This is a genomic window from Halorubellus litoreus (assembly GCF_055378595.1).
This window is the reverse complement of record NZ_AP043835.1, coordinates 230,687-288,357: the sequence shown is the minus strand read 5'-3', so window position 1 is coordinate 288,357 and position 57,671 is coordinate 230,687. Positions and strand designations below refer to the sequence as shown.

The following is a 57,671-nucleotide window of genomic DNA, read 5'->3' as shown; positions in this document are numbered from 1 at the left end:
CGCGCGGAACTCGGCGTCGTCCGGGGCGTTCCCGAGCGCACCAGGGGTGACGTCAGCCATCGAGCCCGCCGGGTAGGTGGCGGCCCAGACCACGTCGTCGTAGCTCTGGAGGTGGTGTCTGGCGTCCGCGAACAGCGACGTCGTGAACGAGAAGCGGTAGGCGGTCGGGGCACCGGCTCGGAAGTCGTCGATGCGGACGTCGTCGAACTGGGCGTCCGGGTTCTCTCGAGTGTAGAGAGCGACGGTTCCTGCATCGGGTCCGTCGGGGTCGGTGACGGAGAAGACCACTTCGTCGTCGACGAGCACCTGGAGGTCGTCGCCGACGGCTTCGACGGCCAGCCGGTAGTCGCGGCCGGCGTCGACGGCGCCCTGGGTGGTCCAGCGTTCGTCGACCGTGCCGTCGCGGACTCGTTCGATTCGTCGCGTCCCGTCGGTGTCGAGTTCGATCCGGTAGTAGCTGTCGCCGTCGTCTCGGACGGTGAGGCCGACGCCACCGGAGCCGCCGGTACGGGTGCGGACCGTCGCTGCGAGGCGGTAGTCCGTCCACGTCGTCGGCTGGTCGCCACCGAAGTCCGGGTAGTCGGTCAGCCGCCAGCGGGCGCGTCCGCCGGGGGCGCCGGTCTGGACGGCGACCGACCGCGGCGGGATCGCCCAGGCGGTGGTGCCGCTGGCGGTCGGCTGTCTGGCGAGCGTGAGTTCGTCGGCGGTCGCGTCGATGGCGTCGATGCCGACCGTCTCTGCGTCGTCGCCGGTGCCGAGTGTCACGGTGTCCAGTCCCGCGCGGAGTGCGTCGACGACGCCGCTTCGAACGTCGAGGGTGGCACCGTGCAGCGTGCCGTTCTCGCCGCTGAAGCCGTCGTGGTGGTCGAGCGTCCAGTCGCCACCGTCGGCCGTCCAGGTGGCGTCGCGGGACGTCCAAGAGCCGTTCGACCACGTCCACGCCCCAAGGTCGGGGGTGAACCGCTCTCGGTAGAGGAGCGGCTTCAGGCGCGCCTCGTGAATCGTGTCCGGGGCGAGGACGCGCTCGTCGGCGTCGCGCAACAGCTGCTTCGTCGCTTCCATCCGCCAGTCATCGAGGTCGAGACAGGAGCTCTCGCCCGCAGTGGCGATCCAGCGGGCGGTCGCCCGGTCGAGCAACTGGGTGGGCGTCGTCCCCCACTCGTCGTCGACCGTGACGATGCGGCCGCGGGCGTCCCGGACCGGCCGGTCGTTGTCGTCGTAGAGATGGAGCGTGAGGTCGCGGCGCGCCAGCCGGTACTGGAGGTCGACGTAGTCGACGTCGAAGTCCGCACCGATCGGGTCGGTCCGATAGACGGGTCGGGGGCGCGTTGGGCGTTCGCCGTCCGCCGGCACCGTCGCGGGCGTGGTCTGGTCGACGTAGCGCGCCAGCGTCTCCACCCCGGAGGCCTCCTTCGATGGGTCGTCGGCATCACTCGACGCCTCCCCGGTCGTGGGCGTGTCCGGCGTCTCCAGGCCAGGTGGGCCGGCAGTGTGGAAGTCGTAGTAGCGACCGGTGTACGAGGTGTCCTCGTACCAGTCGAACTCGCCCTGCCCTCTGGCGTCGGTCTTGGTGACGACCTCGAGTCGATAGTCGGTGTCCGGTTCGAGGACGCGCCCGCGCTGGGAGAGCGCCTCGAGGTGGTCTCGAGCGCGCTCCAGGCGCTCGTCGGACTCCGGCGGGGGGCCCGCGAGGTCGACGTCGGACCCACAGATCTCCGAGATACCGAGCTTGCGCTTGCCGGTCGCGTCGGTGTCGCTGAACTTGAATCGGATCGTGAGGAAGGTGATGGCGTTGTCGCCCTTGGCGGTGACGACGACGGGGTCTTCGTCGCGGAACGTCTCGGTCCACTCCACGGTCACCGGCTCCTGATCGATCAGCGTCTCGATCTCGCCCTCCACGTCGTACTTCGGCGTGAAGAAGTCGAGGCTGACGGAGCGCGGCGCGTGCGGCAGCGCCAGCTGGATCTCGTAGGGGTAGCCGTCCGTGGTCTTCGCTGGCTCTTGGTCGGTCTCCTCAAAGAGGAGGGCCGCGTCGTCGAGGCGGTCCGGGCGGTCGATGGACACCGAGAGCGTCTGCGGGTTCATGACGTCACCCGGCTCGGAGAGGAAGACTCGTGGCCAGGGCTCCTCGCCGCGGTGCTCGTAGGTGAACGTGGTCCGCTCGGTCTGGTAGCGGTAGCTTCGCTCGCGCGTGAAGTCTTCGGCGAGGGTCTTGCCGTCGAAGTCGTGGCAGTGCCGCGTCGTCGGACACGGGTAGTGGGGGCGGCTCCGAGAGAGCCAGTCCTCCCAGGCGCCGCCGGTGTGCCGGCCGTACGAGAACGGCGTGCGAGCGAACAGCTCGAGTTTCGTCTGGTCGAGATCCGGGTCGGTCCCCTGCCGGCCCTCCGCGGTGCCCTGGCCCGTCGACAGGGGCGCCCAAGCACCGTCGATGTCGACCCCGTCGCCCCAGGACCCGTCCTCGTACTTCCGGAGGCGGAGTCGCTCGAGGCCGTAGCGGACTTTCACGGGGCCCTCGTTCTTCGCCGGGTCGCCGATCACTTCGCGGCTCGGGTTCGGTGGGTGCGGGTTCCCGATGGCGTCGTTTTCGTCGTGGACGGGCTTGGCGAACGAGATGTTGGGTCGGGCGTCCATCGGGACGACCGGCGCGTCCGCGGCAGGGGGGTCGCTCGGCTTCGAGACCGCGGAAACCGAGTTACCGTCGTCCGCCTCGAGTGCGGTCGGTTGCCAGTTCGACGCCAGTTTCTGGTGGCCGACGCCGACGTCGTCGACGACCGCGGGCGTCGTCGGCGGGTCCTTCGTCGGCCCCCACTCCAGCGTGATCGTCGCGGATGGGTCCGGGAGCGGCCACGGCGTCGAGATCGACGCGCTGAACGACGCCTTGAGGTGGAACGGGTCGAACACCTCGCCCGATATCTTGACGTCGAGCGAGCGCGAGAGGCCGACGCCGAACGCCGACACGCCGACCTCGCCGTGGACGTGGACGTTCCCCGTGAAGTGTGCGGGCTCGAAGCTGACGACGGCGTCGCTGTCGACCCAGGACTCGAGAGTGACCGACAGCGGCCCGACACCCCACTCCTTGTCGTAGCCGTACCAGAAGCCGATGCCGAGTCGGTCCTGGTTCAGCATGAAGTAGCCGTTCGCCGTGAACACGGAGAGCGCCTCGGCCCGGACGCGAGCGTCCTTCGGCTGCTTCTTGCCGATGTGGACGTACCACGCGCTCGGGTCGGAGAAGCTGTAATAGGCCGCCGCGGACGCGGCGATGTCCAGGAGTTTGCCGTCGGGGCCCTCGCGGTACTGCGCGTCGATGCCGAACGTGAGCGAGCCGGCGCGGCCGTCGAACAGCGCCATCGCCTGGAGCGTCGCCTCCTTGTCGACCTCGGTCCCGGGCTTGAGGAACTCGCCACGTCCCTGGAGCGTGACTATCGGTCCGGGGAAGACGACAGCGAGGAGCATGTCCGTCGCCCACGAGGTGCCAGCGTCGGGGAGCGTCCCGATGCGGGTGCCGAGACCGAACCCCATCGCGCCCGCGGCGGGCTCCCACTTGTCGCCCAACGGCTGGACGCCCTTCGTGCCGTGGGAGTGATACCAGCTCTCGTCGGTGTCGACGGAGTACCACTTCTGCTCGCCCGTCTTGTCGGGCTCCATCTGGCTGGCGAACAGCCCACGGAACCCGTACACCGCGAGGCCAGTGATGTAGATCGGTATCCCCCCGGGGAGGCCGACGTCCACGTAGATCCCCATGAACCGGACGTCCTCGCCGTCGATGGTCGTCTTCCCGAAGATCACCTCCGCGTCGATAGTCATGTCGAGCGTGACCAACCGGAGGTCGATGGCGCCACGGAAGACCTCGCCCTCGAGCGACACCTCGCCCTTGAACTCCAACGTCCCGGGGATGGTGAACTCGAGCCCGATGCCGTCGAGCGAGACCCCGACACCGCTCTCGCCGCCCCACTCGAACCGCAGTCCATCCACCGAAGCGCCGGCCGCGATCTCGTCGGTGAGCTTCACGCCACCACTGAACCCGACCCACCGACCGCCGTCGTCCGTCTTCCCGAACCCGACCTGCGTGATCTCGAGGGTGGCGACACCGATCTTCGCCTGGTACTGGTCACCGAGGTCGATCCACCCGCCGTCGACGGAGACGTTCCCCTCCGCGTCGACCGTCAGCGCCTCGACCTCGACCGGTGGCAGGTCGATGTCGGCCTCGATGTTGTCCGGCCGAGGTTCGATACGACCGCCGACGGTGACCGCCGGGACGTCGCTGATCTCGATCCCGATACGCTGGAGCTTCATCCTGAAGTGCTCCTTCTCGACCGTCTGCAGCGAGCCGTCGTCGTCGGCGAGCGAGACGGTGAGGCTCCCTTCAGGGTCGATTCCGATATCGACGTCGACCGGTTCGTCGAAGAAGGGCACGAGGATCTGGCCGGTGATTGAGCCACCGGCCGGGACGTTCTGGACCAGTTCGAGCGAGAGATTCGAGATGCCGCCCTCGAACTCGGAGACGCCGCCCGACAGCGGCCCGCTGAACGTCTGCGAGTTCTCGTCGTAGTCGAGCTGGAGGTCAGCGCCGATCGTTCCCGTGACGCCGCCGGTCCCCAACCCCAGGCCGTCGATGTTGATTGACCCTTCGAAGACATCGGGAATCTGTACCGATGCGCCCTTGAACAGCAGTCCCTGCCAACCCTGCTGGGCGGACTCGGGTTTGATCGGAGTGCCGCTTTGATCGGTCTGGTCACCCGAGATGTTGAACCGGATGTCGGCACCGTCGATGACGACACCCGTATCACCGATCTCGCAAGTCGGGAGCTGGATCCCTGTACTGCCCGAGGCAGGCGTCTGGAATTCGACCGACCACTCTTGATCGTGATGGATGTTGACGCCGAACTGAAGCGGGACCCCAACTGTCCCGTCTTTGGGTTTGATCTCGGTGTCACCGTCGTTCGTAACGAGCTCGACCGGTTTGAGGAGTGATCGATTGACGGCCAGGCTCAGGACGGTCGTATTGAGGGAGAAGTCGACGATTGGCGGCTGATCGTCCCGCCATTCGATGTGCCCTTCAACCTCAACGATGCCCGTGTTCGATCCACTGCCACGCCCCAAGACGAGTTCGACACCCGAGAGGAACGGCAGGGACAGACTGGCTTCTGCCATCACCTTCCCAACGAGGCGAAATCGCCCATCATCGGGGGTTGCAACAGTATCGTACTCGACCAGGGCGACGTTATCGAGCACGTTCTGGCCGTCCGAGGCGAACAACTCCTGTGGAATTGCTTCCTGCGGTAACAGCGCCGACAGCGGCGTGTACGTGGTTATGTCCGCCATGATCAGATCCCCCACAGTCGCAGTGCCGGATCAGGGTCAATACTGTTCGATCCGCTCTGGTTGAACAGGTCGACGGCCGCGTTCCAGTACTTCGGGAAATGGTCCACGTAGTTCTGGTGCATGACCATCCCGTAGCGCGTGTTCGCATCCGGTTGTAAGCGGTCGTTGTACGCACTCGCAATAGTCGGCGGGTCGTAATCTACAATGCGATTCTGTCCGCCCCCAGTGGTATAGTTGTACGTCCGGCGAATGTACGCCCCGCCGATGACAAAGCCATGGAATGCCCGTTGTTTCTTCGAGAGTTCCTCGTTCGCTGAATAGGGCGGATTTGGCGGGGAGTTGCCGTTGGCGTCGGCAATCGCGCCGAACCAGTCTTCGAGCGTGTTCTGGATATTTCCGGGATTCTTCACCGAGAGGGTCACACTGTTCCCGTCGTGATCGACCGTCGCCGAAATGTTGCTGACAAAGTCGTTGCCATACATCGAATCGACCCAATTGAGAACCCCATCGGCGGTCGAGACCAGGGTCTGGGTGACCCCCGGCGACGCCAGCACGGCGTCATAATTGTTGATGAGCCGAACCAGTACGTCCCAAGTGAGATTGTTCCCGCTCGAAGTGGCGTGGATGACCTGACTGCCTTCCCATGGAACCGGGATGTTTTCGTTGGCTCCGTTCGAGGACGTCAGGTTGTCGTAGAGCTGTCCGTAATGGCCGTCGTTAGGGTCGTTGAGAAGCCGCTGGGTGGCGGCTGTGCCGGCGTCGAGTGGTTCCAAGCGGACCGTGTTCATCTCGTCGGAGTCAGCGAAGTTGTTCGGGTCGTACCACAGCAACGAGGCACTTTCCTTGCAGGCGATCGCCAGAATGCTCTCACACGGCAAGCGAAAGGCCTCCGCGACTGCGTTGATGAGCTCGCCGTACCGGTTCCAGTACACTTCGACGGATTTTCTGCGTGCGCCCGACGAACCGTATTCGACGTCGATGTCGTTGCCGCTGGCGCTGTCTCTGACGAGCAGTTTCCCCATGTCGTCACTACTCTGGGCCGGATCGGCCACGATCTGCCACTCGGCGTTGGCGGTCGTCGTCGGATCGTGAAGCGATTGATGCCAATTGCGCAACGAGCCGACCGCCAGCGCACCACCGTTTGTGCTCGTCGTGATGGTCCGATGTCTCGGCGGTGGTGGCTGGTCGGCGTCGAGATCCAGCGGGACGTACGATTCCTGTTGGGCCGTCTGGCCGGTTAGTATCGTCAACAGGGGGTGGGTCTGTGCCAGCGATGGGTTCGAGCTACGGTCGACCGCAGTCTGGAGATCCACCACAGGATTAGTCCCCGTGGCGTTGGGGCCGAGGAGTTGATAGAGGAAATAAGAGGGATTGAGTGGCCGGCCGACCGGCTCGTTCGGTTCGTCATCCGTCGCGTCCTGATTGCGGGTATACGAGGAGTCACGGAAGACGATGTTAACCGACGAATCGAAACTGCTGATCGGATCGCCGGCAGTGACCAACAGTTCGAATTCGCCGTCGATGAAGCCATCGAGTACGGCACCGACCGGGTCGGAGACGGAACTCGGCGGGTTCGAGAGGTACTCGCCGACCGTCGGTGTCCGACCGATAGCTCTCGCCGGGACATCCTCACCTTCGAACACTCTCGTCCATTCTCGAACCGGGTGGGAGGTCTGCTGTAGCAGGGACCCAATGTAGGCCCGGACGACCGTGTCGGTCGACTGTTGGGTGTCGAGTTCGTAGACGACGTGACGGAGATTCGGGCCGCTCGGCGAGAGGTCGAGGTACTGTTCTCCGGAGTTGTGTGCCGAAAGCTGGACGAGTTCCAGCGGCAGTCGCAACACGAGCTTCCGCGGCCCGTTGGTGGGTTTGCGATACGAGAGATACCCGCTCGTAACCGCATACAGCTCGGTCGGCGATCCCTGCGGGTCGCTGGCCGAGAACGAACTGTTGGTCCCGATACAGAGCCCGGTACAGCCGTTGGTATCGAAGTGGTTCGACAGCTCGAAATAGCAGTTGTCCTGGCTGTCGTAGTAGTCGCCGTAATTCGAATTCGTCCTGTGAACGATCGGTGTGGCACAATGTAGTGACATGTCAGTTGTCCTCCGGCGGAGAAACCGTACGGGCAGGTCCTGTCGCGATGTTCCCGGCCCTGTCGCGTATCTTGACTCTGAATTCGTGGGTCTGGCTCGGCTGGACATCCCGGACTAGATAGCCCGTATCTCTGTCACTCCAAGAGCTCAGCGTCTGCCAGAGCCCGCTGTCGCTGGCCTGCTGGAGCAGGACGGCCGGGGGCTGACTGCCGGGCGACTGGAGCGACCACGCCAGTTCGATCGCAGGCTCGGCAGTCGCCGGGGCGCTCGCCCAGTCGTGGACGGTGCCATCGGCTTCGATTGCGACCCACTCAGCCCGATCCCAGGTCGGTTCCGGGGGCGGAGAGGTCGCGTATGCCTGCCCGGCACATCGTTTCGATGAGTCCGAGACGTTGCCGGCCTCGTCGACCGCGACGACCCGATAATAGTACGTCCTGGCAACGTCGACCCCAGTATCGGTGATCGAAACGCTCGACGGACGCCCGGTAGTCGAAGACGTACCGGCCACAGGGGGCCGGTCCTCGCTCAGCGTGGCGACTTGTATCATACGCCGAATGTCTGTTGCCTTCGATTTGTCCGTCGTCCGATAGAGCTGATACTCCGAGAGGTCCGGTTCCCGGTTCGAGGCGAGCGTGAGTTCGATCGAGCGATCACCGCCCGTGACATCGGTGACTGACGGGGCTGTGGGCGGAACAGTGTCGACCGCCTGCACGGGTCGCGTCGGGTAGCTCAGTTCCTCGCTCTCGATGCCGGCTTCGTTCACGGTGCTGGTGCGGTAGAAGTACCGGCGTCGGGTCTTGCCGTCGAACGCGTCCACCCACGCGCAGAGGTCGCTCCCGGGGACGGCGCCGGGGGGTGGGTTGGCGCCCAATGTGTACCCTGGGCCGGGGTCGCCGGACTCGAAGTCCGGGCCGCGGACGTTGGGGTGCTCGTCGGGGTCGAGTGCCTCGATCGTCCGTTTGGCGTAGGCCTCCCGAGTCCCGTCGAGCCCAGCTAAGGTCTGGAGGACGTCCGGTTCGAGGTCGCGATAGTGCTCGAGTGCAGCCTGGAACGACCCCGCTGCGGTGACGGCGTCGTGGAGCGATTCGATGGTGTCGCGGATCTGCTTCCGGCGAGCGACCGAGCTGTCGTCTCGACGATACGGTGGGAAGTGGTCGGGGTTCGTGGGGTCGAGTGACCGCGTCGCGTCCCCGGCGTTCCGTTTCGCGTAGTCCGCGCGGAAGATCGCCTTGTCCATCGCGCGGTAAACGTGTACCGTCCGGTGCTCGCCCGGGTGGGCGAAGCGGACGGTGTACTTCGATTGGCCGTCGTAGTCCGGGGGCGTCGCGTAGTCGATCGCGCTCTCGAAGGAGGGCTGCGTCGGCGGGACCGGGGCCTCCTCCAGGACGCGACTGACCGTCACCGGCGCGCTCACGTCGCCGACGTTGCCCTGGCGGTCGTGGGTGTTGACGCCGACGTGCGCGTAGGTGACCGGCTCGGCCTCGCTGGTCGCGAACGGATCGCGCGGCGGGTCGTCCACGCGCGGAATCGGTACCGTCGTCTCGTACGCGCGATAGCTCGTGTCAAGTGGGTTGTCGGGGTCGCTCGCGGCGACCTCCTCGACGGCGTCCTCGATACTGATAGTGGCGTGGGTCGACCGCCAATCCGATGGCTCGGTTGCACTCGCCCACGCGTCGGGGTCGTCGTAGTCGACGCGAACGGGGTGCTCGATGGCGTACGCGAAGCGCGTCCGCTCGGATTCGTTGGGGTCGGGGACGACGTACGGTTCGTCGAGCGTGAGTTCGTCGTGGCCGTCGACCGCCGTGACGGTGTACTCGTTGCCGTCCGGGGTGGTGAACGCCTGGCCGACGAGCGCCCGCGACCAGTCAGTGTCGTAGCCGTATACGGTGCGGTCGCCGTCCGCGACGGCGATCGTCCCGCCGCTGACCGTCGGCGGAATCGAGATCGTGCACGCGCTACCGGACTCCGGACGGTCCCGCCGGATCGCCGATTCGACGCTCTCCGCGGGCGTTGCGCCCGTGGTCGCATTGGGTCTGCTATCGGTAATCTCGACGGGCGTGCTCCCGTCCGTGGTCTCGACGGTCGTCGGCGGGCTGGGGCGTTCGTCGCGGACCGTGACCGAGAGGGTGCCGTCGCGGGCGGCGTCGCTCTCGACGATATCGTAGCTCGCGTCCCCGACCTGTAACGTCGCACCGACGTACCCGTCTGCTGGGTCGATGGCGGGCACGTCGGTCTCGATCTCGAGGTAGTCGTCGTACGGTTCGGCGACGCTCGTGATCTCGCCGAACTGTTCGTTCAGCTGGCCGGGATAGTACTGGACGGTGAACTCGACGGCGTCGGGCGCCTGCGCGGCCAGGGTTTCCGGCCATATCCACGACACCTCGAGTTCGCCGGTGCCCGCCGTCGGCTGGTCGACGTCCAGCAACTGCGCGTCGACCTGTCGCGGCGGCGGTGGCGCTTGGTCGTCGACGAGGTGGATCGCCGACGGATGTTTGGTCGTCCCGTCGTCGATCCAGTCGGCGGGTTCGCCGAGGTCGCTCGCGCGCCCGAAGAGGTCGACGCCGTTGAGCCGGTAGCTGTACCAGCCGTCGAGCAGGCCGCGGTCGACGGTGTCGATGGACTGGTTCGGCCACCCGGGCGCGTTCGTGGTGTCCGCGTCGCTCACGGCGATGGGGTCGTCGCGGTCGGTGTCGGCGACAGCGGGCGCTGTCAGCGGGTCGTACGCGGCCGGTGGCGGTGCCGTCGACGGGCGCTCATCGCTCTGGTAGTCGTGTCGCCAGAGGTGGTACTGGACCGGGTCGTCCGGAAGCATCGCGCCGCGCGCACCGGCGCCCTCGTCCCATCGAAGGCCGGCCGTGTTCGTCCCGTACCGTTCGCCGCTGGGGGTCGAATGCGATTCGGGTGGGCTCGGTGGGAGGTCGTGGGCGGCGGCGCCGGTCGGGCGTTCGACTGGCGGAGCCGCGCCGCGCTCGACGTCGAACGTGATGTAGCCGTCGACCGCCTCGACGCCGTCCGCGAACAGTTCCAGGTTCCGCGGGTCGAACGGCTCGTCTTCGCCGTAGGCGTCCTCGAGCACACCGTCGTGGTCGGCGACGAGCAGGTAGTCGTAGCTCCTGTCGCGGTCGGCGTCGGTGTCGATCCAGTAGAGGCCGAGCGCCTGTGCGATGGCCGGCTCGACGCTCCCCAGGAGCGTCGTCTCCAGGGGATTCTGCCAGGGGCTCGTCGCCGTCTCGCCCTGGCTGCCGAACGCGCCCGTGACGAGGTACTCCGAGACGCCCCGTGGGTTGCGGTAGGGAGCGTCCAGTCGGAGGTACTGGCCCGAGACGGCCGTCCGTTCGATGCCGTAGCGCTTCGCTTCGAAGACGGCGAACGAAGCGTTCGCGAGGTCCGGGCCGCTGTAGGGGCGGTCGAGTTCGAGCGTCCGCCCGCTCGCCGTGTCGACGCTCTCGATGGTGTAGACCGCGCGCTGGTCCTCGAAGCGGATCGGTAACCCCTCCAGGCCGGCGTGCCACTCGGGACTGGCGGTGCTGCCCGGGTCGCGCTCGACGGTCGTCGACCCCTGGGTGACCGATATCGTGCCAGTGGTCTCCGTCGCGAACTGGACGTACAGCCCCTCGACGTCCCGTGTGGGGCCGCCGCCGAAGTCGTAGATCCAGGTGCCACCCGTCCAGTGGGCGGCCTGCCCGGTCTCGAGTGGCGTAGGGATGGTTCGCCCGAGCTGGCCCCCGCTGCCCGGGCTGTCGTCCAGGAGATGGACGAGGTAGTCGTGGAGCGCGCCGAAGCGGTCGTCGGCGAGTTCGTACGCCGTGTTGGTCTGGGATTGACCCTCGTATGGGCGGCTGAGGAGGAGTTCGTCAGGGGCGTCGTCGCCGGGGCGGACCTCGGTGACGACGTAGGCGGTGTCGTCGCCGGCGACGCTGAATCGGCGCCCCGTGAGCGAGTGGTCCCAGTTCGTATTGGTCCCGGTGACGACGAGCGAGTCGGTGTCGACGCTGATGTGGCCGTCGTCGTGGACGGCCGTCGTCGCGGTGTAGTGGTTCGGGTCGCCATACTCGATGCGGGTCTGGGCGATGCTGCGCGCCGACGCGAGGTCCTGCTGGTGGCCGCCCGTCGCTGGATAGTCCCCGTGGTAGAGCGGGAGGCCGAGCGGTTCGTCGAACGCCGGGACGGGCGTCCAGCCCTGGCCGTACTCGCGGCTGACAGGGAAGAAGGCGACGTCCTCTACCGTTGCCGGGCCGCCCTCGAGTTCGACGGCCTCGATGCGGTCGAACGAGAGCGTGACCGTCCCGTCGGCGTCCAGGTCGGTGCTGTCGACCGTGACGCCGCCGGCGAGGGCTCGAACGGTCGTCGGGGCGGTCACGTGGAGGGTTGCGCGGACCTCGAAGACCGGTTCGGGGAACCGGACTGTCACCGGGCCGGGGTCGACGGGGATGGCGAGCTGGCCGTTGGAGACGATGGATGCGGGGGCGTCTAAGTCGACGTCGACGGAGCCAGCGGGCGTCGTGATGGTGTGGGTGCGGCGTGTCCCTGTCGAGCCCCCGACGTAGTCTGCGAGTGGGGTGGGGTCGATCCTGTCGCCGACGTGTTCGCGCCGGAAGAGGTGGTAGCCGTGCCTGGCGAAGCCGACTGTGGGGTCGAAGCTCCATCGGAGGTGGTTGCCGTTCGGGACTTCCGGGAACTGGTCGTGTGGTTGTTCGTGGTCGTCGATGCCGCGGCCGATCATGACGAGGCGGCTGCCCTGCAGGGTCATCGGTCCGTCAGCCTCGGTTCGTGTCGGGCGCGTCGTCTGGGTGTGGCGATTGCGTGCATGGATGGTGGGTGCGTGTGGTGGCGCGAGCCTCGGGTGCGGTCTCCGTCACGGGTCAGTCCGGACCTGCAGCTCTCCATCGTCGGGTCGACACGGCCTCGGCTATCCGGACGACCGGCGTTCGGTCGGTCTGCTCCCCCCTCGTCCAGTGGTCACCTCAGCGTCGAGGTGGTAACGAGGATAGTCAACAACTATCGTACAAGATATTAAATATTATCCATCATTTCGGCCCTGGTGAATTCTAGTAGAATTCTACAATAACCGAGCGCTATTGCCAGCTTCAGCAGGTATTACCCGCCCAAAAGACCCTATTCGAATTTGGTCCGGCAAAGCATAAACTAGCTCTTTGTTTACTGTGTACGCCAGGAACTGTCGAAGATAGCTCTTCAAATTGATGTAGCACAGCACTTACAGAACCCCCAGACAGCCCACCGATACCCATTCCAAACGAAGACAACCCACCTCCACGCACTTCGCTCGCGCGCACACTCAGCCCATCCCAACCAAGACACGCACTTCGCTCGCGCGCACACCCAGCTCATCCCACCCGAGACTCGCACTTCCCACGCTCCACCGCGGCACCCAACCGAGCAGTCGGGCCCGCAAGTCACGCCGTCGTACCGTGACCACGACCTGGAACGTGACGCACGAGTACTCGGTCAGCACTCGTCGAATCCCAATCCCGGACGAGTCCACGCATCCTACGTAGTCGACGCTTGCGTTAAATACGGATACCGAGCGAGGAGTGTCAAGGGGTTCCGTTGTCGTTGGTGGTGAGGAGGAACCATTCGACGATCCGGTTGGTCGCTCGGCGCAGCGTCACGCTAGCCGTGGACTTGTCCACGTCGAGAGCCTCGGCGACCTCTGCGAGCGTCGCCCTCCGCGGCACTTCGAAGTAGCCGCTGTGCAGCGCCACGTCCAGGCACTCGCGCTGCCGAGCCGTCAGGACGCCGTCGGCGGACTCGCTCTGAACGACTGAGAGAAGTTCGTAGTACATGGGGCTGTCGTCGAGGCGGTCGCCGAAGGCGTCGAACTGGTCGCGGGACGCGGTGACGTCGAACTCCATGATGCCGTTCTCGACAGTCACGGGAAACTCCGGCGTGAGCGACGTCTCGCCGAGGAACGTGAAGAGGCCCTGTTCGGTCGTCTCGTACCTCGTCAGCCCGCGGTCGTCGTCGACGTACAGCCGGTCGAGGGACACGATGCTGTCGTGGGCGGCGAGCGCGTCCAGCGCCGCGGCGGGGTCCGGGCCGACGACCTCGCCGAGTTCGAGCGTCCGCGACTCCAGGGGTGCGCCTGCGAGCAGCCGGAACGTGGTGTCGGGGAGCGATTGGGAGACCTCCGCGACCCAGATATCGCTCGGGACCGCCATCCGGAACCGCGCCCGGATCATCCACTGCCCCCACGTTCGCGGTCCGGGACGACACAGCGCTGCATCATGCCTCGTCGTTCGCACGTGGGCGACTCAATCCTTCGGGTCACTGCGCCCTACTCGTAGCCCGGTACCAGAGTGCGAGCGAGTAGGCGGCGCCGGCGAAGACGACGCCGATGAGTGCCAGGAGAACGGCGAAGGCGACGTACCCGAACAGGGGGTTCGCGTAGGGGAGGATGACGTCGCCTGGTGGTTCGACCGCCCACGGACTGAGGTGGAAGAAGAGGAGCATGCCGCCGCCGACGAGCATGACGACCGACCAGTAGCGTTCGCCGGTCCGACCCGTGAGCGACCCGACGAATCCCGTCACGACGAGCGGGTAGATGAGAAGGCTGTACGTGAACGGATTGACCTCCGGCGTGATGGGCCAACCGACGTGATTCCCGCGGATGACGTGGTCGACGTGGTGGGCAAGACCGAGCAGCGTCGCGAGCGCGAAGAGCACGTACGCGAACTGCGGGAGTCCGCTGTCGGAGTCGTCCTGATCCGCATCGCGAGTATCGTTCGTCATGGACGGATGAACGCTCGCCGGACGGACGCATCTTCGTCCAACATGTTGGACGTATGTGCCTGGGCGGCCACGTTCCTCTTGGCGACTGGAAACCGACCGACTCAGCATCGCTACGAGAGGAAGCACGAATGGGTGGCGGATCTCAGCCCCGAAAGTTCGTTGTGCGGCTCGGTGTCCCAAGTAGGACCGATAGAGCGCGTCTGTATCACTGCCACGGACCACTTGATGGACAGCTATCAGAACAGGCGTGCCGGATAGAGCGATACCTCTCGACATTTTACCATCCGCATAAGCATCGGAGACGACGTGAAAGAGAGAAGGTTCAGCATCATCGTCCGATGGGACGACTAAGCGGGTGCTGACGCGATTATAGAGGCGGCTTGTAGCGCGGCCCGTAATTTTACGTACCGATACGCCATGTTGTGGCCGTGATAGGACTCATCCCCAACGCCTCCCGTGTCCGCAACGACCTCACAGCACTCACAAAACGGGCATTCCAGCGCTTCGAAGCCGACTTCGGCCTGATTGGCGACCAGCCCTTTCCGGCAACCTACACCTCTGTAGCCCGCTATCTCGCGGCGCGTATCGCGGTTCCTCACTGGTTCGTGCGCACGCACGTCGGTAGCGCAGAGAGCGACCAACGAGTGAACCGGACCCCCAAAGAGACGGTGGCGGATGGCGGCAACTGCGTCGACCAGTGTGTACTCCTGGGTTCGATCTGGGCGACCATGTCCGTCCCGTCCGAACTGCTGTCGATAAACTCGCAAGAGCGGAACGCCTCCCATCTGACCGCAGTAGCCACGGTCCCACCGACCGACAACCGACCGTCGTCAGAGGCGTTGACCGACGAACTCGTTCGACTCTACGACGCCCTCCCCTCCCGCACTGTCGACCCCGACGATGTCCACGTCTGGACGGATGACGGTGACCTGCGCGTGATTGCAGACCCGGTATTCTGCGATTACGCAGGTGACGTCGAATCGATGGCCAACCAGGGGTTCCTGACCGTCGAAGACCAGAAACCCGAGTGGGCGTACCACAACGTCATCCACGACGTACTCATCCCCCTGGAAGCGCCCGCTCATCGTCGACACGAATCGACATAACGATGGTGAAGAATTGTGCCCAGCCGTGCTGGATAGAGAGCGCGCATCAGTCACGTTGCGAGTCACCCGATTGACCCCTGAGGCGGCCAAAGAGAGACGTTTCGGTCTGGGCTTCGGCGACCGAAAGTCGGGAGGAGATCGCGGAGGGAACTGGTCGTCTATCGCACGGTGTACACGGTCTTGTCGTTCCCTGGCACGTACAACGTGTCGTCGAGGAGGATTGGGGTTTGAGCGCCTCGAATGGTCGTCGTCTGCCACTGTTCAGCACCGGTGTCTCGGTCGAATCCGCGAAGGACACCCGCTCCGAGGTAGAGCATCTCGTCAGTGACGAGCGGGCGAGCATCGCCCGAATGGGGAACGTCGACCGACCACTGCTCGGAGCCACTATCTGCGCTGACGGAGTACAGTTCGTCACCAGCGGTTGCGAAGTACACAGCTCCGTCAGCGACTGCCGGCGAAGAGGTGATAGCTGGAACGCCGGAGGTGGTGTTGACTTTCGCGGGCTGGAAGTGCCAGTCTACAGTCCCGGTCTGTGCATCGAGCGCGTACAAGAGCCCGTCGCCGGAGCCAACGTATGCAGTGCCATCGGTGACGGCGATCGCGTTCCGCGTTGCACTGGCGGGCGGTGCGTCAAACAGGTCGTGGTCGTTCGTTTCGAACCACCACTTGCGCGTCCCATCTGCCGCATCGATGGCGTAGACGTACTTCCCTCCGCCGACGTAGACTGTCTCGTCGGCGACTGCCGGCGGCGAGAAGATGTCGCCGAGCGTCTCGTAGCTCCATCTGATGTCGCCGGAGTACACGTCGATAGCGTACAGTGTCTGGTCGTGACACCCCACGTAGACGGTATCGTCGACCACCGTTGGAGCGGCGAGGATGCAATCCGAGGTTTCCGTTTGCCACTGGATGGCGCCGGTCCGCCGGTTGAGTGCGGTGACGGCGCCAGCGTTCTCGCTATCGGTGTCGAAGGGGTCGTGGCTCTCGACGACGATCAGTTTGTCATCGGCGATGGCGAGCGAATGTGCGTCGATCGAGTCGACGGCTGCGTTCCATCGCTCACTGCCGTCGCTCGTCGCGATGGCATACACGTACGTATCGTCCCTAGGCAAGCCACGTTCGCCGAAATACAGTGTCCCGTCAGCGGAGACTGGACCCGAGAGTCGGTGCTCGGATTCGAATAGCGACGAGACGACGACCGTCTCAGATGGTCCCGAACCGTCTACTGCGGATGTCTGAGCTGCGTCGGGTCCGTACATTAGCCACGCTGGGTGGTCGGTCATCGTGGGTCACCTCGATGGAAGCTGACCGGCGAGTGGGAGCCGTATGTACTGTAGCTCTCGCTGTGTGGCATTGCAACACACTCGATATGGTTGGGGATTAAACCTTTTGCCCACGTTCGGAATCGGCTGTCCGACTACTCCTGGCCGTGGACGACGTCGACGAAGCCTCCACCCTGCTTGCAAGCGAGGAATCCGCTAGCGTATCCCTCGAGGTCGGGGATTCGCATCGCTCACGTCCACGACCCAGACCGACGCCGATCGAGGTGAACGAACCACTAGAGCAACCGGAACACCCGTGGCCCGCTCTGCAGCGTCTCGTGGAGCCCCAGCGAGCTGCCTCCGAGACCGAACATGTTGGTGGAACGCGCTTGGCGACGTCGACCCTCGCCGATTCCATGTGCGAACGACGCATGACTGCGGGGCTGGACGAACCGTTCGTCGTGTTCTGCATCGGGATGCGCGTGAACAGCTTCTGGAAGCTCCACCGCTGGCTCCCCGTCGCCATCGCGATGCCGCGGATGCTCCGCGAGCTCGACGCCGACGACGATTCTGGACTCCTCGGCTACGAGACCACCGTCAACACGCGGATGGTCGTGATGAGACAGTACTGGGCGTCCTTCGAGCACCTTCGGGCCTATGCTCGAGATATCGAGCAGGAGCACCTGCCGGCGTGGGCAGCCTACACCGAATCAGGTGGCCGGACGGGCGACGTTGGTATCTTCCACGAGACGTACCGCATCGACCGGGACGACTACGAAACCGTCTACAACAACATGCCGGCGTTCGGGCTCGGTGGCGCGGGCAGGCTCCAGCCCGCGGCGGGCTCGCTCGAGACGGCCGCGAGACGCTTGGGGGTGGAGGACGACGACCCCGCGGTCGGACCAGACGGAAGCCGGGTTGGGGACCGGTCGACGTGAGCGCGAGCGAGGCCGCTTACTGGGAGTCGACGCACGTGAGGGCGGTGTCGCGGAGTCGGGCACCCCTTTCACCAACACGTTGGACAAAGCCTCCTGCCCGCAGGCGCCGACGTTCAGGTATGTTCACCGACAGGCGCAACCGCCAGCGTACAGAGACGACGGGAGTCGGCGTGCACGCAGTCAGTTCACTGGTCGCAGCGGGCGTGACTGCACTCACCCTCACCGTCGCCTTCGGGCTGCTCGCACTCGACGTCAGCGTGTTCTGGGTGGCGTTCCCCATCGGGTTCGGCGTCGTCCTCCCCGCAGCCATCGGTATCGCCAGAGCCCGACACGCCGAGGACCGGCGAGCCACCGACGCCAGACAGACGTCGGACGCTCACGCGGGACTGCAGATCCTCCGAGAGCGGTACGCCACCGGCGAACTCTCCGAAGCGGAGTTCGAACAACGCGTCGAACGCCTCCTCGAAAGCGAATCCGAAGACCACCCACGCGACCACGCCCGCAACGAGACCCGACGATAATTCCCCGGTGGCACCTCGTTCGATGGTCGGGGTCGAGTCGCCCAGAACACCTTTGCTTGCTCGGAGATATCGTTCGAGGACATACCACATGGCGATTCTCGACGACCTCTCCGGGTTCGAGTTCGAGGACCTCATGGAGGACGTCTTCCGGAACCTCGGGTACGAGAACGTCCGGCAGGCCGCGAAGACGGCCGACGAAGGCCGCGACGTCGTCATGGAGGAGGTCGTCGACGGCACGCGTCGGGCGGTCGTCGTCGAATGCAAGCACACCGCGACCGTCGGGCGGCCGGTCATCCAGAAGCTTCACTCGGCGATCGCGACGTTCGACTTCGCGGGCCCGAAGCGTGGCATCGTCGTCACGACCGGGCGATTCACCAACCCAGCTCGAGAGTACGCCGAAAGCCTCCAGGAGAACGACGACCCGTACCCCATCCGGTTGCTCGACGGCACGGACCTCAGGGAGATCGCCGACGACATCGGCCTCGACCTCTACAACGGCCGCATCGAGATACTGTGCGACGAGGCACTGCGGCCGTACGACCACGCCACGGACGCCACGGCACCCGTCACTGCAGCGTTCCGCGACATCGAGAACATCGACGCCACCAACCTCCCCGAACCCCGCTCGGCGGTCGCGTTCCGTCCGGTCGTCACGATAACTGCAACGACGAACGCCGTCTTCGAGACGTCCGTCGGCGTCGTCCACCGCATCGACGACCGGACGCGGTTCGTCGTGAACGCGGACCGCGGCAACCCGAGCGTCGCACCGGCGGGCGTCACCGAGTTGATCCAGGAGAACAGGCACGCGACCGTCCCCGTCGACGACGACCGGTTCGACTCGGTGTTCGATTCGGTGACGAAACACCGCTTCGGGCAGACCCAGACCGAGTACAAGGAGTGGGCGGTCGAAACGCTGCGAGCGCGCAAGACGACGACGGTCAAGTACACGGGCGGCAACAACGTCACGTACACGAAGACCTGCGAGCCGAAGCGGTCGGACATCTCCGTGCAGTCCATCGACGCAGTGTACCTCCCCGAGATCAGACACACCACCGACCTCCGCGAGTACTCGTATCCGCTCGAGTACTACGCGGCAGGGCCTTCGCGCGTCACGCTCACGGACGGCATCCACGACTGCGTGCACTGCGAGACGACCGGCAGCGAGGACTACACGTACTGTGACAACTGTGGCGCGATCGCCTGCGCGACCCACATCAAGACCGAGCGACTCGAACGGGAACCGGTCTGCACGGGGTGCGCGGTCACCGAGCGCTTCGCACTGAAGACGAAGTACTTCTACGACACCGCGAACCGCGACGCATTCCGCCAGGAGTACGCCGCGATGCCGTACCACGAGAAGGCCATGGAGAACAAACCTCTCGCCGCCGGCGGCATCCTCGTCACGTTGTCACTGCTCTTCTTCCTGCTCCTCGGACTCCTGACTGCCGGCGGCGTCATCTGACTCACATCTGGAACGCCGCCCAGAGATCAACACTGGTCCGTCGTCGTCCAGGACCCCCGACGGCTTGCCCGTCGACCGGTGGGACGAACGCGAGCACGACGCAACTGAGGTGGCTGCGAGGTCGCATCCGGTTTGGCGGTTACGCCGTCGTAACACGGTCGTCACCCAGGTCGTAACGCACAATCACTCGTCGGGGAATCGCCGCAACCCGGACGAGTCCCGGACGAGTCCACGGACCCCACGCTAACCGAGTGTTGCTTGCAGCGGCGGCGTGCGTGGAAGCGCTCGGGTTCGTGATATGTTGGGGCTATCGCCCACGTGGGTGTGTTACGGCCGTCGTCGTGGGTGGGTTACGACACCGTAACGTCACCCGCGCCGTCCGTGAGCCCCTGCTGGCCGTCGGCCCCGCTATTCGCGGTGGTGGTCATCGCGTCGACGTCGCTGTCCGCGCTGAACTGCTCGGTGTACTCGCACCAGGCGTCGCGGTCGATGACGATGAGGTTCCGGTCGTTCCGCCGGTCGGTGCTGCTGGCGGGGGCGAACTCCAGGAGGTCCTTCCCGAAGCGACCGACGAACTCCATCACGCGCCGGACCGTGTTCCGGTTCGGCTGCCGGACGTCGAGGCGTTTCGCGAGCTCGGGCGTGGCGATCTCGCGCTCGATGACGTCCTGGAGCTTGTTCGACGACAAGTGCAACTCGTCGCCGTGTGGGGTGGCGTACTGCGCGAGGTGCGGGAAGAGCCGCGCGGCGATCTCCTGGTTCGAGGAGAGGTCGTGCTCGAACGGTTCCAGATTGGTGGCGGTCGTGTAGAGCTGGTGGAGCGGCGTGAGGTCCTCGACGCACGGCCCGCCCTGTTGGGCGGCGAGTTCGGCGGCGTCGACCTCGCCGTGCGCGACCTCCTCGACGCGCGTCTCGAGCTGTTCGAGTCGCGTGAAGACGTCCCCGTCGTTCTGAACGTGCACATCGGCGGCCGCACCGTCGAGGTCGCCGTAGACGACGTCCTCTAAGTCCCAGACGTCGGTTCGGAGAAAGTCGATGGCGTCGGTGAGATGGCGGTCGACGGCGGCGAGTGCGCGTTCGGCGTGCTGGCGCCGGCCGCGCTCGTCGTCGAGCTCGCGTTCGAGCGCGTCGACCTCGGTTTCGAGGGTTTCGACGTCGCGTTCGAGTGCGTCGACCTCGGCTTCGAGCGACTGCACTTCGGTCTCGAGGGCTTGAACTTCGGTCTCGAGTTCGGTGATACGGGCTTCGAGGGCTTCCGTGTCGGCGACGCGCTCGCGGAGGGCTCGGAGTTCGGCGTCGAGGTCGCTGTGAGTCATGAGCGATCACCGCCGAGCGTGTGCGGGCCGGGGTGTGAGTGAGTGGTTGGTGGGGTGGTGGTGTGGTGTTCGATAGTGATGGTCTGGTCGAGTCTGGCGGCGAGGCTCCCCTGATTGAAGCCGCCCGGGTGCCCGCGCTCCCGACCTTCGAGGTCGTCGAAGCCCTGCTGGCAGTCGCGGCGGTACCAGCCCTTGTCGGGGTCGACCGAGCGTTGGGACCTGGAGAAGCCGGGGGCGCGCCGGTAGAGCGCCTCCGGACCCGCGTCGTAAAGCGAGCAGGCGTCAGTGAGTGATGCGTCTCGGGTCGTAGCGGGGGAATTATGCCCCGCGAGGTCGTCTTCCGACATGGTTTCCGTAGTGTGGTTACGGAAGCCCGCGCGGGCCGGTGCCATCACACCGGGTCCGCATCTCCTCAGCGACCCATCTATCAGCGACGGGTCCGCGAAGAGCTTCCGTTGCTACCACAAGAGAGGTCCGGGTACTTAGTAGTAGCTGACGAATTCGTAAGCTGTGGATTACGTTTTCGTCTCCTTCTGTCTTCACCCGAACATGATAAGACCCGCTTGCCCGGTTGTAGAAGCAGATGTACCGGAAAGTGGACTGGATGAAGGCGGCCGACCAGTCCATACTGCAACTTCTCGGTTCACCCAGAAAGCTCGAACTCACACCGAGCAATATCGCCCGGAACACGGGTCTGAGCCGTGGATACACTAGCGAGCGATTGTCGGCCCTTGTCAAGCACGGCCTCGTGGAGGTCGACGAAGAATCGGGTTCCCATCCCTACTACGCTATCACCAAACTTGGAGAAGACGTTCTGGAGGGAAGCGTTGACCCGACTGAACTCAGCTCCGAGGACTGAGGCGCGAATCACGGCGCACCCTCCTTCCCGTAGACGTTCCGGTACGGACCCGCATCCGTGAGCAACACGAGCTCCTCACAACCGACCGTCTCGTCGTTCGAGAGATCGTGCAACTCGTGGAACTCACCAGCCACCCCATCGCGACGCGCACACAGGTGACACCAGAAATGGTTATTCGTCGGTTCACATGACCAACGACCGTTCGGACAACACCACCGCCACCGGTCCAACTCGTCGTCGATATTGACCTCAATTCCCATCTGCGAACAGGGATTCAACGGGTACTTATAGAACGGTTTTCTTACCCGGAGTGAAAGTGAAAGTGAAAGTGAAAGTAGACCGCAGGCAGCCGAATCAGTCGAATATCTCACGGAGGACGCTCGTCGTGGTCGAATCGGTCACTAGCGGGCCAGTGAAAGTGAAACACCATGTCTGCTTTCATTGTCAAGCCACCACCAATATCGGGGTCCAACGAATCGACGGTCGCATGGCGAGTTTCCTCGAAGGCGAAGACACGCAGTGGTCGACAAACGCGACACTCGACGGCTCCCGAGGCGACCTGAAGGTCACAACAAGCGGGTGTGTTTCGACGGTCACTCCGGCAATACACGCGCCGACGTCACCATCGACGACATCATCGGCGTCGAGAAACGACGCGAACCCATCGACTGGGGATTCGTGATGGTCAGCCTCGCATCCTGGATTGGAACCATGAGCGGAATCATACTCGGAATCGTAACATCCCAGACCGACCTCCCTGCGATTCTAACAGCTGGGTGTGGAATCGTCGCCGTCGTCCTACTCGCGGTCGCCCTGGACCGAAACAAAGTCGTGACCATTCGCACCGCGAACACCGCCTACAACTTCCAGAAGACGGAGTCGAATACCGCGAACAAGCTCGCGAACGCCGTCGCCCACTACTCCTAATCAGTCCGATATGGTGTGATTTCCGCCACGGTTATGTCGTAACAGTTTTTCTACAATATATTCTGCTTTTCTAGATGTCGGCGGATGAAAGGCGCAAATCCTCTGCGGTTCTCCCTGAGATATTGAATTGGATCAGTTGTTCCTTGGGGGAATACTAAATCCACTGCAACAGAGCGATCAACCCCTTCTGACATCAGTCGTAACTCTGCAAAGTTCTTTGACCCCATCTCAAGCATCTTATCCAATTGTACCATCCAGTCGGGGAACTCGTATTCTACTTCTTCCAGTATGGTCGTGAGGACACCAAAGTATTTCACCAGAACAAAGCAGATGTCCTTATCGACCATCTTCATTACTTCTCGAATAGACTTGTTTATATCTTCATCTGGAACAGCGTCAGCTTCTTGACGACTCTTTATCATCGCTTGGTATGTGCTTCCTTGTAACCACTGATTTGCATATACAGTGATAGGGACCAGTCCCTTATAACCGGTTTCAACATGCTCTGGCGAAACACCTTCCTCACTGTCATTGGTGAACTTAAATATAGAGTTTAATTTCCTTGCTAAGTAACGAAGTCTCTCCCAGTCCATTTGGTATTGTGTTTCCCCAACAACCCAAGATTCTGGATCGTCTCTCACCGACTCATACAACTCATTCTGACTGATTGGATCGACTGTTGGATTCTTACGTAGCAATTCTTCTGGGATATCGATTTCTGCGAGACTTTCCGATAACGCTTCTTTGGCTTCAGACCGGTCGTTTTTGTCCATCCCTTTCTCTTCGAGATATTTATCTACACTCCCCGGCTCTTTTAGATACCTGCCCCTGAGCAATATTGTTGTGTACTTTACGGAAGCTTCTTCGACAGAGCTCAGGTCTTTCTGACGCAGTGCGTCAATCAATTCCTCTGAGTCACTTACCGCTTTACTCGTTGCCGATTCAACTTCTTTCTCACCAGCCTCTTCGAGCTTGTCATCAGCCCATTCATCCTCCGCTTCGATGCAGTATATGGCACCATACAGCTTAGTGTCGACACGACCAACTCGTCCAATCAAGTTGTTAAATTCGAAGCCGGTCAGGTCTTCCTTTCCACGCTTAGCACCGACTAAAAATATCTTCTCAGCCGGCAGGTTCACCCCCTGCATCAAGGTGGGTGTGGTAACAATCGTGTCTAACTCATCTGTATTACTGTATATTTCTTCAATTTCTTCTCGAGCGATCTTCGGTACCATACCATGATGGAACGCTATCCCTCTTTCTAAGCAGTAAATCAACGAGTAGTCCTCATGGATGGTGCGTGCAAGAAAGTCTTTCAGGCCTTCTAGGTCAGGGGATAAGCTTCTCTTTTGTTTATTTTCGGCTATTGCCTTCGCTCTCCGCTCGGCGTAGTCCTTTCGTCCAGAGTAGACTAGATTCTTACTTCCTGCTCCGAATTCTTCGAGTATCTCTGGTATAGCTTGGGTTTTACTCGATTTTACATCGGAAAAGGTGAGGTTCTCTGGTTCCGGCACCTCCAGCTGTCGTTGCTCACCTGACGGGCTGTGAATGTTCACTTTCATCTGCCGATTCGACGAGCTAGGCTGGCTAACAAATTTCAAACTAACCTTCAGCTGTAGCACGGGGGTAAAGGCACTCTTGACCTCCTTGACTCTCTTGTTCGTGAGAGACTTGAGTGTCTCTCCTGGGTTTTCGAGATATGGCCCTGCAGCAACAATCTGCGCAGATGGATAAAACTCGGCGAGGGAATTGACTATTCCTTCAAATAAAACACCCCTCTCTTCGTCCTCAACGTTCTGTACTTCGTCAAGGAACACCAAATCTGGAGAGATTTTATTCCTAACCTCTGGGTCTACTAATTTTCGGCATCGTTCTGGAGTGACGACCAAGAATGTATGTGATTCTTCATCCTCCTCTGCATCTGGATCTTGAGAAAAGTGAGCCCCGGTACGGACCGATATGTCTTCGTGCAAGTTTGAGAGCTTGCGACTCACCTCCGATATCAAAGCTCTAGTTGGGACTACGTAGATTCCCTCGAACTCCTCTTGCGACTCAACCTTGTGCTCAATGTAGCGTCGAAGGATGAAGGACTTACCAGCCGAAGTTGGCCCCGAGATAGCCACGTTCTTTCCATCTTGAAGATACTCGTAAATCTCCTTCTGAAATCGGGAAAGGATCCAGCCGTCTCGAATTTCGCTATCTTTTTTGTTTGTAGCTAGCTCTAAGCCGAGAACCGAATCTAAAGAGCTAATCAACGCAGACTCATAGTCCTGTTTTTCGTCCTCCGTGTCGACGTTATCAAACGCAGGAAGGTTGCCGACCCGAGAAAGGATTACGTAGAGGTATTTTTCATATAACTGCTCTTTCTCGCCGTCCTTATGATTTAGATAAGACAGTATTCCGAACGCCAATGCCTTTTTTATATCCTCATCATCCTGGCTTGAGGCTAATACCGATGCTATCCATGCGCTTTTCCGAATTTCTTCTTCAGATGGATTTGACTGCCAAGATGGATTACCCCACATATACCGATGACTGCCAACATCGAGATCATCCTTGACGAGATCCACCGCGAGCGCGTCAAGACAGTCATTAAAGAACTCAATCTCAGAGATCTCAGGTTGTTCTGACATCAGTCTTTAGTACTATGGGGGAAGATTGCCTCTTGAAGATTCTGTCTGAATTTATCAACGTCCTCTAATGGGAACATAAAAAAGACTAGCCAGCTCTTTTGTAGCTCCTCATAATCCGAACGAATTTTTGAAAGGACATCGTCCTCAATTCCTGCTTCGGTGATTCGGTGTTTAATCTCTTGTTCCAATTCTTCCGACGACGTTGCTGAATACTGAATCTCTTCCATCCACTCTTCTTCATAGCCAAGAAAAATCGGGAATACCCTACGGTAGGAGCCGGGGTTTTCATACATCGCGTCTGCTACCCGTATGGCATCTTCCGCTGACAAGTCCTCACTGAGTCCTTTACGGGCTACACGAAGCTCATGATTTGTCTTGGTAGTCGCGTAGCTTTCTTCAAACCGGCTGGTACTTTCTAGAGCATCACCTAGTCCAGAGTTGCGGTTGGTATAGATTTTCGATTCTCCAAAGGCAATTGACTCCTCTCCTTGGAATTCTCCGAAAAATAAGCCATCGGATCCCTTTACTGGTTGAACCGGTTCTTGAGTGAGTGAGATCTTATGACTAACCATCGGAAGATCTAAGATTGCATCAACTAAGACGAATAGAACCAATTCCCCTAACTTTGCGTCGTATCTCGAATCGTCGGTGAAATCCGAGCGTCTAATTGCTTCATGGAACGGCCATTCGTACTCCTGGCGCTCTTTCTTCGAGAAGACGTATTTCGGATAATTGTCTTTCAGAAATTCTACGAACCCACGAATGTTCAATGTATCTACCCCGGGTCGGATACAGTAAGAACTAACGCGAAGCTTGTTATTTTCCCACTCATCTACTTTAAATACATATTCGAGTAGGTCTTCCTGGTCAATTACAGTATAATCGTTCCAAGAGGCATCACTCATATTGATGGTGACAATTGCTTGCGGGTTTCTAGCCCAGTACTTCGGAGGACATATTAGTGTTTTGCCCATATCTCGGTTCTGTCATTCCTCTCTCTTTTTCAAGAAGCGGTGTCCCGAGGTGAGCACTTCTCCACCCTGGCCCCTGCGGTCGCACGTCGACAAACCGGTTCGCCCGGATATGAACACGAGTCGCACCTCCAGGACGACCGCCGTGTTCACGAGCGCGAGGGTCGCGCCAAGATCGTGCCCGACTCGAGCTCGTCGACGACCCACTTCGACGCCGCTCTTTATACGTTGACCCGCATGGGCTGACCGCAGAAAACGAGGAATAGCAGCTCGTGTTCACGAGCATGGCACACCGAGACGTCCCCGGCGGCGTCCGCATCCGCACCGACGACGGCAACGAATGGCGATACGACGCCATCCAGGCCGCCGCCGACTACTACGACTGGAACCGCTCCGACGCCGTCGCGTACGCCTGTGAGGACATGACGGGCGCCGTCGAGTTCGTCCGTGCCGTCCTTGGCGCGAGGATCTCACAGTCTCTCAGCGGCGCGACCTCGCCGACCTCGCCTCACGGAAGCTTCGCGGCGTCGACGTCGACGTCGTCGACGATGTGACCGTCGTTCCAGACTGACGGAAACGCTGACTGACCTCGATAATTCGCGTATTCCCATGCTGAAACACTAAGCCTGTGAGATCTTCATTCGATATTCACCATCACCGTTTCTGACTATACCCCCTATATCTCGTACGCCGGCACTGACAAATCTCGAGTAGTTTCTATCGGACGTGCTGCACACACAGACCTAAGCAGCGATCAATTCGATACCCAACCTGAGCTAACTGAGTCAGTAGTACACCATCCTATTCGTCGAAGGAATACTCAAAATTGACTTGCTCTGATTCATCAAGATCGAGAAATTCAGCGATATTCGTCTGTAGAATCCGTTGATGTTCGTACAGGGTTCGCTTTGTCGATGCACTATGTCCGGCTAATTTAATCTTGTCGAGCATACGGGATATGTGCTCAAGCTTCTGTTTGGAACGTGTATACGGTTCCTCCCGAAATTCCTGCTCCTCCTGAGAAAGTAACCTGACCTCCCCATCTGGGTGTTCTAGTGAGATAGGGGCATTTTGAACGGCCGATTTTGAACCATCTCCGAAGTTCAGATATGGGGCACGTTCGTGTAACAGGGCCTCTTCCGAGACATCTTTATCTGAAGTCTCCCACCACTCTAGTCGGCTGATATCCCACACATCAAGCCGACCATAGCTCACAACGCTCGAATCTTGTCGGACTAAGTGCTGGCGTAAGCGACTCCGGATGTCACTACTCTGTCCAGCATACGCCGGTGTGTCATCGAGGTCGTAGAAACAGTACACACCAGGGGTGCCAGTCGGCACATCGCGTAATTTCTTACCAAGCACACTATTGATACACAAACAGAACAGAAAACTATTCTGCCCGTTCGCTTGACCTGTAGAAGAATTTTAGGCACACAGGTGGATCGCCATTCATTCCGCCACACACTCGTCGACCTTCCAAACTTCGTACAGCACCAGAACCACCGCCAACACCGAGGAGCGGAGTCAACTCTGTACACCGATACCGTCACGACCGCATAACTCTCGAGACATCCACCTTCGTCTTCCGACTGTCGCGATGCCCGCCTGTGGACGACCACTGCATCGGCGGCATCTTCGACGCCCTCCGCATCCAGACCTTCAGCACGCGCATCCCGCTCCTGGTGTACGGCGCGAACGCGTACCAGCCGTCGTGCTCGAGGAGCTGGTCGTGCGCTCGTTCGTAGATCTGGAAGTACCCCGTCGAGGCGACGTCGCAGCTCTTGATCTCGACCGGCATCCCGTTCCGGAACGTCGCGTCGTGCCAGTAGCACCGTGCCGCCACCAGGTCGCGCTCCTCAATCATGTGGTGCTCGGCCGGGGTTCCGTACTTGTTCGCTTTCTTCGACAGCATCGTTACCCTCCGGGAACCGCGAACTCGACCGTGCTGGGTGGGCGTCGCGACGCGCCGCTCGTCCCACGCACGCGACTGAAGATGCACGGAACAGTATTCGCGTCCCGATGCGTCACTACGCTCTCGACCCCAGTGTCCTCTGAGAGGGTCTCCGAGAGGAAGGCCGCGTTCCAGCGTCGGTTGGCAAGTGCAGCAGCCTGACCACGGCAAGATGCTGGCTTGAATATCACTGCATTTGTATCAAGACCTCGCCGGGTGGTTTCTGGGGTAGTGTCTGAAACCGCTGGCAGGCAGATACCTAAGTCGCACAAAGATGCGCTCGAGCCCTACATCGCGAGTGGCGAATCCGTTCGGGATGCGCTCGCGCTCGGCGCGAAGACCTACGTCCTGACCGACGAGCGTCTCTGCTCGGTCTGGCATGGCGCCGAATCCACGTCCGGCCGCAGCCGCCGCAAGGTCGAGACCTACCCGCTCGAACACGTCACGAGCACGACCGTCGACTTCCACGGCGAGGAACCCGTCGACAAGGAGGCACTCACCGCCGGTGGCGGTGCCGCCGGCGTGGGCGCCCTCATGCTCTTCGGTGCATTCCTCCCGAAAGAGCAACTCGCCCAGCTCGGTCTCATCGGCATCGGCCTCGTGTTCGTCCTCGTCGGCGCCTACTACATTCTGCAAGCGTACGACACCGACTCCGCGTACGTCCAGCTCCGCCTCGACCTCGCCGACGGGTCCACGAAGAACCTGAGCTACGGCGAATCCGGCGTCGAGTTCATCGAAGCCGTCGCTGAAGCAGTCGGGTCCTAAGCGTAGGTATCCCGATTCGAGGTGCTTCCAGTTTCTAGTACAGCGTCGTTCTCACAATCGCCAGGACGGGTTCCAGCAGAACCGTAGACGCCTTGGAGCATCCGAGCGTGCGGGTGATTCTCGGCTCGACGTCAGGGCTAGCTCGTCCTCTCAAACTGGGAAGATGTTGCTATGAGGTTGGGAGCCGCGCGATTTTGCCGGTGCTTTCGTGGCTGGCGTAGAGTGCGTCGGTGGTTCCGGTGAGTGCGATGTTGTAGGAGTCGGGGTCGTGGTGCCAGCGGCGGTTGCCGGTCGTGGGGTCGTAGGCGCCGCCGGCGGTGTCGCCGGCGGCGTAGAGGATGCTTCCGGTGCGGCCGAAGGCGTCGACGTAGCCGCCGATTGGGATGTCGGTGGTGGTCTGCCAGCGGCGGGTGCCGTCGTGTTCGAAGGCGTCGAGTCGGATGACGATACCGCCGTCGGGGTCGTCGACCGAGCTCGCCGCGAACACGGCCTCGTCGGTCGGCTGGACGCAATCGAGTTCGTAGCCGACAGGTTGCCGCCACGTGATGCGGCCGTCGCTGCGGTCGAGCGCGACCAGTTCGTCGGGTTGGTCGCGGCGTTCGACGTGCACGTAGACGTGCTCGCCGAGCCAGAGCTCCGGCCCCCACCCGTAGTCGAGTTCGCCCGGGACCTCGGTCGCCCACAGCTCGCTGGCGTCCGCGACGTCGTGGAGGCGGACGACTGACCCTACGGCGGTCGCGAACTCGCTGTCACCGAGTACGACGCTGGGGCTGTCGTCGAAAGTGGGGCCGGTCCAGCGGAAGTCGCCGGTGACTGGGTCGATCGCGCACAGTTGGGTGCCGCCACTCATTGCCTCGCGGCGAAGCAACCCCACGTCGTCGGTGAGCGCTGGGAGGCTGTTCTCGTGGAGTGCGTACTGGAAGCGCTGGGTGCCGTCGCTGGCGTCGTAGCCGGTGATGGTGTCGGAGTCACGGTCGCTACCGACCAGGAGCGAGCCCTGGCGGGTCAGCCACCGGTGCTTTGTCTCCCCCGACTCCAGCCACTCGCGCTCGCCGTCCAGACTTATCGTGTAGAGGTCGCCGTCCGTGCTCTGGACGTGCACGGGGCCGCCCGTCTCGGGGACTGCGGGCTGGGTGTCGATGGGGCCGCCGGTCTCGTAGCTGAACGCGCGGTCGCCGTCCGCGGTGAACGCGTGGAGGTGTTTGTCCTGCGCGCCGACGACGACGTGGTCGTCGGTGGCGGCTGGCGGCCCCGCCTGCGCGGCAGCCTCGAGCTCCCGCGTCCACACCGGCTGCATCCCGAGTGAGAGACTCGGGAGAGTACAGCCCGCGGTGGCGGCGACGCCGGCGGTGGCGAGCGCGCCGAGCGCCCCACGGCGCGACATCCCACGCGGACGCGGCGTGCGCTCGTCCTCGGGCGTGCTGTCCTGGTGCGGGGTGTCCTCAGGCATCGGTGATCGCCTCCGGGGCGACCTTACTGAGGGCGAACGTCTGGCCGAGATACACGGCGTCCCCAGCGGGTTGGAGCCACAAGAGCTGCCCGCCATCGACGTAGCCGGCGTCGAGCCGGACCTCGCGGACGCGAGTGCCGTCGCGCTCGTGGACGTACAGCGTCGTCGGCGAGAACGGGATCGTCCCGCTGTGCCCGCGAACGCGTCGGTCGCCCCCGACGAGCGTGACGAGTCGGTCGCCGACCAGGAAGGGGCCGTGGGTGATGGCGTTCGCGAGTTCGTCCCGCCACAGCTCGCGGCCGGACGCCGCGTCGAACGCTCGCAGCACGTAGTCGGCGCCACCAGCGTACACCCGCTGGGACGTCACGAGTGGCGGCGCGAACACGGTGTTCTGGAGTGAGCCACGCCACGTCACCTGGCCGGCGTCGGCGTCGAACGCCAGTAGCTCCTCGGTAGCGGCGCCGACCACGGCCAGGCCGTCCGTTGCGGAGACGCCGGAGAGCGGTGCACCGACCTCGTGCGTCCACTGGACGCGGCCGGTCGCGTCGAGTGCGACGACGCGACCGTCGACCAGGGGCGCGATAACGCCCGAGTCGGCGCGGGCGGGTGGCCCGGAGAGGGACGCTGCGAGGTCGTGCGTGAAGCGTTCCTCGCCGGTGTCGCGCTCGAGCGCCAGCAGGCGGTCGGGGACGTCGTCTTCCGTGCCGGAGATGGGAAGGACGACGCTGTCGTCGAGCGGGATAGGGGCGAAGTCGGCGACGCCGGGGTCGGCGGCGTCGACCGCCTGGAGCGGGGTTTGCCAGACGACGTCGCCACTCGTGGCATCGACGGCGACGGCTGTCTCGGCCATCGAGAAAGCGTAGGCGCGCTGGTCGGCGACAGCGACCGGCGATTTCAAGCCTTTCTCGACGGTGACGGTCCACGTGATGTCGCCGGTGGTGGCGTCGAGCGCGGCGACGAGTGGATCGTCAGTGAACGGGCTCGTGGAGCCGGCGAGGAGCTGGCCACCGTCGGTCGTGGCGACGCCGGCTGGTTCGTCGAGCCCGCTCCGCCACGCTCGTTCGACGGGGAACTCGTCATCGTCCGTGAGCGCCGTGCAGCCGGCGGTGCCGGTGGCGACACCGACGGCTGCGGCGAGGGCGCGACGCCGCGTCATGGAGGGCATACACCCCGGCGTTCCAACACCAGCGGTATCAGTCTTGTCTCAGCGGCCGCCACTTTACCAATCGAGAGGCAATCCAGTAGGGCACGACGAGAATGGAGATTGTTACGGTGATGACGATCCACCCGAGTTCTTGCCTGAGTCGGTCGAGGGCTGATTCTCTCTCCGGTGAGGTGATCGAATACCGGGAAAGCATTTACCGCCACAACTGGAATCGACTCGGCGTGCCCTCCCTGCCATCCCGCAGACGCCTGCTCCGAGTTTCGGGGGCGGTCGTCAGCGCGTCCCTCACTGGCTGTAGCGCCTCCGCACTTCCCCCCAGCGACGACAGTTCACGCCCAGCGTACGTCGACGGGACGGATGTGGTCTACGACCACGACCAGGTCTCCCTCTCGGTCGCCCCGGAGACGGTGCGCATGGGGAGGACGTCGTGTTCGACATCCGGAACCAGAACCCATCTGACGTCACCCTCGGCTGTCACAACCCGTGGGCGCTACAGCAACACACTGACGACGGCTGGGCGCACCGCACGTGGACCGCGGACGGCTATCACGGTCTCTGCGCGAGGATACTTCCTGCCGGTGAACGCACCACGGTCGAGTTCACGCTCGCCGCGGGCGCCCTCCCAGAGCGAGCCACGGCACTCGATGACGCGTTGCAGCCCGGGCGCTACAGGCTCTTGCTGCTCGGAGTGACGCCGTATCTCGGCGTCGAGTTCACCATCACTGACGGCGCACAGTGAGCAGGTGGCTCCATCAGGGGCAACAATGCTACGACGTCCGGGTAGTCTGGACTGATGAGTCAATTGGAACCGAAGGGAACACGAGAGCCAAGCGGGACGGCTAGTCTCTCCCGTACTTCCGGATGACGAGTTCGCCCGTTAGTACGGCGACCTCGATCGAGTCACAGTCAGCGTAGTCAGAACGAGACGGTGAACTTCCGACTCCAACGCAAGTACGGTGCGTTCGTCCGGTCACGGCACTGGTGGAAGCAGTTTCGAGAACTCGCTAGCGCCTGCCTTGCTCACAATATCGACCGATCACTCTAATCGGTAGATACAGACAAGGCACTTATCACTTCAAACAGCATTCAGTCGTGTGTTCCACCCCCGCTCACTCCTTGCGAGCTGTTCAATAGCTGGTGGTTGTATCTGGCTGTTATCGCCTCTCGTCCTCAGCTTTCCTCGGTTACATCAGGTGGTTCAGTACGAGTACCTTCTCCTCATCGCACCGCTATTCCTCGTTTGTGGAGTTATCGGCTTCTACAGAGCCTATGCTCCGGAATACTCATTTGCTGGTCGAGGAGGACTGTGGCTACTTGGAGTAGGGGTTCTCGGGTTCGTTCCGCTAGGGACTCACCGGACACTGTTTGTTTACACGTTGGGGCCTGGATTTCTGTTACTCATCGCTGCGATGATAGGCGCGGTTCTCGTAGAACTGGGGACGGTCGGGATTGCGATCGACGCTTGGCGAACCAGCACCCCGTCGCGGTGGCTAGCACTGTGGCTGCCGTTAGCACTCCCTGCAACAGCAGCGACGAACTACCTCGGGGATACGGTTCTTGGCATCTTTCCGGTCGGGATGCACTACTATTCGGGCGTTTCCGGGCTCATGTGGATTGGTCTCGGTTACTTCCTCTGGCGCTCTACGGACGCCAACCAAGCATCGAGACTTGACGATGAAACGATTCAATAAGCACACCTACTGAGCAGATGGTTCACTAGGTACCAACTGGTGAGACCTATCTTAATGCGTTGAGCCCTTCTGGTAGCCACAGAGTCTGAATTGTCGTCCTGTGTAGATATTTTAGCAAGATCCAAAATCTCGAACGATGGGTGAGATTGATTATGGATGACTGATATTCGAAGACAAGGGCCCGCACTATCGGATTCGCCCGCCCCGATTTTACCAGAATCAAATGAACAGGATAATTCGACTCTTTCCCGGCTTGAAAAACCCGATGCAGGCTGTCAGTTTCGTTATACTCCGTCTGATTGTTAACATCGGGTTGACCGCCCTAACTGTACGAATAACTGGATGGAGTGACTTCTCATATCTCGCCATCCTACTTACTATGGTATCGGGCGTGATCCCGATTATAGTGCTTCGAAGAACCGTTTCAGCGGGATTCAGTCTAATCGACTACCTGACACAGATCGGGCTGGTTGTTACTGTCGCCGTCGTCGTGTTTCTTTATCCATCTCCACTAAGAATCCTACTTGCTGTCATTGGCTCAGTAATTGCTTTTGTCGGGTTGCTAATTTCAATTCCGTGGTACGGCGCAGTCGAAGCCCCGTAAGGTAGTGAGTCACACCCCTCGTTCGTTCCAAGTCAGAGCCGGTGATCTGACTGTTGGATTCGCACACCTACCTAACAGTAGTTTCATCAGATGAGATGTTTAACGAATGGGATTTCAACAGAGCCGCCTGCATATATTTCGAGAATAGGAAGCGCTTGTCGAACTGAACCTCTCGATGAGGACGGGAGGTTCCTCACGACACTGGGATGGCTTCTTGGCGGAGAAACCAACGGTAGAGCGTCGCCAGAGTCACCGCCAGACCGTAGAGGTAGATGGCGACGCCGACGATCACGTACGGGCCACAGGCTAACGAGACGCAACCAGTGACGAATCCAGAGAACTGGAGGATGACGGTCATAACTGGCTCGACGAGTGGCGCCGCAAGGGGCGATTCCCTGAAGAGTTCGCTCCAGACGCCCAAGGCAACGGCTTCGAGCAGAAGCACCAACAGAACCACCTTGTTCGAGAGTCGCGCTCGAAGGGACCGAGAGGGCATGGTTACTCAGCCGAAAGGGAGTATCAAGAAGGTTCGGTCACACCTCGTCGCAGCTCATTCTGCCGTGCCCCGAGCTCCGAGGTTATCTCGAACACTCCGGTTGCTGGTAGTTTGGAGACGCTGAGCTGAATACGGGCCGCTACCCGGTCACCGTTCATCGCGCTAATCGTGGTCCGTTGGTTCGGTTGAATCAGAAAACCATATCATATGTAGGTAGACAAGTCCCGTGTATGTCTGAATCCCCACAGAAATCAATGATAGGTCTGAAGCTGATGGTTTTAGGCATTCAAATGGCTGTCTTTGCTCGTTTCCTGTTCCAGAGCGCGCTGCTGATGATTCTGGGTGGCGTGGTGACTGTGAGTGGACTGTTCGTTCGGTAGGAGGCCTCTGCCTGCCAACATATTCGGGGACGACCGGTGGAGTGACCGAACATCGCTTGCTGACTCAGTTCTCTCCATTCGGCTCCGTCGAAATCCTCTCGGTTCGACACCACCCTCTGGAATAGTCGTCAGGGAGGTGTGCGTATCGCGAAGTCAGTCTGATAGCACGACGAGTGTCCCGCCACGCTCGTCGGTACTCCAGTAGACGGGAACGTATATCCGGCCGTTGGCAGCAACGGCGTCGAAGCCGACGTTGCCCGGTTGAGCAACCGTCCACCGTGTCTCGCCAGTTCGACGGTCGACAGCGTAGGTCGTCACACGCTCGTCCAGCTGGGGTTTGTCCGTCGTCACGATGACCGATCGGTCGGTTACGAGTGGACGCGTTCGAAGGTATACGCTGTCGCCGGCAGCGAGGGTCGTGCGCCACGTTTCGCTTCCGTCTGCCGTTTCGTAGGCGACGAGGTCGCCTCCTGCAGTAGTGACGAACAGTCGGCTGCCGTCGGTCGCAACGCCGGACGATGCGGTTACCTCCGTCGTCCAGACACCCTCGCCGGTATCGACGTCGACGGCATGAAGTTCGTTACTGCCGGGGACGTATGTCCTCCCATTCGCCACGGTTGGTGTCCGGAAGGTACTATCAGATTGGTATCTCCACTCCGAGATGCCACTGCCCTCCCGGGGGTCGATTGCGACGATGCTCCCGAGGACGCCCGTCGTGTAGAGGACGGAGCCACCGCCGATCGCTGGTGGAGCGAAAGCAGCGCGGTCGTCACCGGTCTGGTAGACCCACTGGTCGTGGCCGCGTTCGTCGAACGACAGCAGTTCGTCGCCGGTGGAGGCGACGATTCCGTTCCGAAAGCCGACGGCGGCTTCGTTGATCGAATTCCCCGTCTCGTGTCGCCACCTTGGACTGCCGTCGCGAGCGTCGAGCGCGTATAGCCCGCTCTCGCCAGCGTGTCCGACGTACACCGAACCGCGATAGACGATCGGCCGACACCCGGAGTAGCCACCGCCGAGGCTTGGGAGGTCGCGCCGCCACTCCTGGCGTCCGTCGTCCGTCCGAAGTGAGAAGACCGCGCCACCAGTGAATCCGTTGCCCCCTTCTGATTCCGGTGTGACTCCGCCATGGACGATGACGCGGTTGCCGACGATCGCCGGTGGGGCCATGCTTCCCGAGAGCGTGAACGTCCAGTCTTCGCTCGGGTCGTCGACGCGGACGTCGGGAGAGAATCCAGTATGGCGCGTGTTGCGGCCGTACTGAGGCCAGCCACCAGATTCGGTGGATAACGGCTCGGTCGTGTCGTCCGCAGTCGTCGGCCACTCGTCCCCGAGGAGTCCGTCGACGGTCGCACAGCCTGCAAGCGATACAACACTTACCGTTCCGGCGGTGGCGAGAAAGTCTCGGCGGGAATGGAGGGACACACCGTAATTTGCACCAGTCAAAACTTGAATAGCTTGTCTTAACGAGATCCTAGGATCGTCAGAATGTACCGCCCGTTGCAGTGATCGGTCGAGGTCGCGAACGAGGCAGGCGATGGCGAGTTCCCAGCGGAGCGTCCACCAGTGCCGGAGCTCTCAACGGGTTTCGACGGAGCCAAAATCGACACTGACCGGAGCGTCGAGCGTCCGGATTGGGAGTCCCGGTATCTGCACCCGGCAGTTGCGAGGTCGCTGTCAGGTATCGCGCCACTTGTGGCCGCACTCGACGCACGTGAACAGTCGAACCTCGTAGGAGCCGCCCGGCTTCGGCATCATCTGGGAGTAAGCTTCGTCGCTGTCGCAGTCATCGGCCGGACAGGGCTCCTGCACCGTCTCCGTCGAGTCGTCGGTCGCATCCGCGACGTCGGGCGCCCCCGCATCCTGCTGTCCATCCTGTGTCGCCATCGCCGCTTCCGCCTGCGAGTCCCGCGCCGCCTCGTTCTCACAGGACCGACACACCCACGTCTCGCCCTCCGTGTGCATCAGCGACCCGCACTCGTCACAGAACTTCATGTGACATCCTCCTCGCCGTAAACGGCGAGGCTTCCCACACATGGGGAATACCAGTCAGTCGTCGTCTCTAGAACCGTCGGTTCTGGCGGGCTGCACGAGACCTTCGGTCTCGTGAACGCTGGCAGAGGGTTCCGACTCTTCGTAGGCCGTGAGCGTCATCTGCGAGGGTGTCTCGCTCTGTTCACCGTGAGTCGTGGCGGTGTCACAACCGCTCCCATCCCGTGGCGAGTCATCGCGTCCGGCCTTGTCAAGCGGGACGCTCTCTCCCCACGGGTCTACCCGTCGTGCGATGTTCGCGGACGCGTTGATGTCGGCCTGAAACGTCGAAACGTGGCAGTCGTCGTTCGCGCACCGGAACTCGGCTTGGGAGTCCCGCTGGCCGATGCGGTGGCACGAGTGGCACGTCTGCGAGGTGTACGCTGGATTCACGTACTCGACTGGAATGCCTGCTTCCGTCGCCTTGTCCTCGATGCGCCCTTGGAGTCGAGCGAACGCCCACGAGTGCAGGCGACGATTCATGTACTTCCCGTAGTCGAGCCGTTCTCGGATGTACGTCAAGTCCTCCATCACCAACACCGGGTTCTCGTACTGTTTGGCGTACTCGACAGCCTGTCGAGACGCCTTCTCCACGATGTCGGTGAGCGCGTTCTGGTAGTGCTCGAACCGCTCATCGGTCCGCCACTCGGATGCGTCACGCTCTTGGAGTCGTTTCAGGGTGGTGTGCATCTCTTTGCGGAGATGCTTCGCCCTGCTTCCGCTACACACGAACGGGTCAGTCGGAGAACCGTCCTTGAGGGCACAGCCCGTGATGAGGGCGGTTTCTCCGATGTCTAAGCCGATGTGCGTGGCGTCACCGTCCGTCGTTGGTTCGTCGACCGGGTACTCGACGGTGACGTGCAGTACCCAGTTCTTCCGGTGCTTCTGGAGCTGTATCTCGCCCGCCTTTGCGTCCTCCGATACGAGATCGTGCCAGAGCTCTTCCTGTTCAGGGTTGATGCGGAGTGGTATCCAGAAGTTCGTTCCGCGACCAGGACGGGGAACCCACCACGTGAACTCATACTCACGATCATCGGAGTGATCGAACTTCGCAGCCTGATTCGTGAGCCGTATCGGATGTTCATCGTCCAACTCCTTGGTGTTGTACGTCTTGCGGAGTTTCGGAATGTAGTTGCAGAGCGCAGCCTTCGCTTGATACGGGAGGTCGTAGGGCGTCACGATGTCGCTCACCGACGACATGGTACTCGCTCCGGCGTCGAACGCTTCTTGCAGACCGTCACGGTACGTTTCGAGCAGGTCGTTCAGTTTCGACTGCTTGTGCGCGGTGGGTGGCGCGAACGTCGCCTGCAACGTCTTCGTGACGGTCGTGGACACGCTACTGGTCCTCCACGTAGTCCATCAGCACGTCGATGCTCACCTGGCCGGTGGTAGCAAGGAAGTATCCGGGTTGCCAGAATGCCTTGTCGAGCGCCTCCCGAACCTCTGGATTCTCGTCACGGACTTTGCGGGACGTGACGCCCTTGAGCGAGTTGATGAACTTGGTGAGGTTGGTCGTAGGCTTCGCCGTGAACAGGATGTGAACGTGGTCGGAACCGCCGTTGACGTTCTGGATATCCACGCCGAAGTCCTCGGAGAGGTCGTTGGCGATCTCACCGATGCGTTCGGCTATCTCGTCGGTGAGGATGTCCGTGCGGTACTTTGTGACGGTCACAAAGTGATATTGGAGCGCGTAGACGGTGTGCGACCCGGTTTCGAGGTTGTACTCCATTTGGCCGTACTAATTTCTATACGTCCAATTCTGATAAAGGTTTGCAGTCGTGAGGTATTCGGCCTGCAACCGACGGTGGAACATGAGACAGTTCTCGGCTTCACGCCCGCCGTGAACGGCGGCATTCTCGCCTTGAAAAAGATAGAGCGTGACTACAGGGTTGTCGGATATATGTCTTAACTTCCGATTCGTCGTGGCGTTCGGTGCCTATCGATGCGGACAGCACTGCGATATTCGAGAGGTTTCCTCGGCATGTCGTAGTCGCAGGAGGCGACCTCGTCGAGTGGGCAGCAGATTCGGAGGGCTGGAAGGGACGACCGTTAGGGGCGTTCTCAGTCGCTCGTAGTCGTTCGGAAGGCCGGGCCGTGTACGAGGAGGACCGTCCAGTACACGTCCTCGTTGTACTGGACGAGGTACGGGCCGTTCAGGTCGTCTTCGGCGGTGTCGTCGAGGGCGTGGGCTTGTTCTTCGTCGCGGAACTGGTCGGTGAGTGCGACGAACGCGTCCGGTGGTGACTCGTCGGGCGCGACGGTGTAGTACTCGTCCGTGATGGCGGTCTCGACGAATTCCCTTTGTTCCGCTGAGAGGTCCGTGAGTGGGAACGCGAAGCGCTCGCGCATGCGGCGGCCGTACTCGCTGGCTGACGCGACCGTCGTTGCAGTGTATCGATAGGTGTGAACGGGTGCGTCGTGGGCGTCGTCGACGACCCATTCGGCTTCCGCCCCGTCGGCCCACGTGATGTAGTCGTACTCGGATTCGGGGACGAGGACGCTGTTGTCGCGTTCTGTGTCGGTGTAGTGGAAGCTGGTGCCGATGCCGACGGGGTCGCCGTCGGCGAGCCCCTTTGCAGCGAACTGTGCTTGGTCGACGTCGGGGAGGTCCGAGAACTGGATTGCCGCGTCGTCGTTCACGGAGCCGGTGACGACGTCGACCTTGACGGAGTAGCTGGTTCCGGGTGTCGTGTCGACGACGTCGGCTGCGAGCTCGTAGACGTGGCCGTCGTAGAGCAGGTGCTGCTGGGGTGGGAGCGGTTCTCGAAGGGCCTTCGTGGTGGTTCCGCCGTCGAGAATCCGGTCCATCAGTTGCGCGTCCGCGTCGGTGCCTTCGGCGGGGTCGATCGTGTAGAGGACTTCGCCGGGGAGTGCCGCGTCGGGGAGCGCGTCGAGACTGAATCGGACCGTGGGGGCTTCGGCAACGGCTGGGTTGCCCGTACAGCCGGCGAGGAGGCCGGTGGTGGTCGCTCCGGCGGCGGTGAGGAGGACGCGACGGCGCATATGGGGAACGTCTACGAGAGCCGTCAAGTGCCTTGTGCAGACCACGGCACTGCGCTCGCAACTCTTCCATCTGCGTCGTGAGCGAGCGGCTGGTGGAACGTCGAGTGCGCCATCCCGTGCTTACTTGACCCCTCAGGCTGAGACCGTACTATAGCTATCGTGACCGTCTTCATCGAGGGTGACCGGCGATGACGCTTCTCGACGTCGACGACCTGACGGTCAGGTACGATACGGAGGATGGGCCGCTCCACAGCGTCAACGGCGTCTCGTTCACGATCGACGACGGCGTCAACTACGCGTTGTCGGGCGAATCGGCGTCCGGGAAGTCGACGATCGCGAAGGCGATACTCGGGCTGTTACCGGAGCACGCCGTCGTCGAGTCGGGAGACATCGCGTTCGAGGGCCGCGATATACGGGCGATGACGCCGGGGGAGCGACAGGACCTCCGCTGGGAGGAGATCGCGTTCATCCCGCAGACGGCGATCGACGCGCTCGACCCGACGCTGACCGTCGGCGGCCAGATCCGGCAAGCAGTCCAGACGCATCGGACGGTCTCCGAGGAGAGTGCACGGCGGCGAGCCCGCGAGCTGTTCGAGACCGTCGGGTTGAACCCGGAGCGCACCGAGGACTACCCGCATCAGTTCTCGGACGGGATGCGACAGCGGGTCGTCATCGCGATGGCGCTCGCGCTCGACCCGAAGCTCATCATCGCGGACGAGCCGACGACGGGCCTCGACGTGGTCGTGCAGGACGAGATCATCGACAACATCCTGAAGATACAGGAGGAGACGGACAGTTCGCTGTTGTTGATCACGCACGACCTCAGCGTCATCGCCGAGACGTGCGAGGAGATGTCGGTGCTGTACGGGGGAACGGTCATGGAGCAGGGCCGTATCCAGAACCTCTTGCTGAACCCGTCGAACCCGTACACGATGGGGCTCAGGAACGCGTATCCGTCCCTCGGCGGTGATAGCGAGGGGGCGTTGGTCTCGGTGCCCGGTGAGCCGCCGAGTCTGGAGTCGAAGCCGACTGGGTGCGTGTTCGAGTCGCGGTGTCCGTTCGCGACGGACGCGTGCTCGGAGTCGGTGCCGGATTTGGACGAGCTTCCGTACCGGAACCATCGGGTCGCGTGCCATCACGTCGAGCAGTCGAAGCGGATGCGGTCCGAGGCGGCGGACCCGGCGACGTGGGGTGGTGTCGCTTCGGGAACGCCCACACCCGATGGGGAGGTCCTGTTGGAGGTGGAAGGGTTACGGAAGTGGTACGAGCGCGACGACTCGCTCCTGGAGCGACTGCCGCTCGACGGGCTGACGCCGTCGGTCACCGGACTGACGGGGAACATCCGGGATTGGTACGACCGGCGTGGCGAGGTGCTCAGGGGGATGTTCGGGAACGAGGAGTCGCACGTCCGCGCGGTCGACGACGTCTCGTTACGCGTCTCTCGCGGGGAGATCCTCGGCGTCGTCGGCGAGTCGGGGTGTGGGAAGTCGACGCTCGCGGAGACGCTCGCACTCCTCGAGGAACCCTCCGTGGAGCGGTTCGAGTTCGACGGGCGCTCGCACGAGTACTACCGGGAGCACCTCCAGGAGTTCCGGCGGAAGCTCCAGATCATCTTCCAGAACCCCTACGAGTCACTGAATCCGCGACAGACGGTCGACCAGCTGGTCGGTGAACCGCTGTCGATCCACGACTATCGGTTGGACGAACGCGAGACGGTGGTCGCGGAGACCCTAGAGAAGGTCGGGTTGGCGCCCGCCGAGCGGTATCTGGACATGTACCCGAACGAGCTGTCGGGCGGCGAGCGCCAGCGCGTCGCCATCGCGCAGGCGCTCGTGCTCGACCCCGAACTACTCATCTGCGACGAGCCCGCGTCGATGCTGGACGTCTCGCTGCAAGCGGAGGTCCTGAACCTGCTCCGTGGACTCGTCAATACGGAGGACATCGGCGTGCTGTACATCTCGCACGAGCTCGCGAGCCTCTCCCAGATCGCGGACCGGATGGCGATCATGTATCTCGGGACGTTCGTCGAGCGCGGCCGGACCGACCGGATCGTCTCCGACCCCCAGCATCCCTACACGGAGGCGTTGCTCGGGGCGGTCCCGGAGACCGACCCGAGCGGGGACCGCGAGCGGATATCGCTCGACGGGAAGCCCGCGTTGCCGTCGCGGGCGACGGCTGGGTGTCGGTTCGCGCCGCGGTGTCCGAAGGCCGCCGACGACTGCTGGGGGGAGCCGCCCGAGCTCACCGAGTGGACGGGCGAATCGCACGTCGCTGCGTGTTTCCACCCGAGTCGCGACGCAGGTGACGGGGCGGGTGATGGCGGGGCGGTCGACGCTCGTGGCGACGACTGACGGCGGAGCGGTCGACGTTCGCGGCGACGACTGACGGCGGGGCGGTCGAGACTGTGGGCGGGTGGGACCGACCGACGCGACTCGTGGCGTCTTGGATGCCACGGACGGCCTGCTTGCAGCGCGGTTTCGCCGTCGTCTCATCCGCCCCCATTTGAATGTCGAAGTGTATCGCTGGGGTTCGGGGGCAGGTTGACGCGGGTACTGTGGGACACTTCGCGTATCATGACGCCGACCGCTGCCGAGCGCAGAGCGACACGAGGCGCGCCGCCGGAACTGGACCCGCTGTTCGACCCCGACTCGGTCGCGGTCGTCGGCGCGAGTCCGGATTCGTTCTACGCCGGGAACCTCGTCGACAACCTCCTCGACTACGGGTTCGACGGCGCCCTGTATCCCGTCAATCCGAACCGAGAGGAGGCGTGGGGGCGCAGCTGTTACGACAGCATCGAGGCGGTCCCGGAGACCGTCGACCTCGCGGTCGTGAGCGTCCCCCGCGAGTACGTCGTCGAGGTCGTTCGCGCCGCCGGCGACCGCGGGGTTCCCGTCGCGCTCGTCATCACCGCCGGGTTCAGCGAGGCCGACGACGCCGGCGCGGCACTCGAACGAGACCTCGCAGAGACGGCAGACGAGACGGGCATCAGGGTCGTCGGGCCGAACTGCATCGGCGTGATGGCGGCTCGCGGGGCGACGCTCACGTCGACGTGTTCGCGAGAACCGGAACCGGGCGGCATCGGGCTCGTCAGTCAGTCGGGCGCTCTCGCGTTCACGACGTTCTTCGAGCGAGCGGCCGACCGGGACCTGCACTTCAGTCACGTCGTCTCGACGGGGAACGAGACCGACCTCGCGCTCACGGACTACGTCGCGTATCTCGCAGCGCAGGATGACGTGGACGTCGTCTGTGCGTACGTCGAGGGGGTCGACGACCCGGACCGGTTCATGCGGGTGGCGGAGGAGGCGGTACGGAACGGCACGCCCGTCCTGACGGTGAAGATCGGGCAGTCCGAGCTCGCGGAGGCGGCGACGCTCTCGCACACGGGGTCGCTCACTGGCGACGACGACGCCTGGCGGGCCGCGTTCGACCAGGCGGGCGTCCAGCGCGTCCCCGACATCCCGGACCTCCTCGCGAGCGCCAGCGCGCACACCGCGTACGACGTCCCGGACGGCGACCGGGTCTGTATCGCGTCCACCAGCGGCGGGCTCGCGAGCTTGCTCGCCGACATGGCAGCCGAGCGCGACCTCGCACTCCCCGACATCGACGGCGCCACCGAGCAGTCCCTGCTGGACCTCGACGAACTCCTGACGTACGGCGAACTCAGGAATCCCGCGGACATCCGGGGATACGGTGCGGACGCCCTCCCCGAGATCGCCGACGTCCTCCTCGGCGACGACGAGTTCGACGCGTACGTGTTCGCGATCGGGCTCTCCGGGGTCGACGACCGCGCAGCGAGTATCGCTGCGGACCTGGAAGCCATCGTCGAGACGGCCGATAAGCCGGTGTACGTCCTCTGGACGGGCCGGAAAGCACCCGAACGTACTGGGGAGACGCCGCCGGTCGCTCGCCTGCGCGAGTCGGTGCCCGTCTACGAGGACCCGGGGCGGTGTCTGGACGCCGTCGCGTCCACGTGCGACTACGCCGCTGACCGCGACCGACTCCTCGACCAGGCACCACGCGCCCAGCAACCAGCTACGGCCGAGTCAGGGACGACCGAGCCAGGGACGGCCAAATCAGGGACGGCCGAGGCAGGGACGACCAAGCCGGCCGCACCGGGCGGTCGACTCGCCGATGCCAGCGAGCTGGCGTTGCCGCGAGGACGCGTGCTGACGTGGCGGGAGGCCGAAAGTCTCCTGGACGCGTTCGACGTGCCGATGGTCGAGACGCGGGTGGTGACGGCTGCCGACGAGGCGGCCGCGGCCGTGGACTCGATGGCGGGAGCGGCAGTGCTCAAGGTGGATTCGTCGGCGCTCCCGCACCGCACCGACGCCGGAGCGGTCCGGTTGGGCGTCGAGTCCGCCGCGGAGGCACGCGCGGCGTACGAGGACGTCGTCTCGGCAGCACGCGAGCACGTCGCGGCAGGCGAGGTGGCGGGCGTGCTGGTGCAGCCGATGGTCGAGGACGGCGTCGAGGCGATGGTCGGCGTCGCGCCGGGGGACGTGTTCGACTCGCTCGTCACGGTCGGTCCGGGCGGCGTGCTCGTCGAGGCGCTGGACGAGAGCGCGACGCTCGTCCCGCCGTTCTCGCGGACGGAAGCGCGTCGCGCCGTGGAGCGTACGGTGCTCGTGGACCTGCTCAAGGACCGACGAGACGGTGCGCCACTTCGCGTCGAGGGCGTCGTCGACCTCCTCGTGAACGTCGGGCGACTGGCGGACGCGGTCGACGACGTCGCGGAACTCGACCTCAATCCCGTCGTCGTCACCGAGGACGGCCCCGTTGCCGTCGACGCACTCGTTCGCACGGATGACTGACCCGAGTGAGCGACCGGTGTCGATGACGGCCGGGGCGTCGACGAGGGTGACCCGACCGGGCTCGCAGTGCGTGGTGGGTATCGGAGGCGAATCTTCGACGAGGGAGTACGCTTTAATACGGTACTCGCTTAGGCGGCGTGTACTCTGGACCTGGTGATTCACTATTCTACGCATCGAATTCCAAACGAACCCGTCCGGCGTCGTGAACGACCTGAAGACGGAGTTCCCCGAGGTTCGGCGAATCGAGTTCGAGAACGCGTTCTACGCGGACGATGGGGACTGGATCGAATCGCTCCTCATCACGGCGAGCCGGGACTTCGACCCCGAAGCGGCAGTGACGTCGCTGTCCCGTGCGACGCTGTTCCATCACGAGCAGGTGTCTCCCGATACGGCCGAGCAGCCGACGTATCGGTTGACGATCGTCGCGCACGAGCCGTACCCGTTCATCCTCGGAGTGATCCTCCGCCAGCAGGCGATGCCGAATCGGCTGAAGCTGCACGGCGACTACTTCGATGGGGTCGTCACGGTGGACGTGTGGGAGGACTTCCGGGCGCTCGCGGACCGGATCCAGGAGCGGTTCGGGCGGTTCGAGCTGTTGAGTGTGAATCAGGTGGAGACGACGGGCGAGCCGCTCGGGAGCGGCCAGCTCGGGCGAGTGTTGGTGAACGAGCTCTCGCAGCAGCAGATGGACGTGTTGCGGACGGCGCACTCGATGGGGTACTTCGAGACGCCGCGGCGGGCGTCGGCCGACGACATCGCGGCCGAGTTGGACATCGCGCAGTCGACGTTGAGCGAGCGGTTGCGGCGCGCCGAGAAGCAGCTCTTCGATCTCGTGTTCTCCGAGGCAGAGGACGGCGACGTGCTGGCGGCCGATTCTGAGGAGTCGTGAGTTCGGGGGTTCGGGGCCGGTATCCACCCCCGCCATAGACCACCCCAGTGATTTATGAATATACGCTGATAGCACGGGTTCTGGATTAGTTCCCGAAGGAATCGAGGGCCAGACCCCCGGTTTACAGGAACCCCCATATAAACAATGATGATGATTGGGGGGTATCGGGAGTACCTTCACACCAGTAAGCGGGAAACGCCGGGGTGTAATGACGCAGGAGAAACCGTTCGACATCGAGAAAGGTACGACCTCTCGCCGCCGGTTCATCCGCATCGCGAGCGTCGCAGGGCTCGCGGGACTGGCCGGCTGTCAGGGCAACGGAGACAACGACGACAGCGGAAGCAGCGGCGACGGCCGCAGCATCCAGACCAAGTTCTGGGAGGAATGGCCCGTCGAGACCAAGGGCAAGTCCGTCAACGACGACGCCGTCCAGTTCGAGTACGACGCGGTCGAAGGCCAGTCCGTGTCCGCCCTCGACATGCACTTCGCGCAGTCCGAGACGCCGTGGATGCGCGAACACGCACTCATGATCAAGGACGCGTTCAAGTCCGTCGGCGTCCCCACGAACCTCGTCAACGTCCAGCCGAGCACCCGATACGGCGAGTACTGGCGCGCGGACATCGGTCACCCCGCGCCCATCGTCATGAACCTCCACGGGCCCGACCCGCAGCGCGGCCTCGACCCGAACCCGTTCCTGATGCGCGCACACCCCGAGACCGGCGGGAACTACTACAACTACAAGAACGACGAGATCACGGAACTCCTCGACGAGCAGGCCGCGACGATCGGCGACGTCGAGGCGCGCGCCGACATCTGCAAGGAGATCCAGAAGAAACTCAGCCAGGACGCGTACGTCATCTCCTCGAACTTCCCGGACGTCATCACGGTCGCGAACACCGCCGACTGGGAAGGCTACGTGCCGACGCCCGGGAACGGGACGACCCGCGACTCGTTCATCTGGACGCAGGTCAACCTCCAGCCGAAGGACGACTCGACCACGTGGGTCAAGGGCGTCCTCAGCGGGATGCAGGGCACGAACCTCCCCTGGTCGACCGGCGGGATGGAGGAGAAACGCCTCCTGAACGTCTACGACGGCCTCTACGACGCCTCGCCCGAACTGGAGATCGTTCCCGGGCTCGCGACCGGGCACGAGGTCGTTGACGACACCACCGTCGAGATGGACCTCCGCGAGGGCGTCACCTGGCACGACGGCGAGTCCTTCGGTCCGGACGACGTGAAGTTCAGCGTCGAAGCGTACAAGCAGCACACGGCCCCCCAGCAGGGCCCGTTCTACCGGACCATCGACAGCGTCGAGGTCGTCGAGGAGAGCGGCGGCGGCCGCGTCCGGTTCAACCTCACCGAACCCGACGCGTCCTTCCTCACGCAGCGCGCGGTCCGGAGCGTCATCATCCCCAAGCACCGCTGGAAGGACATCGACGCACCCGGCGAGCACAACCCGGACAACCCGATCGGGACCGGGCCGTTCAAGTTCGTCAACTGGGAGCAAGGCACCGAACTCCGCCTCGAGAAGCACGCGGACCACTGGCTGTGGAACGAGGACATCCGCGAGGAGATCCTCGGGGACTACTTCGTCCCCGGTGACGGCATCGAGACGATGGTCGAATCGAACGTCGGGAACGTCTCGACGCTCATCGGCGCGATGCAGTCCGGCGACATCGACGCCATCGGCACGACCGTCTCCAACCAGCAAGCCGACCGCGCCGCCAAGAGCGACGGCGTCGAGAAACAGACCTCGGAGAACTACGTCCCGACGGACGTTCACCTCAACCACATCGTCCCGCTGTTCCGCGACAAGACGTTCCGCGTCGCGCTCAGTCACACGGTCGACAAGGAAGGCTTCGTCGAGAACGTCCTCGGTGGCCGCGGCACGGCCGTCGAAGGCCAGCGCCTCATCACGAGCCTCCTCACGCCGTTCGCCGCCGAGACGGAACCGTACGAGTACGACGTCGAGAAGGCGAAGACGATGCTCAAGCAGGCCGGGTACACGTTCGACGGCGAAGGGATGCTCGTCTGGCCGCAGGGCGACGCCTGGGAGGCATTCGCCGAGCGCGTCGAGCACGGCCACGCAACCCGCTCCGAGCTCGACCAGAACGACTTCTCCTGAATACTGATGAGCTTTCGTCGATTCCTCGTCAAACGAACCGTAATCGCGGCGCTACTGACGCTGGTGTCGGTCAGTATCATCTTCGCGACGCTCCGGCTCCTGCCGAGCGACCCGTTCAGCGGCCTGGTCGCATCGGGGTCGTTGACCCCCGAGCAAGTGACGGAGCTGCGCGCGATGTACGGCCTCGACGAACCGATCTACGTGCAGTACGTGAAGTACGTCAGGAACCTGTTCACGCTCCAGTTCGGCGTGTCGCTCACCCAGCAGCGGCCCGTCGGCCAGATCGTCATCCCGGCGCTCGTGAACACGCTCGTGCTCCTGTTACCGGCGCTCATCGTCACGTCGATCGTCAGCTCGATCGCCGGGATGTACGCCGGCTGGAACCGCGGGTCCTGGTTCGAGCAGTGGTCGATCGTGGTCACCACGTTCTTCCGTGCAACCCCGATCTTCGTGACGGGGATCTTCCTGCTCATCATCTTCTCGTACGGCCTGAACTGGCTCCCGGCGTTCGGGATGCGGAGTCCGCTCGCGAACCCACAGGGGTACGTGGCGACGTATCTCTCCGTGGACTTCCTGAAACACTACATCCTCCCGTTCACCGCGTCGGTGTTGTTCTTCAGCGGGGACTTCCTGATGCTCGCGCGGAACTCCATCGTCGAACGGAAGGGCTCTGAGTTCCTCAAACTCCATCGCGCCAAGGGGCTCTCCGAGCGGGAACAGCTCGCTCGCGCCGGCCGGAACTCGCTGCTCCCGCTCGTGACGTACTTCGCGCTGCGGACCGGGATGATCTTCCAGGGCGTCATCACGCTCGAGGTCGTCTTCGCGTGGCCCGGTATCGGCCGGGCGCTCGTGCAGGCGATCCTCCAGCAGGACTACCCGACCGTCCAGGCGGCCGTGTTCATCATGGCGGTCGCGGTCATCGTGATGAACCTCACCGCGGACCTCGCGTACGCGAAACTCGACCCGACCATCGAAGCAGGTGACGTCTGATGTCCGAATACTCGCTCGACGTCGATACCGTCAGAGACCGACTGTACAACGAGTTCGAACGCCTCTACGAGATACTCGCGGTTATCTGGGACGACACGGCCGCGAAGATCGGGCTCGTCGTCCTCACGGTGTTCGTGTTCATGGGGCTGTTCGGGCCGTACCTCGCGCCCCACCACCCCATCGAGGACACGCTCCGGCAGGACTACTCGATCATGAAGCTCGCCAGCCCGACCGCGAAGGCACCGATGGGGACGACGTCCTTCGGGAAGGACGTCCTGAGCCAGTTCCTCGCGGGCGCTCGCCCGACCCTCATCATGGGGTTCTTCGGGGGCGTCGGCGTCGGCGTCCTCGGCTTCCTCGTCGGCCTCACGAGCGGCTACTTCGGTGGCCGCGTCGACGAGACCCTGATGCGGTTGACGGACCTCACGTTCGCGCTCCCGCTCCTCCCGATGGCGCTCCTGATCCTGTCGTTCGTGACGCCGAACGTCTGGCTCATCACCGCCATCATGGTCGTCTTCCTCTGGAAGATGCCCGCGCGAGTCATCCGCTCGGAAGTGATGACCGTCAAAGAGCGGACGTTCGTGAAGTCCGCTCGTGCGAGAGGCGCCGGGCACTTCCGGACGATGTTCCTGCACGTCGCACCGAACGTCCTCGGCATCGGGTTCCTCTACACCGCGTACGCCGTCGGCTGGTCCATCGTCGTCGGCGCGTCGCTGGCGTTCCTCGGCTTCGGCGACCCGACGACGACGTCCTGGGGGCGGATGCTCCAGCAGGTGTTCCGGTCGGGCGCCATCCGCGTCGCCTGGTGGTGGGTCATCCCGCCAGCGTTCGGTATCGCTGCCGTGACAACCTCGGTCTTCCTCGTCGGGCGCGCCCTCGAGGAGATCGTCAACCCCGAACTCAAGACCGAGACCGAATGAGTCTACTCGAAGTCAACGACGTCAAGATCACGTACCAGACGCCCGATAGCGAAGTGCACGCGGTGAACGACGTCTCGTTCTCCATCGAGGAGGGAGACAACTACGGGCTCGTCGGCGAGTCCGGGTCGGGGAAGTCGACCATCGCGAAGTCGGTGCTCGGGCTCCTCGACGACAACGGCGCCGTCCGGTCCGGGAGTGTCACGTTCAAGGGACGCGAACTCTCCGGCCTCTCAGAGGAGGAGTGGCGGGACGTGCGCTGGGAGGAGATCGCGTACATCCCCCAGAGCGCGATGGATTCGCTCGACCCCGTGATGAGCGTCGGCGCGCAGATACGGCAGTCGATCCGCAAGCACCGGGACGTCTCGAAGGCCGAGGCGGACGACCGCGTCGACGAGGTGTTCGAGATCGTCGGCCTGGACCCGGCGCGGACCGGCGAGTACCCCCACGAGTTCTCCGGGGGGATGCGGCAGCGCGTCACCATCGCGATGGCGCTCGCGCTCGACCCGGACCTCATCATCGCGGACGAGCCGACGACGGGCCTGGACGTCATCGTCCAGGACAAGATCGTTCACAAGCTCCTGGAGATCCAGGAGGAGATCGATAGTTCGCTCCTGTTGATCACGCACGAGGTCGGCGTCGTCGCGGAGACCTGCGACAAGGTCTCCGTGCTGTACGGCGGGAAGGTCATGGAGCAAGGGGACACCGACGACGTGTTCGGTAACCCACAGAACCCCTACTCGATGGGGTTGAAGAACGCGTTCCCGGAGGTGGACGAGTTCGACCAGCAGGCCATCTCCATCCCGGGGTCGCTCCCGGAGCTCACGGAGCCGCCGACGGGGTGCGTGTTCCGGAACCGGTGTCCGTTCGCGACGGAGGCCTGCGAGAGCGAGCATCCGGACCTCGTCGAGAGCGCCGACCAGGTGTCCGCCTGTCACCACGTCGAGGACGCCTCAGAGATGCAGACGGACGCGACCGACCCCCTGACGTGGGGGATCGACGCGCCGTCGGACGCCGGGTCGCGCGACCACGGCGACGTCATCGTCGAGACCGATGGCTTGGAGAAGTGGTTCGAGCAGTCCCAACCCATCATCGACGACCTCCTCGGGGGCGAACCGGACTACGTCAAGGCCGTCAACGGCGTCGACCTCGACGTGCACGAGGGCGAGATCGTCGGTGTCGCCGGCGAGTCCGGGTGCGGGAAGTCGACGCTCGGCGAAGTGATTTCGGCGCTGCAGTCCCAGTCCGGTGGGGAGATACTCATCGACGACGAACCCGTCGAGGACCTGCTCGAGGAGAGCACCCAGCAGTTCCGCTCGCAGGTCCAGTTCATCTTCCAGGACCCGTTCGACTCGCTGAATCCGCGTCAGCGCGTCCGGGCGGCGGTCGCCGAACCGCTGAAGATACAGGGGTGTCCCGCGGACGAGATCGACCGTCGCGTCCGCCAGACGCTCGCGGACGTCGGCCTGAACCCGCCGGAGAAGTACCTCGACGTCCACCCCGACCAGCTCTCGGGCGGCGAGCGCCAGCGCGTCGCCATCGCGCAGGCGCTCGTGCTCGAACCCGAACTGCTCATCTGCGACGAGCCCGCGTCGATGCTGGACGTCTCGCTGAAGGCGAACATCCTCAACATCCTTCGCGACATGGCCGACCGGCGCGACATCGGAATCGTCTACATCTCGCACGACCTGGCGAGCCTCTCCCAGATCACCGACCGGCTCGCGGTGATGTATCTCGGGGAAGTGGTCGAACTCGGCCCCACCGCCGAGGTCGTGGAGAACCCCAAGCATCCGTATGCCGCGTCGCTCCTCTCGGCGTCCCCGAAGACGGACCCGGGAATCGACCGGCAGCGGGTGCTGCTCCCCGGCGAACCGCCGAACCCGATCGAGCTCCCGGGCGGGTGTAACTTCGCGCCACGGTGCCCGAAAGCCTCCGAGGAGTGCCACGACGAGGACCCCGCGCGCTCGGCGTTCGAGGACGGCGCGCACGAGGCGGCGTGTCACTTCCCGGTCGAGGACATCGAGAGCGAACTCCTCTCGCAGTACGCGCGGGAACGCGACCGCGTCGAGGGCGAATCCATCGAGGAGGTCTGAGCGATGCTGGACGTCCCGGCCTGTGACGTGGCGCTCGACGCGCCTCGCCTGACCGCCACGGTCGATGGCGTTGCGCTCCCCGATAGCGCGAGCGCCATCGGCGGGGTCGTCCTCGCCGGCATCCTCATCGGGTCGGCGGCGTTGTTCTCCCCGTCGACGTTCGCGACGTTGTCGCTGCCCGCGCATCGAGTCGAGCAACACGCCAACGACGAGGTGCCGGACGCGCAGACGCCCCGCATCGCGCGGGTTCGAATCACCGAACAGGGCGACCAACCAACCGGGACCGGGTCGGTAGCGGCACGGACCTGATCACGCCAGGGTCCCACCACGCGATCAGCTACGAGATACCACATGACGATACTCACCGCGGTCGGCGAGGAACTGCACTCGAACAAGGCGCTCACGGTCGGCTACGACCTGGCGAGGAGTTACGACGAACAGCTCGTCGTCCTGCACGTCATCCCCAAAGAGGACTTCAAGAAACACAAGGCCGCGGTCAAGGGAACGCCAGCGCACGACAACTTCGCTATCAGTCAGGAGGAACAGAGTGCCGCCGAGATCGCTCGAACGGCCGTGCACGAGACGCTCGAGGACTACGACCAGGACCACATCGAGACCCGGGGACGCGTCGGCGACCCCGCCGACAAGATACTCGCAGAGGTCGAGTACAGCGACCCGAACTACCTCGTGATCGGCGGTCGCCAGCGGTCACCGGTCGGGAAAGCGCTCTTCGGGAGCACGGCCCAGAAGCTGCTATTGAACGCGTCCTGTCCCGTCGTATCGACGATCGACGACACCGACTGACCCCGACGACTCACGCTCCACTTGGCATGCTTCGCACGACCCTCACCTCGATGGCCGGACGCCGACGCTCCGCGTCGATAGTCACTGCTGTCGAGTCGTCGTCCACGCGTAGTCCCGTCACTTTGAGGGCGTTCCAGCGTCGAACGGACGCATGAGTGTCGCGACGCAACTCGGGTACATGGTCGCCCTGCTCGCGGTGGGCGCCGGGCTGCGGGCGGCCGGCGTCCTGACGGCGACGCGTCGGGACCGATTGACGTCGGTGGCGTTCTACGTCGCGTTGCCCGCACTGGTGTTCACGTCGACGGTCACCCGGTCGCTCTCGGAGGTCATCGTCTGGCAGCTGTTCGTCGGCGTCGTCGTCGTTCTCGTGGCCGTCGCCGGCATCGGGTGGGTGATCCACCGCCAGCACTCGAACCCCGGCCAGCGCGCCGTTGCGGTCGTCCAGTCGTACCACTGCAACATGGGGTTCCTCGGGTTGCCGTTCGTCGCAGCGACGTTCGGCGGCGTCACCGCCGGGAAGGCCAGTATCGTCCTCGGCATCGGTTCGCTCGTGCAGGTGCCCCTCACCGTCCTCTTGCTGACCCGCATCACCAGCGCGGACGCCGACGTCGTCGCAGAGCTCCGGAGTCTCGCCCGCAACCCGGTCCTGATTGCGCTCGCACTCGGACTGGCCGGAGGCGCGGTCGGCGTGGAACTACCCGGCCTGGTCGCGGACGGACTCGGCGTGCTCGGAGCGCTCGCGCTCCCCATCGCACTGCCGGCCGTCGGCGCCGCGATCACGGCCGACGGCGGGCTCGTCGACCCACCGAAGGTCGGCGCTATCGCCGCCGTGAAGCTCCTCCTCATGCCCCTCGTCGCGTTCGGGGTGTTCAGCGCGCTCGCAGCGTCTCCGACGACGCTCCGCGCCGGCGTCCTCATGCTCGCGATGCCCACCGCCGTCTCGACGTACATCTACTCGAGCGAACTCGGCGGCGACGGCGACCTCGCCTCGGCAACGATTCTCACGACGACGGTGGTCGCTGCTGCAACATTGTTCGCCATCGTCCAACTCCTCGGGGTACTGACGCCCTAGCCCTCCCGAGGCGACCGGACCGACGGGTCGGCGTCTCGCAGGGTACGGGCCTCGTAGGCGGGCCCGGGCGGTATTTGTGGGTGCCGTGAGCGGCGTCTAGCATGACGCCGGACACGCCGAAGGAGGCCGTGGAGGAGAGCAAGGACCGGTTCGAGCGACTGGAGACGCTCGTTCGACGGGCGAGTCGCGTAGCGGGCCGGGTCGACGCGGTCGAGACACAGTTGGCGAACGCACGCGGTGGGATGGAGGCGGAGACGGCGGACGCGGTCGCGGCGCTATGCGAGGGGATCCGGTCGGACGTCGAGACCCTGGACGGCGTGGCGTCGGAGTTCCTCGACGCCGAGGCGGACTCCCGAGCGCTGTACTCGATGACGTCCGTGTTTACGTCGGACCTCTCTGAGGTGGCGGCGCACCTCCCGGAGGGCGGCGAGCTGGGGCAAGACGTCGAGCCGCTGGCGGAGACGTTCGACGAGGTGTGTGGGCTCTTCGAGCGCGAACTCGAACTCCTGCAGGTCGCTATCCACCTCGAAGCAGGGACCGGGAAGCCGTCGGTCGACGGAGACGTCGAGCTGACGAGCGAGGCGGTCGTCTCGCGAGTCGAGGAGCTCCAGGCGGAGCGCAAGTCGGTGTCGGCCCAGCTCGACGACGAGACGGGGATGGCGGGGGTCGAGCTCACGGAGACGGCGTTCTTCGGGGAGTGACCGCGTTCTTTAGACGGCGGTTGGGGAGTCGAGGGGGAGGAGGGCGTCGATGGCGGGGAAGGTGACGTCGACGTCGGTGTCGGTGGCGCGTTCGCGGAGGACGGCGCGGGCGGCGTCGTGGTCGTCGGCCTCGGTCGCGGTGACTGTCTCTCGTGCTCGCGACATTCCGCGAACGTATCGAGGCCGATTTCAAAAGCCTGCCTGTGGTTCTGGTTTCGAAACCAAGGCGTGTGGTGATGGCCGAGAGCGTCGACTGGCGACGCCGGGGACCGGACGGCTGTCGCGGCGAGGAGTGCCGGCCGGGCCGCTGCCCGGCGCGACGGCAGTTCGGCGTGGTTACTCGCGGCTGGAGCCCGCGCGAGCACAGCCGGCGCGGGCGCAGCCGGCCCGCGAGTCGTTGCTGGTCGAGTCGTCGTTCGAACGGTCGTCGATGTGCAGGTTCATACTGCACTCGTGACTGGTGGCGCGGCCTGCATAAACCGGGAGTCGGAGGTACGAGGCGTGTAGGCCGCGAGCGGCCTTCAGGTGGTGAGCGCCAGAGAGCCGTGGTATGGAACGCGTTGCTGTCGACGCGGTCGATGCGGCACCGGAGGGCGACCTGACGGTCGCGAGACACCCGCTGGGCGAGGTGCTCGGAACGTCCGACGTCGCGGTGAATCACTATCGGGTGGCGCCCGGCGAGGCGCTCGTCGGCGGCCTGCACGCGCATCTCGATCAGGAGGAGGTATTCTACGTGCTCGACGGGGTCGTGACGTTCGCGACGATGCAGGATCCGAGCGAGCCACCGGAATCGGTGCGGGTCACGGCCGGGGAGGCGATTCGGTTCGGGCGCGGCGAGTACCAGCACGGCCGGAACGAGAGCGACGAACCCGCCGAGGTCCTCGCACTCGGGGCGCCGCCCGACTCGACCTCGGGCCGCGAACCCCGGACGTGCGACGCGTGCGGCGAGAGCGAGTACCTCGACACCGCGATGGTCGACGGCGAACTCAAGGCCCGCTGCCCGACCTGCGGCACCGTCCACGACAGCGGCCTCCACTGACCGGCGGCGGACGCTCCTTCTTGCACGGTCGCGACCCCCCGACCAGCGACGGCTGGCGGTGGCGGCCCGGGAGAAGCGGGTCGGAGCAAGGAGTCCGGGTCAGGGGAAGGGATGCGTCGCGCGGGTCGCGACCTCGTCGAGCGCGGGGTGGTGGACCGGTGCGAGCGCGGGTGGCGTGACGTCGACGAGTTCGGGGACGTGGACGGCGGCGACGTACATGCCGAGGTCGCGGACGTCCCCGGGCGTGAGGTCGACGGCGATCGGCGTCACGTCCTCGTTGGCGGTGACGGCGTCGAGCGCGCGCTCGAGCTCGCGACGCGGGTCGTCCCCGATCGAGTCCTCGCCCTCGAGACCGTCGGTGGCTGCGTTCTCGTGGCCGGCGAGGTCGGTGGGGTCGACGGCCCGGACGTCGCCGGCGGTGAGGTGTGCGACCTCGGGGTAGTTCTCGGGGCGCATGTAGTACTGGACGTTCCGGTCGAAGTCGTACACGGCGTCGATGTCAATGTCGGGGTCGGGCGCGTCGCCGGCGGCGAGCCTGTATCGCGTCTGGAGGAGGCCCTCGGCGGTCTCGGCGAGCGCGTCGCGGACCGCGTCGGGGAGCGTTCGGGCGGCGCCCGCGAACAGCCGGAACTTCGGGACGCGGTCGGCGTCGGCGACGACGGCGGTCGCGACGACGCGGCAGTCGGTCGGCGTCGGCAACTCGAGGAGTTCGATGCGGGAGCCGCGTGGCGTGATCCGTTCGCGGAACGCGTCGAGCGCGCCGAGCGCGGCGATGTCCAGGCGCGTGGGCGTCCGGCGTTCGTACCAGGTCCGCATGACGGCGTCGCGTTCGACCTGCTCGTAGAGCGCTCTCGCTAGCGCGCCGGCGAGCGTACTCCCGCAGGCGGTGCCGCTCGTCGAGGCGGGGAGCGTGGCGCCGTCGCGGTGAGCGTGCGTGAACGACACGCAGTCCACCGGCACGAGCGCGTCCGCGCCGCCGGTGAGCGTCGTCCCCCGAACCCACTCGGTGGAGGTGTCCGCGTCGAAGGGCTCGTAGCCGGCGGCGGCGAGCGCCGCTGGCGCGTAGACCTGTAGGGACGCGAGGTCGACGACCCGCCGGCTCTCGGCCACCAGTTTGGCGTGCGTGCTCCCGACGGTGTCACCGAGCGGCCAGTACATCGCGTAGCGTTCGAGGAACTCGCCGACCGCGGACAGCGTCGCCGCCGATGTCGTGGTGCCACCGCCGCCGACGGTGAGTTCGATGGGGTCGTCGCGGGCGTTCGGGACGACCCGTTCGATGTCGGCCACGGTGGGGTCGGCGATGGCGAAGTCGCCGGTCCCGCGGTCGGGTTGCTGGAACGCGAGGTTCGTGACGGGACTGGTGAGGCGACCGAGGGCGCGTTCGGCCCGCGCCGCCGGGTGGTCGGTCGTCTCCACGTTCATCGGTCGCCCTCCGTGGCGCTCCGTGCGAGGTGGTCGACGGTGACGTGCCGGGGTGCGTCGAGACGGTCGGCGTCGCGCCCGCACGTCTCGCAGTGCGGGATGCGGAGGACGTCGTCGGCGGCGACCGCGAAGTCGTCGAACGCGACGTCGACGACGCTCCCGGTCGTGACCCCGAACCCGCCGGTCACTTGCTCGACGACGTCGGCGGCGAGCAGGCCGGCGACGACCGTCGCGAACGCCGGCACCCCGACGTTCGACCGTCCCTCAGCGTGCGACCGTCCCTCAGCGTGCGACCGGTTGGCGGCGGCCGCTTCGTACCGGGTGTACGCGGCGCCGGTGGCGGCGTCCGCGCGCTCGCGGAAGCACTCGTAGCACGCCGTCTCGCCCGGGTAGACCGTGGGCCCGACCTGGGCGTCGACGCCGTTGACGACGCCGAGCGTCCACGGCGTCCCCGCGTCGTGCGCGGCCTCGTTCAGCGTCGACGCGACGGCCGGCCGCGGCCGGTCGACAGCCATCGCAGCGAACGTCGCATCCTCGAGGAGGGCGCGGAGGTCCGGGTCGTCTCGCTGCGTGACGCGCTCCGAGTCGAGCGGGGCGTCTACGGCGGGGGCGTCGGCCAGCTCGGCGTCCCCGGTCGTCTCGGACGAGCCACCGGCGTGGTCGAGGGGGACGTACTCGACGGCGCCGACGCCGGAGTCGAGGAGCGCCCGCGTGAACGCGCGGCCGGCGCGGCCCCCGGCGAGGACGGCGACCGTCGCCTCCGCGAGTTCCTGCTCGCGATCACGCGCGTCGTCGCCGTCGAGCGCGAGGTAGCCGCCGACGCGAGCGCGGTCGCCGCTCACGGCGCGGCCAGCGTCGCGAACGATGCTCTTGGATTGGAGCGCCCGGAGGACGTCCCGGAGGTCGTCCCGGACCGCGGGGTCGAACGCGTCGAGGACGTCGTCGACGTGCCTGGTGCCGTCGAGCGCCGCGACGAAGTCGGCGAGAACGCCCTCGCCGTCCTCGTCTTCGACGTCGAAGACCGGCCCGCTCCACGGGCCCGCGGTGAACGTCACGGCGTCGTCGCTCTCGACGACCACCGCGAACGCCGGATTGATGCGCGGATACGATGCCAG

At 63.9% G+C, this 57,671-nt stretch carries 47 protein-coding genes and 1 pseudogene (2 of these 48 running past the window's edge); 24 read left to right on the top strand and 24 right to left on the bottom strand.

What is annotated here, in order from left to right; translation table 11 throughout:
- The 5 genes from ACZ48X_RS03930 to ACZ48X_RS03910 form a co-directional block, all read right to left on the bottom strand.
- A protein-coding gene (locus tag ACZ48X_RS03930) for a 3-keto-alpha-glucoside-1,2-lyase-like domain-containing protein (RefSeq protein ID WP_336351694.1) crosses the window boundary here: on the bottom strand, positions 1–5,322 show its 5' portion. It extends 1,743 nt beyond the left edge of the window; the window shows 5,322 of its 7,065 coding nt (coding positions 1–5,322); it begins with the start codon at positions 5,320–5,322; its stop codon lies beyond the left edge, outside the window.
- A gap of 2 nt (positions 5,323–5,324) precedes the next feature.
- Complete coding sequence (locus ACZ48X_RS03925) at positions 5,325–7,415, bottom strand: hypothetical protein (RefSeq protein WP_336351695.1); 2,091 nt, start codon at positions 7,413–7,415, stop codon at positions 5,325–5,327.
- Between the two features lies 1 nt (position 7,416).
- Positions 7,417–12,165 carry a fibronectin type III domain-containing protein gene (locus ACZ48X_RS03920; RefSeq protein WP_336351696.1) on the bottom strand — a complete coding sequence of 1,583 codons (4,749 nt, stop codon included), beginning with the start codon at positions 12,163–12,165 and terminating at the stop codon, positions 7,417–7,419.
- A gap of 805 nt (positions 12,166–12,970) precedes the next feature.
- Complete coding sequence (locus tag ACZ48X_RS03915; protein ID WP_336351697.1) at positions 12,971–13,615, bottom strand: helix-turn-helix domain-containing protein; 645 nt, start codon at positions 13,613–13,615, stop codon at positions 12,971–12,973.
- 85 nt (positions 13,616–13,700) lie between these two features.
- Positions 13,701–14,165, bottom strand: coding sequence for a hypothetical protein (locus tag ACZ48X_RS03910; RefSeq protein WP_336351698.1), 465 nt, complete (start codon positions 14,163–14,165; stop codon positions 13,701–13,703).
- 428 nt (positions 14,166–14,593) lie between these two features.
- Between ACZ48X_RS03910 and ACZ48X_RS03905 the strand changes: the two genes are divergently transcribed.
- Positions 14,594–15,271, top strand: coding sequence for a hypothetical protein (locus ACZ48X_RS03905; protein WP_336351699.1), 678 nt, complete (start codon positions 14,594–14,596; stop codon positions 15,269–15,271).
- A 158-nt stretch (positions 15,272–15,429) separates the two neighbouring features.
- On the opposite strand, the gene ACZ48X_RS03900 is transcribed toward ACZ48X_RS03905, so the two are convergent.
- The gene (locus ACZ48X_RS03900; protein ID WP_336351700.1) at positions 15,430–16,551 is read right to left on the bottom strand and encodes a PQQ-binding-like beta-propeller repeat protein; all 1,122 of its coding nucleotides are present in this window, start codon (positions 16,549–16,551) and stop codon (positions 15,430–15,432) included.
- 395 nt (positions 16,552–16,946) lie between these two features.
- On the opposite strand from ACZ48X_RS03900, the gene ACZ48X_RS03895 reads away from it, so the two are divergent.
- From ACZ48X_RS03895 to ACZ48X_RS03885, 3 genes are all read left to right on the top strand, one after another.
- Positions 16,947–17,468, top strand: coding sequence for a DUF4188 domain-containing protein (locus ACZ48X_RS03895; RefSeq protein ID WP_336351701.1), 522 nt, complete (start codon positions 16,947–16,949; stop codon positions 17,466–17,468).
- 119 nt (positions 17,469–17,587) lie between these two features.
- Positions 17,588–17,989, top strand: coding sequence for an SHOCT domain-containing protein (locus ACZ48X_RS03890; protein ID WP_336351702.1), 402 nt, complete (start codon positions 17,588–17,590; stop codon positions 17,987–17,989).
- A gap of 88 nt (positions 17,990–18,077) precedes the next feature.
- Complete coding sequence (locus ACZ48X_RS03885) at positions 18,078–19,451, top strand: restriction endonuclease (RefSeq protein ID WP_336351703.1); 1,374 nt, start codon at positions 18,078–18,080, stop codon at positions 19,449–19,451.
- A gap of 350 nt (positions 19,452–19,801) precedes the next feature.
- Here ACZ48X_RS03885 and ACZ48X_RS03880 read toward each other — a convergent pair whose 3' ends face one another.
- Positions 19,802–20,767: a hypothetical protein gene (locus tag ACZ48X_RS03880; protein ID WP_336351704.1), complete on the bottom strand. Its 966-nt coding sequence runs from the start codon at positions 20,765–20,767 to the stop codon at positions 19,802–19,804.
- A complete protein-coding gene (locus ACZ48X_RS03875) occupies positions 20,764–21,114 on the bottom strand; it encodes a hypothetical protein (protein ID WP_336351705.1) in 351 nt (116 codons plus the stop codon). Before ACZ48X_RS03875 ends, ACZ48X_RS03880 begins: the two co-directional genes overlap by 4 nt.
- Positions 21,115–21,350: 236 nt before the next feature.
- On the opposite strand from ACZ48X_RS03875, the gene ACZ48X_RS03870 reads away from it, so the two are divergent.
- Entirely contained in the window at positions 21,351–21,626 is a 276-nt protein-coding gene (locus tag ACZ48X_RS03870; protein ID WP_336351706.1) for a winged helix-turn-helix domain-containing protein, read from the top strand.
- Positions 21,627–21,634: 8 nt separating this feature from the next.
- Here the strand turns inward: ACZ48X_RS03870 and ACZ48X_RS03865 are convergent, their stop codons facing one another.
- The gene (locus ACZ48X_RS03865; RefSeq protein ID WP_336351707.1) at positions 21,635–21,760 is read right to left on the bottom strand and encodes a hypothetical protein; all 126 of its coding nucleotides are present in this window, start codon (positions 21,758–21,760) and stop codon (positions 21,635–21,637) included.
- A gap of 385 nt (positions 21,761–22,145) precedes the next feature.
- On the opposite strand from ACZ48X_RS03865, the gene ACZ48X_RS03860 reads away from it, so the two are divergent.
- Positions 22,146–22,553, top strand: a complete 408-nt coding sequence (locus tag ACZ48X_RS03860) for a hypothetical protein (RefSeq protein ID WP_336351708.1) — start codon at positions 22,146–22,148, stop codon at positions 22,551–22,553.
- A gap of 50 nt (positions 22,554–22,603) precedes the next feature.
- Here ACZ48X_RS03860 and ACZ48X_RS03855 read toward each other — a convergent pair whose 3' ends face one another.
- Positions 22,604–25,186 carry a DEAD/DEAH box helicase gene (locus ACZ48X_RS03855; RefSeq protein WP_336351709.1) on the bottom strand — a complete coding sequence of 861 codons (2,583 nt, stop codon included), beginning with the start codon at positions 25,184–25,186 and terminating at the stop codon, positions 22,604–22,606.
- On the bottom strand, positions 25,186–26,160 hold the full coding sequence (locus ACZ48X_RS03850; protein ID WP_336351710.1) for a HamA C-terminal domain-containing protein: 975 nt from the start codon (positions 26,158–26,160) through the stop codon (positions 25,186–25,188). The genes ACZ48X_RS03855 and ACZ48X_RS03850 overlap by 1 nt, the downstream gene beginning before the upstream one ends.
- Before the next feature lie 281 nt (positions 26,161–26,441).
- Here ACZ48X_RS03850 and ACZ48X_RS03845 point away from each other — a divergent pair, with 281 nt between their 5' ends.
- Entirely contained in the window at positions 26,442–26,711 is a 270-nt protein-coding gene (locus tag ACZ48X_RS03845) for a DUF7692 domain-containing protein (RefSeq protein ID WP_336351711.1), read from the top strand.
- 247 nt (positions 26,712–26,958) lie between these two features.
- Here the strand turns inward: ACZ48X_RS03845 and ACZ48X_RS03840 are convergent, their stop codons facing one another.
- Complete coding sequence (locus tag ACZ48X_RS03840) at positions 26,959–27,522, bottom strand: GIY-YIG nuclease family protein (protein WP_336351712.1); 564 nt, start codon at positions 27,520–27,522, stop codon at positions 26,959–26,961.
- A 184-nt stretch (positions 27,523–27,706) separates the two neighbouring features.
- The gene (locus ACZ48X_RS03835) at positions 27,707–28,072 is read right to left on the bottom strand and encodes a hypothetical protein (protein ID WP_336351713.1); all 366 of its coding nucleotides are present in this window, start codon (positions 28,070–28,072) and stop codon (positions 27,707–27,709) included.
- Between the two features lie 270 nt (positions 28,073–28,342).
- Here ACZ48X_RS03835 and ACZ48X_RS03830 point away from each other — a divergent pair, with 270 nt between their 5' ends.
- Positions 28,343–28,876 (top strand): hypothetical protein, encoded by a 534-nt coding sequence (locus tag ACZ48X_RS03830; protein ID WP_336351714.1) that lies wholly within the window; start codon positions 28,343–28,345, stop codon positions 28,874–28,876.
- Positions 28,877–29,045: 169 nt separating this feature from the next.
- Here the strand turns inward: ACZ48X_RS03830 and ACZ48X_RS03825 are convergent, their stop codons facing one another.
- Together ACZ48X_RS03825 and ACZ48X_RS03820 are read right to left on the bottom strand one after the other, a co-directional pair.
- On the bottom strand, positions 29,046–30,326 hold the full coding sequence (locus tag ACZ48X_RS03825) for an outer membrane protein assembly factor BamB family protein (protein WP_336351715.1): 1,281 nt from the start codon (positions 30,324–30,326) through the stop codon (positions 29,046–29,048).
- A complete protein-coding gene (locus tag ACZ48X_RS03820) occupies positions 30,319–31,491 on the bottom strand; it encodes an outer membrane protein assembly factor BamB family protein (RefSeq protein WP_336351716.1) in 1,173 nt (390 codons plus the stop codon). The genes ACZ48X_RS03825 and ACZ48X_RS03820 overlap by 8 nt, the downstream gene beginning before the upstream one ends.
- 427 nt (positions 31,492–31,918) lie before the next feature.
- On the opposite strand from ACZ48X_RS03820, the gene ACZ48X_RS03815 reads away from it, so the two are divergent.
- The 3 genes and pseudogenes from ACZ48X_RS03815 to ACZ48X_RS03805 all read left to right on the top strand — a co-directional run bounded on the left by ACZ48X_RS03815 (position 31,919) and on the right by ACZ48X_RS03805 (position 33,182).
- Complete coding sequence (locus ACZ48X_RS03815; RefSeq protein WP_336351717.1) at positions 31,919–32,230, top strand: hypothetical protein; 312 nt, start codon at positions 31,919–31,921, stop codon at positions 32,228–32,230.
- Positions 32,231–32,392: 162 nt separating this feature from the next.
- Positions 32,393–32,536, top strand: a pseudogene (locus ACZ48X_RS03810) (IS5/IS1182 family transposase); the annotation flags it as partial.
- Between the two features lie 148 nt (positions 32,537–32,684).
- A complete protein-coding gene (locus ACZ48X_RS03805) occupies positions 32,685–33,182 on the top strand; it encodes a hypothetical protein (protein WP_336351718.1) in 498 nt (165 codons plus the stop codon).
- A gap of 797 nt (positions 33,183–33,979) precedes the next feature.
- Here the strand turns inward: ACZ48X_RS03805 and ACZ48X_RS03800 are convergent.
- Entirely contained in the window at positions 33,980–34,282 is a 303-nt protein-coding gene (locus ACZ48X_RS03800) for a hypothetical protein (protein WP_336351719.1), read from the bottom strand.
- 230 nt (positions 34,283–34,512) lie between these two features.
- Here ACZ48X_RS03800 and ACZ48X_RS03795 point away from each other — a divergent pair, with 230 nt between their 5' ends.
- Positions 34,513–34,662: a hypothetical protein gene (locus ACZ48X_RS03795; protein ID WP_336351720.1), complete on the top strand. Its 150-nt coding sequence runs from the start codon at positions 34,513–34,515 to the stop codon at positions 34,660–34,662.
- Positions 34,663–34,815: 153 nt separating this feature from the next.
- On the opposite strand, the gene ACZ48X_RS03790 is transcribed toward ACZ48X_RS03795, so the two are convergent.
- The 5 genes from ACZ48X_RS03790 to ACZ48X_RS03770 form a co-directional block, all read right to left on the bottom strand.
- Complete coding sequence (locus tag ACZ48X_RS03790) at positions 34,816–36,084, bottom strand: outer membrane protein assembly factor BamB family protein (RefSeq protein WP_336351721.1); 1,269 nt, start codon at positions 36,082–36,084, stop codon at positions 34,816–34,818.
- A gap of 252 nt (positions 36,085–36,336) precedes the next feature.
- Positions 36,337–36,654: an RPA12/RPB9/RPC11 RNA polymerase family protein gene (locus ACZ48X_RS03785; protein WP_336351722.1), complete on the bottom strand. Its 318-nt coding sequence runs from the start codon at positions 36,652–36,654 to the stop codon at positions 36,337–36,339.
- 54 nt (positions 36,655–36,708) lie between these two features.
- The gene (locus tag ACZ48X_RS03780) at positions 36,709–38,025 is read right to left on the bottom strand and encodes a transposase (RefSeq protein WP_336351723.1); all 1,317 of its coding nucleotides are present in this window, start codon (positions 38,023–38,025) and stop codon (positions 36,709–36,711) included.
- A gap of 1 nt (position 38,026) precedes the next feature.
- The gene (gene tnpA / locus ACZ48X_RS03775) at positions 38,027–38,419 is read right to left on the bottom strand and encodes an IS200/IS605 family transposase (RefSeq protein ID WP_336351724.1); all 393 of its coding nucleotides are present in this window, start codon (positions 38,417–38,419) and stop codon (positions 38,027–38,029) included.
- Positions 38,420–38,751: 332 nt separating this feature from the next.
- Positions 38,752–39,693 (bottom strand): hypothetical protein, encoded by a 942-nt coding sequence (locus ACZ48X_RS03770; protein ID WP_336351725.1) that lies wholly within the window; start codon positions 39,691–39,693, stop codon positions 38,752–38,754.
- 188 nt (positions 39,694–39,881) lie between these two features.
- Here ACZ48X_RS03770 and ACZ48X_RS03765 point away from each other — a divergent pair, with 188 nt between their 5' ends.
- The 11 genes from ACZ48X_RS03765 (at position 39,882) to ACZ48X_RS03715 (ending at position 54,095) form a co-directional block, all read left to right on the top strand.
- Positions 39,882–42,044, top strand: coding sequence for an ABC transporter ATP-binding protein (locus ACZ48X_RS03765; protein ID WP_336351726.1), 2,163 nt, complete (start codon positions 39,882–39,884; stop codon positions 42,042–42,044).
- A gap of 222 nt (positions 42,045–42,266) precedes the next feature.
- Positions 42,267–44,504 carry an acetate--CoA ligase family protein gene (locus ACZ48X_RS03760; RefSeq protein WP_336351727.1) on the top strand — a complete coding sequence of 746 codons (2,238 nt, stop codon included), beginning with the start codon at positions 42,267–42,269 and terminating at the stop codon, positions 44,502–44,504.
- A gap of 202 nt (positions 44,505–44,706) precedes the next feature.
- A complete protein-coding gene (locus ACZ48X_RS03755) occupies positions 44,707–45,393 on the top strand; it encodes a helix-turn-helix domain-containing protein (protein ID WP_336351728.1) in 687 nt (228 codons plus the stop codon).
- Between the two features lie 208 nt (positions 45,394–45,601).
- On the top strand, positions 45,602–47,518 hold the full coding sequence (locus ACZ48X_RS03750; RefSeq protein ID WP_336351729.1) for an ABC transporter substrate-binding protein: 1,917 nt from the start codon (positions 45,602–45,604) through the stop codon (positions 47,516–47,518).
- Between the two features lie 3 nt (positions 47,519–47,521).
- Positions 47,522–48,508, top strand: coding sequence for an ABC transporter permease (locus tag ACZ48X_RS03745; protein WP_379762809.1), 987 nt, complete (start codon positions 47,522–47,524; stop codon positions 48,506–48,508).
- Positions 48,508–49,428, top strand: a complete 921-nt coding sequence (locus ACZ48X_RS03740) for an ABC transporter permease (protein WP_336351731.1) — start codon at positions 48,508–48,510, stop codon at positions 49,426–49,428. Before ACZ48X_RS03745 ends, ACZ48X_RS03740 begins: the two co-directional genes overlap by 1 nt.
- The gene (locus tag ACZ48X_RS03735; protein WP_336351732.1) at positions 49,425–51,518 is read left to right on the top strand and encodes an ABC transporter ATP-binding protein; all 2,094 of its coding nucleotides are present in this window, start codon (positions 49,425–49,427) and stop codon (positions 51,516–51,518) included. Before ACZ48X_RS03740 ends, ACZ48X_RS03735 begins: the two co-directional genes overlap by 4 nt.
- Positions 51,519–51,521: 3 nt before the next feature.
- Positions 51,522–51,827, top strand: coding sequence for a hypothetical protein (locus tag ACZ48X_RS03730; RefSeq protein WP_336351733.1), 306 nt, complete (start codon positions 51,522–51,524; stop codon positions 51,825–51,827).
- Between the two features lie 42 nt (positions 51,828–51,869).
- Positions 51,870–52,322 (top strand): universal stress protein, encoded by a 453-nt coding sequence (locus ACZ48X_RS03725; RefSeq protein WP_336351734.1) that lies wholly within the window; start codon positions 51,870–51,872, stop codon positions 52,320–52,322.
- A 151-nt stretch (positions 52,323–52,473) separates the two neighbouring features.
- A complete protein-coding gene (locus ACZ48X_RS03720; protein WP_336351735.1) occupies positions 52,474–53,394 on the top strand; it encodes an AEC family transporter in 921 nt (306 codons plus the stop codon).
- Between the two features lie 101 nt (positions 53,395–53,495).
- Positions 53,496–54,095 carry a hypothetical protein gene (locus tag ACZ48X_RS03715; protein ID WP_336351736.1) on the top strand — a complete coding sequence of 200 codons (600 nt, stop codon included), beginning with the start codon at positions 53,496–53,498 and terminating at the stop codon, positions 54,093–54,095.
- Positions 54,096–54,104: 9 nt separating this feature from the next.
- Here ACZ48X_RS03715 and ACZ48X_RS03710 read toward each other — a convergent pair whose 3' ends face one another.
- Positions 54,105–54,260, bottom strand: coding sequence for a hypothetical protein (locus tag ACZ48X_RS03710; protein WP_336351737.1), 156 nt, complete (start codon positions 54,258–54,260; stop codon positions 54,105–54,107).
- A 385-nt stretch (positions 54,261–54,645) separates the two neighbouring features.
- On the opposite strand from ACZ48X_RS03710, the gene ACZ48X_RS03705 reads away from it, so the two are divergent.
- The gene (locus ACZ48X_RS03705) at positions 54,646–55,134 is read left to right on the top strand and encodes a cupin domain-containing protein (RefSeq protein ID WP_336351738.1); all 489 of its coding nucleotides are present in this window, start codon (positions 54,646–54,648) and stop codon (positions 55,132–55,134) included.
- Positions 55,135–55,233: 99 nt separating this feature from the next.
- Here the strand turns inward: ACZ48X_RS03705 and ACZ48X_RS03700 are convergent, their stop codons facing one another.
- Together ACZ48X_RS03700 and ACZ48X_RS03695 are read right to left on the bottom strand one after the other, a co-directional pair.
- Positions 55,234–56,556 carry a YcaO-like family protein gene (locus ACZ48X_RS03700; RefSeq protein ID WP_336351739.1) on the bottom strand — a complete coding sequence of 441 codons (1,323 nt, stop codon included), beginning with the start codon at positions 56,554–56,556 and terminating at the stop codon, positions 55,234–55,236.
- Positions 56,553–57,671 carry the 3' portion of a TOMM precursor leader peptide-binding protein gene (locus ACZ48X_RS03695; protein ID WP_336351740.1) on the bottom strand. Its footprint extends 21 nt past the window's final position, so only the last 1,119 of its 1,140 coding nucleotides appear in the window; its start codon lies off the right edge, out of view; its stop codon occupies positions 56,553–56,555. The genes ACZ48X_RS03700 and ACZ48X_RS03695 overlap by 4 nt, the downstream gene beginning before the upstream one ends.

Coding starts and splice junctions, on each gene's coding strand:
- ACZ48X_RS03710 (WP_336351737.1), bottom strand. CDS start 54,260: ATGTCGCGAGCACGAGAGACAGTCACCGCGACCGAGGCCGACGACCAC.
- ACZ48X_RS03795 (WP_336351720.1), top strand. CDS start 34,513: ATGTCTGAATCCCCACAGAAATCAATGATAGGTCTGAAGCTGATGGTT.
- ACZ48X_RS03900 (WP_336351700.1), bottom strand. CDS start 16,551: ATGACCGACCACCCAGCGTGGCTAATGTACGGACCCGACGCAGCTCAG.
- ACZ48X_RS03800 (WP_336351719.1), bottom strand. CDS start 34,282: ATGCCCTCTCGGTCCCTTCGAGCGCGACTCTCGAACAAGGTGGTTCTG.
- ACZ48X_RS03920 (WP_336351696.1), bottom strand. CDS start 12,165: ATGACCCTGCAGGGCAGCCGCCTCGTCATGATCGGCCGCGGCATCGAC.
- ACZ48X_RS03890 (WP_336351702.1), top strand. CDS start 17,588: ATGTTCACCGACAGGCGCAACCGCCAGCGTACAGAGACGACGGGAGTC.
- ACZ48X_RS03870 (WP_336351706.1), top strand. CDS start 21,351: ATGTACCGGAAAGTGGACTGGATGAAGGCGGCCGACCAGTCCATACTG.
- ACZ48X_RS03915 (WP_336351697.1), bottom strand. CDS start 13,615: ATGATCCGGGCGCGGTTCCGGATGGCGGTCCCGAGCGATATCTGGGTC.
- ACZ48X_RS03925 (WP_336351695.1), bottom strand. CDS start 7,415: ATGTCACTACATTGTGCCACACCGATCGTTCACAGGACGAATTCGAAT.
- ACZ48X_RS03785 (WP_336351722.1), bottom strand. CDS start 36,654: ATGAAGTTCTGTGACGAGTGCGGGTCGCTGATGCACACGGAGGGCGAG.
- ACZ48X_RS03765 (WP_336351726.1), top strand. CDS start 39,882: ATGACGCTTCTCGACGTCGACGACCTGACGGTCAGGTACGATACGGAG.
- ACZ48X_RS03895 (WP_336351701.1), top strand. CDS start 16,947: ATGTGCGAACGACGCATGACTGCGGGGCTGGACGAACCGTTCGTCGTG.
- ACZ48X_RS03705 (WP_336351738.1), top strand. CDS start 54,646: ATGGAACGCGTTGCTGTCGACGCGGTCGATGCGGCACCGGAGGGCGAC.
- ACZ48X_RS03825 (WP_336351715.1), bottom strand. CDS start 30,326: ATGCCTGAGGACACCCCGCACCAGGACAGCACGCCCGAGGACGAGCGC.
- ACZ48X_RS03770 (WP_336351725.1), bottom strand. CDS start 39,693: ATGCGCCGTCGCGTCCTCCTCACCGCCGCCGGAGCGACCACCACCGGC.
- ACZ48X_RS03725 (WP_336351734.1), top strand. CDS start 51,870: ATGACGATACTCACCGCGGTCGGCGAGGAACTGCACTCGAACAAGGCG.
- ACZ48X_RS03740 (WP_336351731.1), top strand. CDS start 48,508: ATGTCCGAATACTCGCTCGACGTCGATACCGTCAGAGACCGACTGTAC.
- ACZ48X_RS03855 (WP_336351709.1), bottom strand. CDS start 25,186: ATGTCAGAACAACCTGAGATCTCTGAGATTGAGTTCTTTAATGACTGT.
- ACZ48X_RS03850 (WP_336351710.1), bottom strand. CDS start 26,160: ATGGGCAAAACACTAATATGTCCTCCGAAGTACTGGGCTAGAAACCCG.
- ACZ48X_RS03715 (WP_336351736.1), top strand. CDS start 53,496: ATGACGCCGGACACGCCGAAGGAGGCCGTGGAGGAGAGCAAGGACCGG.
- ACZ48X_RS03835 (WP_336351713.1), bottom strand. CDS start 28,072: ATGCTGTCGAAGAAAGCGAACAAGTACGGAACCCCGGCCGAGCACCAC.
- ACZ48X_RS03875 (WP_336351705.1), bottom strand. CDS start 21,114: ATGTCGGAAGACGACCTCGCGGGGCATAATTCCCCCGCTACGACCCGA.
- ACZ48X_RS03820 (WP_336351716.1), bottom strand. CDS start 31,491: ATGCCCTCCATGACGCGGCGTCGCGCCCTCGCCGCAGCCGTCGGTGTC.
- ACZ48X_RS03885 (WP_336351703.1), top strand. CDS start 18,078: ATGGCGATTCTCGACGACCTCTCCGGGTTCGAGTTCGAGGACCTCATG.
- ACZ48X_RS03700 (WP_336351739.1), bottom strand. CDS start 56,556: ATGAACGTGGAGACGACCGACCACCCGGCGGCGCGGGCCGAACGCGCC.
- ACZ48X_RS03910 (WP_336351698.1), bottom strand. CDS start 14,165: ATGACGAACGATACTCGCGATGCGGATCAGGACGACTCCGACAGCGGA.
- tnpA (WP_336351724.1), bottom strand. CDS start 38,419: ATGGAGTACAACCTCGAAACCGGGTCGCACACCGTCTACGCGCTCCAA.
- ACZ48X_RS03845 (WP_336351711.1), top strand. CDS start 26,442: ATGGCACACCGAGACGTCCCCGGCGGCGTCCGCATCCGCACCGACGAC.
- ACZ48X_RS03750 (WP_336351729.1), top strand. CDS start 45,602: ATGACGCAGGAGAAACCGTTCGACATCGAGAAAGGTACGACCTCTCGC.
- ACZ48X_RS03880 (WP_336351704.1), bottom strand. CDS start 20,767: ATGACTCACAGCGACCTCGACGCCGAACTCCGAGCCCTCCGCGAGCGC.
- ACZ48X_RS03760 (WP_336351727.1), top strand. CDS start 42,267: ATGACGCCGACCGCTGCCGAGCGCAGAGCGACACGAGGCGCGCCGCCG.
- ACZ48X_RS03735 (WP_336351732.1), top strand. CDS start 49,425: ATGAGTCTACTCGAAGTCAACGACGTCAAGATCACGTACCAGACGCCC.
- ACZ48X_RS03720 (WP_336351735.1), top strand. CDS start 52,474: ATGAGTGTCGCGACGCAACTCGGGTACATGGTCGCCCTGCTCGCGGTG.
- ACZ48X_RS03730 (WP_336351733.1), top strand. CDS start 51,522: ATGCTGGACGTCCCGGCCTGTGACGTGGCGCTCGACGCGCCTCGCCTG.